The organism is Leptospira ilyithenensis, assembly GCF_004771005.1.
GTDB lineage: Bacteria > Spirochaetota > Leptospiria > Leptospirales > Leptospiraceae > Leptospira_A > Leptospira_A ilyithenensis.
Genome location: NZ_RQHV01000029.1, coordinates 57672 through 104325 on the forward strand (window position 1 = coordinate 57672; position 46654 = coordinate 104325).

General features: G+C 40.6%; 49 protein-coding genes and 1 tRNA gene (1 of these 50 running past the window's edge). 31 read left to right on the plus strand and 19 right to left on the minus strand.

All coding sequences use genetic code 11. The annotated features are described in order from the left end of the window. Positions 1-626, minus strand: partial view of a hypothetical protein gene (locus tag EHS11_RS03940; protein ID WP_135763116.1) — the 5' portion only. The gene continues 40 nt to the left of window position 1, outside the view; only the first 626 of its 666 coding nucleotides appear in the window; its start codon is at positions 624-626; its stop codon lies off the left edge, out of view. A 199-nt stretch (positions 627-825) separates the two neighbouring features. After that, complete coding sequence (locus tag EHS11_RS03945) at positions 826-1272, minus strand: DoxX family protein (protein ID WP_135763117.1); 447 nt, start codon at positions 1270-1272, stop codon at positions 826-828. A 36-nt stretch (positions 1273-1308) separates the two neighbouring features. Here EHS11_RS03945 and EHS11_RS03950 point away from each other — a divergent pair, with 36 nt between their 5' ends. From EHS11_RS03950 to EHS11_RS03965, 4 genes are read left to right on the plus strand one after another with little or no spacing between them, the layout of a single operon-like run. Then, positions 1309-2955 carry an APC family permease gene (locus tag EHS11_RS03950; protein ID WP_135763118.1) on the plus strand — a complete coding sequence of 549 codons (1647 nt, stop codon included), beginning with the start codon at positions 1309-1311 and terminating at the stop codon, positions 2953-2955. Continuing rightward, a complete protein-coding gene (locus EHS11_RS03955; RefSeq protein WP_135763119.1) occupies positions 2952-3494 on the plus strand; it encodes a carboxymuconolactone decarboxylase family protein in 543 nt (180 codons plus the stop codon). The genes EHS11_RS03950 and EHS11_RS03955 overlap by 4 nt, the downstream gene beginning before the upstream one ends. Next, the gene (locus EHS11_RS03960; RefSeq protein WP_135763120.1) at positions 3487-4293 is read left to right on the plus strand and encodes a mycofactocin-coupled SDR family oxidoreductase; all 807 of its coding nucleotides are present in this window, start codon (positions 3487-3489) and stop codon (positions 4291-4293) included. Before EHS11_RS03955 ends, EHS11_RS03960 begins: the two co-directional genes overlap by 8 nt. A 5-nt stretch (positions 4294-4298) precedes the next feature. Further along, entirely contained in the window at positions 4299-5804 is a 1506-nt protein-coding gene (locus EHS11_RS03965) for a M20/M25/M40 family metallo-hydrolase (protein ID WP_135763121.1), read from the plus strand. A 5-nt stretch (positions 5805-5809) separates the two neighbouring features. Here EHS11_RS03965 and EHS11_RS03970 read toward each other — a convergent pair whose 3' ends face one another. After that, a complete protein-coding gene (locus EHS11_RS03970) occupies positions 5810-6925 on the minus strand; it encodes an MBL fold metallo-hydrolase (RefSeq protein WP_167884344.1) in 1116 nt (371 codons plus the stop codon). A gap of 86 nt (positions 6926-7011) precedes the next feature. On the opposite strand from EHS11_RS03970, the gene argC reads away from it, so the two are divergent. Beyond that, positions 7012-8034 carry an N-acetyl-gamma-glutamyl-phosphate reductase gene (gene argC / locus EHS11_RS03975; protein WP_135763123.1) on the plus strand — a complete coding sequence of 341 codons (1023 nt, stop codon included), beginning with the start codon at positions 7012-7014 and terminating at the stop codon, positions 8032-8034. Beyond that, positions 8024-8680, plus strand: coding sequence for a nucleoside phosphorylase-I family protein (locus tag EHS11_RS03980; protein ID WP_210413622.1), 657 nt, complete (start codon positions 8024-8026; stop codon positions 8678-8680). Before argC ends, EHS11_RS03980 begins: the two co-directional genes overlap by 11 nt. Before the next feature lie 15 nt (positions 8681-8695). Here EHS11_RS03980 and EHS11_RS03985 read toward each other — a convergent pair whose 3' ends face one another. Beyond that, positions 8696-9859 (minus strand): deoxyguanosinetriphosphate triphosphohydrolase, encoded by a 1164-nt coding sequence (locus tag EHS11_RS03985; RefSeq protein WP_135763125.1) that lies wholly within the window; start codon positions 9857-9859, stop codon positions 8696-8698. A gap of 51 nt (positions 9860-9910) precedes the next feature. On the opposite strand from EHS11_RS03985, the gene EHS11_RS03990 reads away from it, so the two are divergent. The 8 genes from EHS11_RS03990 to EHS11_RS04025 all read left to right on the plus strand — a co-directional run bounded on the left by EHS11_RS03990 (position 9911) and on the right by EHS11_RS04025 (position 16406). Continuing rightward, entirely contained in the window at positions 9911-10543 is a 633-nt protein-coding gene (locus EHS11_RS03990; protein ID WP_135763126.1) for a DedA family protein, read from the plus strand. Next, entirely contained in the window at positions 10540-11016 is a 477-nt protein-coding gene (locus tag EHS11_RS03995) for an LIC11661 family lipoprotein (protein WP_135763127.1), read from the plus strand. The genes EHS11_RS03990 and EHS11_RS03995 overlap by 4 nt, the downstream gene beginning before the upstream one ends. A 174-nt stretch (positions 11017-11190) precedes the next feature. Continuing rightward, complete coding sequence (locus EHS11_RS04000; RefSeq protein WP_135763128.1) at positions 11191-12090, plus strand: TRAP transporter TatT component family protein; 900 nt, start codon at positions 11191-11193, stop codon at positions 12088-12090. 23 nt (positions 12091-12113) lie between these two features. Then, positions 12114-13127 carry a TRAP transporter substrate-binding protein DctP gene (gene dctP / locus EHS11_RS04005; protein ID WP_135763129.1) on the plus strand — a complete coding sequence of 338 codons (1014 nt, stop codon included), beginning with the start codon at positions 12114-12116 and terminating at the stop codon, positions 13125-13127. A gap of 34 nt (positions 13128-13161) precedes the next feature. Continuing rightward, positions 13162-13866 carry a TRAP transporter small permease gene (locus EHS11_RS04010; protein ID WP_135763130.1) on the plus strand — a complete coding sequence of 235 codons (705 nt, stop codon included), beginning with the start codon at positions 13162-13164 and terminating at the stop codon, positions 13864-13866. Continuing rightward, positions 13866-15170, plus strand: coding sequence for a TRAP transporter large permease (locus EHS11_RS04015; RefSeq protein ID WP_135763131.1), 1305 nt, complete (start codon positions 13866-13868; stop codon positions 15168-15170). The genes EHS11_RS04010 and EHS11_RS04015 overlap by 1 nt, the downstream gene beginning before the upstream one ends. A gap of 102 nt (positions 15171-15272) precedes the next feature. Continuing rightward, entirely contained in the window at positions 15273-15782 is a 510-nt protein-coding gene (locus EHS11_RS04020) for a hypothetical protein (protein ID WP_135763132.1), read from the plus strand. Between the two features lie 51 nt (positions 15783-15833). After that, positions 15834-16406: a DUF1564 family protein gene (locus EHS11_RS04025; RefSeq protein WP_135763133.1), complete on the plus strand. Its 573-nt coding sequence runs from the start codon at positions 15834-15836 to the stop codon at positions 16404-16406. Between the two features lie 19 nt (positions 16407-16425). Here the strand turns inward: EHS11_RS04025 and EHS11_RS04030 are convergent, their stop codons facing one another. The 8 genes from EHS11_RS04030 to fliS form a co-directional block, all read right to left on the minus strand. Then, a complete protein-coding gene (locus tag EHS11_RS04030; protein ID WP_135763134.1) occupies positions 16426-17121 on the minus strand; it encodes a response regulator in 696 nt (231 codons plus the stop codon). Then, on the minus strand, positions 17114-19687 hold the full coding sequence (locus EHS11_RS04035) for a sensor histidine kinase (RefSeq protein WP_135763135.1): 2574 nt from the start codon (positions 19685-19687) through the stop codon (positions 17114-17116). Before EHS11_RS04035 ends, EHS11_RS04030 begins: the two co-directional genes overlap by 8 nt. Positions 19688-19695: 8 nt before the next feature. After that, the gene (locus tag EHS11_RS04040; protein WP_135763136.1) at positions 19696-20268 is read right to left on the minus strand and encodes a potassium-transporting ATPase subunit C; all 573 of its coding nucleotides are present in this window, start codon (positions 20266-20268) and stop codon (positions 19696-19698) included. Further along, entirely contained in the window at positions 20268-22319 is a 2052-nt protein-coding gene (gene kdpB, locus EHS11_RS04045; RefSeq protein ID WP_135763137.1) for a potassium-transporting ATPase subunit KdpB, read from the minus strand. The genes EHS11_RS04040 and kdpB overlap by 1 nt, the downstream gene beginning before the upstream one ends. Before the next feature lie 8 nt (positions 22320-22327). Next, on the minus strand, positions 22328-23965 hold the full coding sequence (kdpA, locus tag EHS11_RS04050) for a potassium-transporting ATPase subunit KdpA (RefSeq protein ID WP_135763138.1): 1638 nt from the start codon (positions 23963-23965) through the stop codon (positions 22328-22330). Between the two features lie 79 nt (positions 23966-24044). Then, on the minus strand, positions 24045-24578 hold the full coding sequence (locus EHS11_RS04055; protein ID WP_135763139.1) for a J domain-containing protein: 534 nt from the start codon (positions 24576-24578) through the stop codon (positions 24045-24047). Then, complete coding sequence (locus EHS11_RS04060; RefSeq protein WP_135763140.1) at positions 24557-24967, minus strand: flagellar protein FlgN; 411 nt, start codon at positions 24965-24967, stop codon at positions 24557-24559. Before EHS11_RS04060 ends, EHS11_RS04055 begins: the two co-directional genes overlap by 22 nt. Positions 24968-24990: 23 nt before the next feature. Then, complete coding sequence (gene fliS, locus EHS11_RS04065; RefSeq protein WP_135763141.1) at positions 24991-25437, minus strand: flagellar export chaperone FliS; 447 nt, start codon at positions 25435-25437, stop codon at positions 24991-24993. Between the two features lie 88 nt (positions 25438-25525). On the opposite strand from fliS, the gene purN reads away from it, so the two are divergent. The 6 genes from purN to EHS11_RS04095 are packed head-to-tail and all read left to right on the plus strand — an operon-like array spanning position 25526 to position 31061. Continuing rightward, positions 25526-26155 (plus strand): phosphoribosylglycinamide formyltransferase, encoded by a 630-nt coding sequence (gene purN, locus EHS11_RS04070; protein ID WP_210413624.1) that lies wholly within the window; start codon positions 25526-25528, stop codon positions 26153-26155. Further along, positions 26152-27693 carry a bifunctional phosphoribosylaminoimidazolecarboxamide formyltransferase/IMP cyclohydrolase gene (gene purH / locus EHS11_RS04075; RefSeq protein ID WP_135763143.1) on the plus strand — a complete coding sequence of 514 codons (1542 nt, stop codon included), beginning with the start codon at positions 26152-26154 and terminating at the stop codon, positions 27691-27693. Before purN ends, purH begins: the two co-directional genes overlap by 4 nt. A 2-nt stretch (positions 27694-27695) precedes the next feature. Next, positions 27696-28460, plus strand: coding sequence for a hypothetical protein (locus EHS11_RS04080; protein ID WP_135763144.1), 765 nt, complete (start codon positions 27696-27698; stop codon positions 28458-28460). 40 nt (positions 28461-28500) lie between these two features. Then, the gene (locus EHS11_RS04085) at positions 28501-29181 is read left to right on the plus strand and encodes a hypothetical protein (RefSeq protein ID WP_135763145.1); all 681 of its coding nucleotides are present in this window, start codon (positions 28501-28503) and stop codon (positions 29179-29181) included. A 41-nt stretch (positions 29182-29222) separates the two neighbouring features. Continuing rightward, positions 29223-29867 carry a fructose-6-phosphate aldolase gene (gene fsa / locus EHS11_RS04090; protein ID WP_135763146.1) on the plus strand — a complete coding sequence of 215 codons (645 nt, stop codon included), beginning with the start codon at positions 29223-29225 and terminating at the stop codon, positions 29865-29867. 45 nt (positions 29868-29912) lie between these two features. Continuing rightward, positions 29913-31061 (plus strand): helix-turn-helix domain-containing protein, encoded by a 1149-nt coding sequence (locus EHS11_RS04095; protein ID WP_135763147.1) that lies wholly within the window; start codon positions 29913-29915, stop codon positions 31059-31061. Between the two features lie 13 nt (positions 31062-31074). Here the strand turns inward: EHS11_RS04095 and EHS11_RS04100 are convergent, their stop codons facing one another. Further along, positions 31075-32109, minus strand: coding sequence for a DUF1574 domain-containing protein (locus EHS11_RS04100; RefSeq protein ID WP_135763148.1), 1035 nt, complete (start codon positions 32107-32109; stop codon positions 31075-31077). Between the two features lie 53 nt (positions 32110-32162). After that, a complete protein-coding gene (locus EHS11_RS04105; RefSeq protein WP_135763149.1) occupies positions 32163-32894 on the minus strand; it encodes a pseudouridine synthase in 732 nt (243 codons plus the stop codon). Positions 32895-32944: 50 nt separating this feature from the next. Between EHS11_RS04105 and lipA the strand changes: the two genes are divergently transcribed. Both lipA and EHS11_RS04115 read left to right on the plus strand, forming a co-directional pair. After that, a complete protein-coding gene (gene lipA, locus EHS11_RS04110; protein ID WP_135763150.1) occupies positions 32945-33856 on the plus strand; it encodes a lipoyl synthase in 912 nt (303 codons plus the stop codon). A gap of 58 nt (positions 33857-33914) precedes the next feature. After that, a complete protein-coding gene (locus EHS11_RS04115) occupies positions 33915-34208 on the plus strand; it encodes a hypothetical protein (RefSeq protein ID WP_135763151.1) in 294 nt (97 codons plus the stop codon). Positions 34209-34309: 101 nt separating this feature from the next. Here EHS11_RS04115 and EHS11_RS04120 read toward each other — a convergent pair whose 3' ends face one another. Continuing rightward, a complete protein-coding gene (locus EHS11_RS04120) occupies positions 34310-35491 on the minus strand; it encodes a lipoprotein LipL45 (RefSeq protein ID WP_135763152.1) in 1182 nt (393 codons plus the stop codon). 261 nt (positions 35492-35752) lie between these two features. Between EHS11_RS04120 and EHS11_RS04125 the strand changes: the two genes are divergently transcribed. Together EHS11_RS04125 and EHS11_RS04130 are read left to right on the plus strand one after the other, a co-directional pair. Then, the gene (locus EHS11_RS04125) at positions 35753-37075 is read left to right on the plus strand and encodes a radical SAM protein (protein ID WP_135763153.1); all 1323 of its coding nucleotides are present in this window, start codon (positions 35753-35755) and stop codon (positions 37073-37075) included. Positions 37076-37110: 35 nt separating this feature from the next. Then, positions 37111-39189, plus strand: coding sequence for a PP2C family protein-serine/threonine phosphatase (locus EHS11_RS04130; protein WP_135763154.1), 2079 nt, complete (start codon positions 37111-37113; stop codon positions 39187-39189). On the opposite strand, the gene EHS11_RS04135 is transcribed toward EHS11_RS04130, so the two are convergent. From EHS11_RS04135 to EHS11_RS04145, 3 genes are all read right to left on the minus strand, one after another. Beyond that, positions 39190-39531 (minus strand): hypothetical protein, encoded by a 342-nt coding sequence (locus tag EHS11_RS04135; protein ID WP_135763155.1) that lies wholly within the window; start codon positions 39529-39531, stop codon positions 39190-39192. It lies immediately after the preceding gene. 67 nt (positions 39532-39598) lie between these two features. Next, positions 39599-40198: a 2-hydroxychromene-2-carboxylate isomerase gene (locus EHS11_RS04140; protein WP_135763156.1), complete on the minus strand. Its 600-nt coding sequence runs from the start codon at positions 40196-40198 to the stop codon at positions 39599-39601. Between the two features lie 48 nt (positions 40199-40246). Beyond that, positions 40247-41053: a PhzF family phenazine biosynthesis protein gene (locus EHS11_RS04145; RefSeq protein ID WP_135763157.1), complete on the minus strand. Its 807-nt coding sequence runs from the start codon at positions 41051-41053 to the stop codon at positions 40247-40249. Between the two features lie 74 nt (positions 41054-41127). Here EHS11_RS04145 and EHS11_RS04150 point away from each other — a divergent pair, with 74 nt between their 5' ends. The 3 genes from EHS11_RS04150 (at position 41128) to EHS11_RS04160 (ending at position 43123) form a co-directional block, all read left to right on the plus strand. Beyond that, positions 41128-42531, plus strand: a complete 1404-nt coding sequence (locus EHS11_RS04150) for an aminotransferase-like domain-containing protein (protein ID WP_135763158.1) — start codon at positions 41128-41130, stop codon at positions 42529-42531. A 105-nt stretch (positions 42532-42636) separates the two neighbouring features. After that, positions 42637-42813 carry a YegP family protein gene (locus EHS11_RS04155; protein WP_135763159.1) on the plus strand — a complete coding sequence of 59 codons (177 nt, stop codon included), beginning with the start codon at positions 42637-42639 and terminating at the stop codon, positions 42811-42813. Positions 42814-42883: 70 nt separating this feature from the next. Further along, positions 42884-43123, plus strand: a complete 240-nt coding sequence (locus EHS11_RS04160; RefSeq protein ID WP_135763160.1) for a hypothetical protein — start codon at positions 42884-42886, stop codon at positions 43121-43123. Positions 43124-43136: 13 nt separating this feature from the next. Here the strand turns inward: EHS11_RS04160 and EHS11_RS04165 are convergent. Continuing rightward, positions 43137-43209, minus strand: a tRNA-Phe gene (locus EHS11_RS04165). A 33-nt stretch (positions 43210-43242) separates the two neighbouring features. Between EHS11_RS04165 and EHS11_RS04170 the strand changes: the two genes are divergently transcribed. From EHS11_RS04170 to EHS11_RS04180, 4 genes are all read left to right on the plus strand, one after another. Beyond that, entirely contained in the window at positions 43243-44208 is a 966-nt protein-coding gene (locus EHS11_RS04170; protein ID WP_135763161.1) for an alpha/beta fold hydrolase, read from the plus strand. A gap of 6 nt (positions 44209-44214) precedes the next feature. Next, positions 44215-44358, plus strand: a complete 144-nt coding sequence (locus EHS11_RS19765) for a hypothetical protein (protein ID WP_167884345.1) — start codon at positions 44215-44217, stop codon at positions 44356-44358. A gap of 448 nt (positions 44359-44806) precedes the next feature. Then, the gene (coaE, locus tag EHS11_RS04175) at positions 44807-45433 is read left to right on the plus strand and encodes a dephospho-CoA kinase (RefSeq protein ID WP_246047580.1); all 627 of its coding nucleotides are present in this window, start codon (positions 44807-44809) and stop codon (positions 45431-45433) included. Next, positions 45430-46248: an SPOR domain-containing protein gene (locus EHS11_RS04180; RefSeq protein ID WP_135763162.1), complete on the plus strand. Its 819-nt coding sequence runs from the start codon at positions 45430-45432 to the stop codon at positions 46246-46248. The genes coaE and EHS11_RS04180 overlap by 4 nt, the downstream gene beginning before the upstream one ends. Positions 46249-46654: the final 406 nt, after the last annotated feature.

Sequence of the window (46654 nt, forward strand, 5' to 3'; positions counted from 1 at the left end):
GTAATTACATTTGCTATTGTTGGATCAAATGCATACTTTGACTGCCAACCTTTGGAATCATATGTGTATTCATTTCCCTGAAACGAAACTATGATTGGAATTTTTCCTCCGGAAGCATACGTATAGGTAATCGTAAATCCATTGCTTGCCGATTTAGGAAATCCGTTTGAATCATAGTTGGACACGGTTACAGTACCCGATCCCACATCATGAGCGGTCTGTTGGCTGGAAGTATTATACATAAATGTATTATTGGAAGTGCCGATCAATTTTGATGTGATACCTCTAGTTGCATATTGATTAGTTAGTCCAGGAAAATCAACAGGGCCCAAAGCACCCGCCGTACCGCTTGCATAAGTAACTACCACTGTGCTTCCGGTCGTGGGGATACAGGTATAAATCTTACCTGAAACAGTACAATTGTAAACTCCCGGAACAGTGCCTCCAGTCCCTGTCCACTTGGAGGGAAGGCTGACACAATTGGATGAAGTGCTGCTGGAACCGGTACCTGCAAGCAATAATGCAGCAATGTCTGTTGAATCGTCATTATCTTCTTTTTTACAACTTGTCGATACAAACAGCGCCAAAATCAGCGCGCTTGCGAAAAACATAAATTTCTTTTTCATAATATATTCCTTACTATAAGGATATATTAATATAATAAAAAGTTATATCTATACGTATAAACACAAAACTCGGACAAAGTTTTAAGTAGAACCACGTAAGTTGGAATTTTTTTTTCTAATGAGGGTGAATAAATCGAAGAATTGCTTGAAACAAAACCATCTAACACTAAATAATGTTAGATGATTTTGCGTAAATGATTTATAATGCTTGTAATATGATTTGGTCGAGGGAAAAAGCGCCTCCTCCGGTGATAGCAACTCCTATTGCCAAACCGGCTGCAAGTAGGTGAAACTCGTATCCTTCTCCTTTCTGGGCACCGAACCAGTTTAGAAAAAATCCGTTTTGTCTATGGGCCAGTAATCCTGCTCCGATCATAATGATTGCAATGGAAATAGCGGAAAACCGAGTGAGTAATCCGAGGATGAGCGCAACCGATCCGAAAGATTCACCGATGATAACAAGTGCTGCGATCACACCGGGAAGCCCTGCTTGGCTTGTCAAAAATCCGTACGTTCCTTTGAATCCGTATCCGCCAAACCATCCGAGTAGTTTTTGAGCGCCGTGAGGAAAAATTACGATCCCAAGAGTGATTCTTAGAACGAGTGGAGCGATGTCATTGGTTGTTGAGAGTAAAGTTTCTAACATAATCTGTATCCTTTAATTGTTTAGACGATCAATAGTTTGATATTAAACTATATTAAGTCAAACTATTTTCCAAAATTGGGCAGAAAAGCGAACTTTTTAAAGGAATTTATTCGGTTTGTTGATTTGGATTTGAAAGAATTAGGTCATATGATAAAAGGAACGCATTGGGTGGCGGGTGTAGTTCCCCACCCAGATCAGGGCGGGGATAGAATACTCCCCACCACTTCCACCATAACAAAAATACCGTTCAATATAACGGATATTCTTCTTGCGCCACTTCTGCTCTATTCTTCCTATGTTCTAATGAAGAACCCTCCGCTCAAAGGGAAACACAAACTCTCTCTTTTCGCATTAGTTTCCATGTCCGTCGGATTGACTATAGGAGGAGGACTCTTTGTATTAACAGGAGCTCTTGCCAAAGAAGTCGGTTTCTTTTTGCCAATCGCATACCTAGTCGCTGCTATCCCAATGTTTTTTATCATCTTACCCGTGGCTTCGTTAGGCGCCTTTCTTCCGGTAACCGGTGGAAATTATTTTTACGTAAGCAGGTTTGTCTCTCCCATGCTCGGATTTCTCATTGCCTGGGTTTTTATACTGACTGCTTGCCTGGGCCAAATCCCTCTCTTCACATTAACTGCTGCAGAGATCACTAAAAATTTCGTTCCTTTCGGATCCAAGGAAATCTGGGCATTCGGAATTTTGAGTTTTTTTTATATATTGAATCTAACAGGAATCAAACCGGTACTTATCATTCAAAACATAATGGTATCGGTTCTCGTGATTGCACTTATCTTCTGCATATTCCGTATAACAAATATTAGTAATTTAAAAGCGTACTCTTTTGATTTGTTTCCGCACTTGACAAAATTATTCAGTGTGGCTTCCTTACTCAGTTTTACTTTCTTCGGTTCCAACGCAATTGTCGAATTGGGAAAGGAAACAAAAAATCCCCGTTCTGTTTTGGTAAAGGCATTCTATTTATCCTATCCTTTGATAGTTATTTTATACATAGGTTTTAGTTTCTCAATCGTATCGAATTTGGAAAGAGACCACAATTTCGAATCGGGTGATCCTCTCGTTCAAGTGGTAAAAACAAAACTCGATTCGTTTGAGTTCATTCTATTTATGTTGGGAGGCCCGATGCTTGCAGTCGTCACTTCCTTAAACGGAATATTTTTGATACTTTCCCGATCTCTTCGTTCCATGACAGACGATAGGATTTTTCCCGAAATCATGGGGGAAAACCGATTCGGTTTATCTTACCCTGTAACTTTCACTACGATCTACGTTCTTGCCAACCTAGGTCTTTTTTTAAATTGGAATTTGGAAACACTAGCCACGTATTCCACGATCGGATGGTTTTTTGTTGTGATCGCGCAACTCTACAGTATCATTATCATTCGGAATATAATAAAAAAACAAAAACTCAACGGAGGACTTTTGAATCACCCTTTTGTTTTGGTATCAGTGGTCCTAGGAGCAATCAGTTCCGTTTTCTTTACCGGAATTTTAGCTTATAATCTTATAAAAGAAAATAAATTGTTCGATCTGCTTTTTATCACCTTCATCGGAATCGTTTATTTTTTCGTAAGAAACCGTATACTAAAAAGATACAAAATAAATCTGAATCATCTGAATGCGAATCCAATTCAAATACTGCAACAAAACGAGGTTTTACAATGAGCAGAATATCACTTACCGAATACAATTCCGCAAGTAAGGATGTAAAAAAGGAATACGATTACCAAATAGATAAGAACGGAAGAATCACCAATATGAAGCGCACCTTGTTGCATTCTCTTCCTTCTTACAAAGCCTATATGGAATGGTACGTTTTAAAAGATGAAATCGTTCCTTTTTTGGGAGAACGCGCTTTTACAATATTCTCTCATGCGATTTCCGCCGAAACGGATTGTTTGATTTGTTCCACTTTCTTCAGAAGAATTTTAATCGAATGGGGAGAAAACCCGGAGTCATTGAAGTTGAATCAAAGAGAACAATTATTAGTTGATTTTGGCAGAGAAATAGTAAATAGGTCGAACAAAGTTTCAGATTCCCTATTTGTCCAATTAAAGGAAGTTTTCAGCGAAAAAGAAATTGTTTTGCTCACCTCATTCGCAGGAATCATGATCGCAACCAACTTGCTGAATAATGTATTGAAAATTCCGTTGGATGAATATCTCGAACCGTTTACCAAAGCAAAAGGAAAATCCCATGAGTAAAGAATTTCAAAGCAAAGTCGTATTCATAACAGGTGCGGCACACGGACAAGGAAGAGCGACTGCTATCGCATTCGCAAAAGAAGGAGCAAAAGTGGCGGCTCTCGATATTGCAAAACAATTAGCTTATCCGGCCTACTCTCTGGGAACGAACGAAGAACTGGTTTCTTTAAAAAAAGAAATCGAATCGTTAGGTTCCGAAGCGCTGATCCTTACGGCAGATGTAAGAAGTAATCAGGAAATAGAAAAGGCGGTAAAAGAAACCATTGCAGCATTCGGAAAGATAGACGTTTTATTTAATAACGCGGGAATCTGTGCGTACGGATTGTCCCACGAGTTAACGGAAGAAGCATGGGACTCCATGATCGACATCAATCTGAAAGGTTCCTGGATCGTAGGAAAACATATCATCCCCATCATGATAAGACAAAAATCCGGAGTCATCATAAACAACTCATCCGTTGCGGGTCTCAGGGGAATGAACCGGTTGTCCCATTATGCCGCTTCCAAGTGGGGGTTGACCGGATTATCAAAATCCTGGGCAATCGAACTTGCCCCCTACGGAATCAGAGTCAATTCATTGCATCCTACCGGAGTCAATACACCGATGAACGACGGTTTAGCGGAGATGGAAGGAGCGACTCCGATAGAAATCGCGGAAAGGTCGGCTGGAAATTTACTTCCCGTTCCTTGGGTGGAAACGGAAGATGTTGCAAACTCCGTTTTATTTCTTGCATCCCAAAAAAGCAGATATATAACGGGAGCACAGTTTGTTTTGGATGCGGGGCTTTTAACAAGATAATCATTATGAAATCAGAAAATTCGAATTTACTTAACTACTTTATCACAAAAAAATCCATCTTTAAAATATTTCTATTTTTCGGTTTGTATTTACTCGTTTCCTATTGCAGCTCCTCCCCCATACAAATGATCCAATTAAAACAAAATACGATCCGAGTGGATTGGGAGAAAAGAAATGAAGAGGCGGTTAAAATTTTACAGGACTTGATTCGTATTCCTACTGATAGAAAAAATGAAATAGAAGTCATCAAATACCTGCAAGCTTATCTTGCAAAAGAAGGAATCCCTTCCGAAATTTATTTTCCAAAATCAAAACCGGATCATGCAAACCTGGTCGCAGTGCTCGAACCGGAAAAATCCCAGATACTCGAAAAAGGTCTGATTTTGGCAAATCATATAGATGTAGTAGAAGCCGATGAAAAGGAATGGAAGATTCCGCCTTACTCCGGTTTAATTAAGGATGGCAGGATCTGGGGAAGAGGAGCCATTGATATGAAAGGAATGGCGGTGATGCAGCTTATGGCATTTTTGGAATTGAAAAGATCCAAAGTTCCCCTCACTCAGAAAGTCATGTATCTCGCGTTATCCGACGAAGAATCAGGTTCCAAATTTGGTGCAAGGTTTATGATAGCAGAACACAAAAAACTATTTCAGGATTACGGCTATCTGATCAGCGAAGGAGGAGTAGCAGTCAAAAATGCGATCGTTCCCGATGTGACTATCTTCAATATTCAGTATGCGGAAAAAGGAAATCTCTGGCTCAAACTCAAAGCAAAAGGAAAAAGCGGACACGGCAGCACTCCTCCTCCCGAGTATGCTTCCTTGAACTTGATCAATTTTTATAAAGAGATATTGGCCTTTGACACAAGCATCAAAATCACGGAAGAGACAAAAGGATTTTTCTATCAACTGGGAGTCATCAGCAAATTTCCGAATTCATATTTTTTGAAGAATGCCGGCAATCCTTTATTCAAACCTTTTTTAGCCGGTCCCATCCGAAAGAACAAACACCTAACAGCTATGACAACGAATACAAAATCCATCACGGGTCTTTTTACCGGCGAAGAAGAAACTGGTTATAATGTTTTGAACGGAGAAGTATTCGGCAAGCTGGATGTAAGAGTATTGCCGGGAGTAAATACGAAAGATTATATTGAAAAGATCCGATCCATTGCCAAAAACTATTCGGTGGAAGTGGAAGTGTATGACGAGCTAAGCGCAGACTCTTCTCCTATTTCCTCTCCCCTTTTCCAAATCCTTGCCAATGTGGCCGTGTCCAAGGTGGAAAAAAGCATAGCAGCGCCCTTCATGTCTCCTGGCAAAACGGACAACGCCAGCTTTCGTCGGATAGGAATCGATTGTTACGGTCTGATTCCGGCCATTCTGGAGCCGGAAGACCTGGACACAATGCACGGAAAAGATGAAAATCTGAAAATTGAAAACCTGAAACTAGGAAGCAGCATTCTCTTTGAAACGATCACACAATGGGGAGATATCCGCACATCCAAGTAGTCTTCTTATTTCAAATTTTCCCACCAAGGTTCGGAATGAAACGGCAATCCTATTTCTACCACCTGACCGGGCTTTGGTGTAACTAAATTCGCCTTTGATTCGTTTGCTGCCTTTAAAGTGCGTATGATCGGTTCTTTCCATTCGTGGATAGCCAGATTGAATGTTCCCCAATGCACAGGCAACATCGTTTTGCCATTTACATCCGAGTTTGCCCTGACTGCGTCTTCCGGATTCATATGAATTCCGTCCCAAGACCAGTCGTATGCACCTATCTTAATTGCTGTTAGGTTAAATGGTCCCAATCGTTTTCCAATTTCCGAAAAATGGGGGGAGTATCCGGTGTCTCCGCTTACAAATACTTTGTTCTTTGGACCGATTAAACTCCAAGAAGACCAAAGCGTTGATTTCCGATTGAAAAGTCCCCTTCCCGAATAATGAACCGCTGGAGTACAAACAAATTCCACTTCACCGACTTTTCCTTTTTCCCACCAATCCAATTCTACAATTTGGGATTCATCCACTCCCCATTTTTCCAAATGGGCTCCTATCCCGAGTGGTACAAAAAACTTTGTACCTTTTTCTTTTAAAAATTGAACTGTGGACATATCCAAATGGTCGTAATGGTCATGGGAAATCACAACTGCATCTATTTTCGGAAGAAGAGCAAGCGGGATCGGAGGAGAAAAAAACCGATCGGGACCGAGGCTCGTAAAAGGAGAAACCTTGTCGGCAAAAACAGGGTCCGTAAAAATACGAACGCCATCTAACTCAATCAATACGGAGGCATGACCGAACCAAATAGCACGTAAGCCCGGCCTTACGGGAGTTTGAAATAAGCTCGGATCGGGAGTCAAAACGGGAATTTGGGAATCAGGCACTCTCTGTTCGCTACCGAATAACTGTCGTTTGAAAACTTGAAAATACCCACTTCCATTGAGCATTTCTACAAACGGCTCATTTTCAAAATGATCCTCTTTGAATTCCGGAGAAGATTTGATTCGCTCCAGTCTCTTTCCTTCCGGATTCCCTCCGAAGGAGTTGAGGCAGGAAGTCTGCATCAGGCAAAATATAAGAACGAGTGCAATGGCAAATATAGTAAAACCGAGTTTTTTGAATTTCATAATTAATTCCTTCATTTAGACCAAACGATTTCAGAATTGACAGCCCGGTCAGAAATAAAAGACATTCAAGGCAAGGATCTTTATTTATGTCAAAGTCAAAATTAGCGATCATAGGTGCGGGCGGACTCACAGGAAGAGAATTACTCCGTTTGCTTTCAGGTCACGACGGCTTTGAAGTTGTGCACGTTACCTCAAACCAGGTGAACGGAAAATCTCTCCGAGAAGTTTTTCCGAGCGAGCCGGGGATGCCGGACCTTTCCTTTGTAAAACATGATTCGGAAATTCCTTCGGGAGCAACCGTAGTTTTGGCCACTCCGAATGAAGCTTCTATGGAAATGGCTCCGAAATTACTGGTGAAAGGTCATAAGGTAATTGATCTTTCGGGAGCTTACCGACTCCACGACGAAGCTATATTCGAAAAAGCTTATAAATTCAAACATTTACATTTTGATAAAATGAAAGATGTTGTTTTCGGTATCCCGGAACTGTTTCGGGAAAAAATCAAAAACGCAAACTTCGTATCCAATCCAGGTTGTTTTTCCACATCCGCCATTTTGCCGATCGCACTTCTTGGAGATCTGAGGAAACAAATTTCTTCCTCCATCATCATAGACTCCAAATCCGGAGTAAGTGGAGCGGGAGGAAGGACGGAAGAGATTACTTTCGCATATACCCATGTATATGAAAATTTCAGATCATATAAAGTTTTATCCCACCAACACGAACCCGAGATCGCAGAATACGCATTTGTCGGGACAGAGGCCAAGGACATAGTGTTCACCCCTCACCTGTTACCTGTTTATCGGGGGATACTTTCCACGATTTATATCCAACTTCCGGAAGGAATCGAAGAAGATACCGTTCGAGAAAAATTATCAAACAACATAAAAAACGAACCTTTTATCCGGTTGCTTCCTGCTCCTGAGGATGTGGAAATCCGAAAAGTTCAAAATTCCAATTTTCTGGATATCGGCTTCAGGAAGAGAAAAAACCATTTGGTGATCGTTTCCGCTTTGGACAATTTGGTAAAAGGTGCCGCAGGACAAGCGTTACAGAATCTAAATCTGATGCATGGATTTGCAGAAACAAAAGGATTGTTTGCTGATTAACCGGATTTTATTTTGCAGCGCTTTTTTTGGGGAGACGGATCTACTCAAAAAATCGAGGTTATTTCCCCATCTCCTGGAAGCCGGGATAGGAAATCTGAATGCAGGCATAAATACATTCGAGTATTTGTTAAAACACCCTGAGATCGAGACCATTGTGTTCATAGGATCCTGCGGGGCTTATCCTTGGGCAAAAATCCACACAGGTTCGATTGTAGTTTCTTCCGAATTCGATCACTTGGAAATTGCAGCGCAACTTGGTATCACAAAACAGATATTAAATGACAAAAGTTTGATTGGATTTGCAAAGGACAACCCGACATTACTTGGTCTGTCGGATTTTGCAAAAAAACAAAATCAATTTACGGACAGGATTTTCTTTTCCAAGAAAACAAATGCTCCTACTTGCCTTAGTTTGAAAAACCTGGATTCCCCTCCGGGCAAGGAATGGGATGGTTTGGATGTGGAAAATTTGGAATTGTACGGACTGGCCATAGTTGCAAAGAAACTGAATAAGAATCTTTTCGCAATTCTATCCGTTACAAACCAAGTGGGAAGCGAAGGTTCGGCGGACTGGCAAAAAAACTGGCGCGATTTTTCAAATTCTTTACAGAACCTACTCCTGAAATGGACAGATGAGCGGAGATAAGAGTAAGCTTTAACCCTAGTAAGGTTGCCAAAAGATTCCTTCCGACTTTAAAGTTTCGACCGCATAACGATCAGTCATTCCTGCAATATAATCACAGATAATTCTATCTCTTCCTTCTTCTTTCTCCCTTTCCAGATAGGAGTCGGGAATCTTGGATGGATTTTTTTCAAAGTATTGGAATAACAGATGGATTGTTTCCTTTCCATTTTCGCTCATCCGCATCACATCGGGATGCCTGTACAATTGATTCCAAAGAAAATGTTTCAGTTCTTTCAACTCTTCCGTAAGGGTATCTGCAAATCCTACGATTCTTTTTTTATTCCGAAATGATTTGTAAACATCTTCTATCGAAGAAATGCCCAAGCCGGATAAATTGGCACTTGTAGTGGTAATCAGATTGGAAACAAATTCATTCAGTATGTTCCTGTAAGTCGCCCGCAAAACCAATTCATCTTTGGCTGTAGGATATTTGATTTTGGATTCCAAATAATTTCTTCTCCAAATTTCAACTTCCATCAAATCTTCCAATTTTAAAAATTGTTTTTCCACTCCGTCTTCAATATCATGAGTGGAATAAGCGATTTCGTCCGCATAATCTACGATTTGCGCCTCAAGACTTGGTCCGTCCTCCCTTCTTTGTATATTCAAATCGGAAAGATCATAATCTCCTCCGTGTTTCATAATTCCGGCGAGGGTTGCATAACATAGATTCAATCCGGGGAAATTTGGATATTTGCGTTCCAATTTTTGAACAACGCGAAGAGATTGTTTGTTATGTTCAAATCCCCCTCTCCCCCTCATGATATCCGCAAGTGCTTCTTGTCCGGCATGGCCAAAAGGAGAGTGCCCCAAATCATGTGCCAAGGAAATCGCTTCGCTCAAGTCTTCATTTAAACCCAAAACCTTGGCAATCGTTCTGGAAACCCCTGCGACTTCCAAAGTATGAGTCAATCGGTTGCGATAATGGTCTCCCACGGAATAAACAAACACTTGCGTTTTGTATTCTAATCTTTTGAAGGATTGGGAATGTAAAATCCGATCTTTATCTCTTTGAAAAGGAAGGCGGTACGGGTGATCTTCTTCCTCGTAAACCCTTTCTGCGGATGCATTGCTTTTCACCGCATAAGGAGCGAGATTTTTTTCTTCCTCTTCCAGGAACGCCTGTCTTCCTTTTAGCATAAATTCTCTTTCCTTTTTCCGTTAAATCCTAATAACAGTATAAAACACCGCATGGACTTTTTACAAACTCTAGTAACCTTTTTTATGCAATACGGATATTTTGCCGTATTCGGAGTGCTGATCCTTTGTGGTTTTGGTCTCCCCGTCCCTGAAGACATTTCCCTGACCGCAGGGGGGGTAATTTCAGGTTTAGGTTATACCAATGTGCATGTCATGTTCTTTGTAGGCATGGCCGGTGTTTTGATCGGGGACAGCTTTGTATTCTGGCTGGGAAGCCATTACGGAGAAAGAGCTTTGAAGCTACCGATTCTCAAATCACTCATCCATCCGGAACGATTTGAGAAAGTCCAGTCCCAGTTCAAAAAATACGGAAAATGGGTCGTTTTTGTGGGCCGGTTTATGCCAGGGCTTAGAATGCCGATTTTCTTTACAGCTGGAACTTCGGGGCAGATTTCCTTTATTCGTTTTTTACTTACAGATGGATTTGCTGCCTCCATTTCCGTTCCGATTTGGGTTTATCTGGGATTTTATGGAGCTCATAATTTTGATGAGTTGATGAAATGGGTTCGCCAAGGTCAAACAGCGATCCTTGTGATCGTTACTGTTGTAGTGGTCGGTTTTTTAATCTTTTTATGGAAAAAAAAACGAAATGAATCCAAACCCGAGGCGACTATCAGTCAATGATTCGAATTTTTCTCTCTCTCTCTTTTATTATTTTTATCGTCGATTGTACAAATTACACAACTTCTGCTTCCAATCAAGCTCCTCCTTTGCTTGTTAGCGCATTGAACAATGGAAACTCCAATTTCATACTGAGAGTCAGAGCAAGTAACCCCGAGATCATTTTTCAGGGTTACAGACTTTTTCATGGAAATTCTGAATCGGAAGCGAGAAACCCCGGCGATTTGAATTCGGGCAGTGATTGCAGTCTTCAAAACGGGCAGATTACTGTTCTGACAAACCAACCTACGGAATATATTTTTGAAATTGATCCAGTTGCCGCTGCCGCCACCTCAGGAGCGGTTTGTCGTTTTAGAAGAACAGTTTCCTCCGGCCAATACATTAGCGTGAGAGCGATTAGCCTTTCTCTTTCCACACAAAATAGTTCAAGTTCCTTGCGTGTTTCCGGTCCATCGAACGCGATCATCCTGCCTTAAAAATAAAACTTTCTTGCATTTGGGTCAAATACATGTATTTTTCTTCGGAAAGATGAGGTTTGTTTCAGATTTTTAGACATTTTCTAAAAATTACACGGAACATGAGTTGAAACCCTTCCCCCATCTGGGAGAATTGGGACTTCATTTAAATAGAAATCGGAGGATGATGAGACAATGATTCAAACCAACAGATGGTCAAATTTACTAATAGCATCTTTACTAGTGCTAAGTGTGGTAGCTTGCGGAAAATCTAGACAAGTTAAAATTTCCGGCGAAGCGGTAGAACGCTCTAAAACTGCAGCAAAACTTCCAGCCGACATTGAAAAGTTATGGAAGAACAGACAAAATGAGGCAGACCTTCGCCAAGCTCTTGTTTTACTGGAAAAATTCGCAAACGAAAATCCTCAATATACAGATGTTAAGGTAATGCTTTGCACTGGAAACTACCTTATGGGCGACGGACACTTATGGCTTAAACTGACTGGGGAAGATTCAGATGCTGCCGTTAAGGAAGAATCCGTTAAATTTTATGATGCAGCAGTAAACTGGTGTGAGGCGGGACTTGCAATGAACCCTGCATTCAGAAAGAAACTCACGGAAGGGGTTGAACCGGAGAAAGCTCTGGATACTTTAACGGTTGATGATATTGATTCCCTATATTGGAGATATGCATCTCTCGGAAAATGGTCGAGACTTGTAGGATTCACTACCCTTCTCGCAAACCGAAGCAAGTTCTCCGCGATGGTTAACAGAGTGAAGGAATTGGAAAAACAACTTCCTTCGAAAGAATATTTTTATTCCGCTACTCTTCGTTACGAAGCAACTAGTAATGCTCTTTCTCCTACAGGAGACAAAAAACTCGGGGCAAAACTTTTTGAAGAAGCGATTAAAAAACACCCTAATTATTTTGCAGTGAGAGTTCTTTATTCGGAAAGTTTGCTGAAAGGGGATGAAACAAAATTTCAAAACCAACTCAATTTTGTTCTAAAAGGAAATCCTAAATCTCTTCCTGAGATTGAACCGGAACAAATCGTAGAACAAAGAAAAGCTAAAAAACTTCTCGACGAACTCTAATCAAATATTATTAGGAAAACCAAATGATCAAAAAGCACGTAATTACATCCGTTTTATGTGCTGTCATTACCTTAGCAACTGCTGGGGCAATTTCAGCTCAAACCACCACTGTTAAACTAGCAACTGTTGCTCCGGAAGGTTCTCCTTGGACAAACGAGCTTGCTAAAATTAAGAAAAAAATCGATTCCGAATCCGGCGGACAAATCAAAATTAAAGTTTATCCGGGCGGACAGATGGGCGGGGAAAATGAAATTCTCCAACAAGTGATTCGTGGAAAACTGCAAGGTGCCGGTCTTACAGCCGGAGCACTCGCCAATACGATCAAAGAATTGAACGTACTTGAAATTCCTTATTTATTCAATAGTTACTCGCAAGCTGACTGCGTTTTGGATGACCATTTACAGGAAGATTTTAGAAAATTATTCGAATCAAAAGGTTTAATCTTCGTTACATGGGCCGAAAACGGATATAGAAGTATCGGAACAAAATCAAAACTGGTAAAAACTCCCGACGATTTGAAAGGGGTCAAAATCCGAATCCAAGAATCACCTGTTCATATTGCATACTGGAAAGCGTTAGGTGTAAGCGGGATCCCGATTGCTATCCCGGAAGTTCTTCCTTCTCTCCAAACAGGCGTTGTGGAAGGTTTTGACAACACTCCTCTTTTTACTCTTGCTGCAGAATGGCAAACAGCGATCAAATTTTTTAGTTTGACCCGCCATATCTATCAACCGGCTGCAATCGTTTATTCTAAAAAATTCTGGGATACTTTGAATGACGACCAAAGGAAAATTTTAATGGGTGAAGGAAACGGTTTGGCTCCAAGTGCGAGAGTTGCAGTGCGTGCCATTGAAAAAAACATGATTGCTACTTTGAAGAAAGCTGATGTTCAAGTGTATGAACCAAGTTCCTCCGAATTAGCTAGCTTCAAAGCGACTGCCAATACGGTTGCAAACCAAATAGTTGGTAAAATCGGCGGGCAGTCAAAACAAATCTACGACAAAATCCAAAAAGCAAAAGCAGCTTGCGGTAACTAAAAAAATATAAACCTTCAAGGCGCGGAGAATCTCGATGAAAGTCGTAGAAAAAATACTTAATTATCTTAGCTTCGGCGAGAAATGGGCGGGGGGAATTTGTTTTCTCCTACTCACTCTCCTAATGATTGCCGATGTCGCAAAACGTGAGGCAGTTGATAAAATATTCAACTGGCTTATGGCAATTTTGGATGCTTATCCGAATACAAGTGTGGCCGGAATTTTAGGGGATTGGTCCGTGTACATCAGCGGTTCCATTCATTCGGGACTCCAAGGAACATTGGAATGGCTGGGTCGCGGCGGAATCGTTTGGGCACAAAAACTTTCCCTTTATTTTATGCTTTGGGGTGGCTTGTTCGGTTCTGCTTTAGCAAGTGCTAAAGGGTCCCACCTTCGACCTGAAATTGCAGATAAAGCATTACCTAAAAAATTGATTCCATATGTTAAAATTGCGGAACAATTTACCATTTCCTTATTTTTTCTGTTCCTATCTTTTCTTTCTATCATCTATGTTTTAGAAAGTATTGAATTGGATGAAGTCAATCCGGTAACAGAAATTTCTTTATGGAAAGTTCAATTGATTTTCCCTTATGTTTTTACTTCTATGGGACTTCGTCATCTTGCTTATGCAATCTTTCCAAAACTTACCCCGAGTGATGTAAATGAAGCGACAGAAGCATTGGAAGCTGCAGAAAAAGAGCAGTGGAAACTTTCAGACACGGAAATCAGGGGGGATAAATAATGGGTTCTTGGGGAATTCTTGCACTACTCGTTGGACTGATATTTCTCAGACAACCTCTCATCGTACTTATGGGTGCCATTACCTTATATTGTTATTACTTCCTTCCGGAACCTCCGCTTGAATCTTTCAAAGAATTAAATAGCGTAATCGGTGACTTGTTTTTTGCCGGAGACAAAGAGATCTTACTTGCGATTCCTCTTTTTATCATCGCTGGAAATCTAATGACTCATGGAAGTATTGCACGTCGTTTGATTCGAATTGCGGAAACGATGACCGCTCCGATTCCGGGTGGACTTGCCATTGCGGCAGTTTTCTCTTGTGGGATTTTTGCGGCGATCTCCGGTTCCTCACCTGTGACATTGATCGCAATTGGTGGCCTGATGTATCCTTCGTTAACTAAGGCAGGTTATCCGACTAATTTTTCCATGGGACTTCTTGCTTCAGGAGGAACATTGGGGATCATCATTCCACCGAGTATTCCTATGATCGTTTATGCGATTATGGTGGGAGTTTCCGTAACTGATTTGTTTATCGCGGGGATTGGTCCGGGGATTTTACTTATGTCTTTACTTATGCTCTACTCGATCATTCGTGCAGGCAAAACAGTGAAACGAGGCAAGTGGATTTGGTCAGATATCAAGCTTGCATGGAAAGAAGGAACTCTGGCTCTTATGATGCCTGCTGTTATTTTGGGAGGAATTTATTCCGGTTTCTTTACTGCGACAGAATCTGCCGCCATAGCAGTGTTTTACGCTATTTTGGTAGAGGTTTTTGTTCACAAGGAATTGGAAATTCCAAAAATTCCGAAGATTATGGCGGAAAGCGCCGAAATGCTTGGGATTTTATTTCTAATCTTAATTTTGGCAGTAAGCTTGAACAAGTTTATGATCGAAAATGAAATTCCTCAAAACTTAGTTGCGACCATGTCAGGCTTGATTTCAAGCCCTGTAACATTCCTGATCGGAGTGAATATTTTGCTTTTGATCGTTGGAATGTTTATGGATATCATGAGTGCGATTTTGGTATTGGCGCCGCTCCTTGCACCGATGGCAGTCAATTATGGAATCAATCCTGTTCACTTTGGAATTATTATGATTGTAAACTTAGAGATTGGTTATCTGACACCACCTGTAGGAGTGAATCTTTTTGTTGCGTCCGGTATTTTCAAACAACCATTAGGTAAGGTAATTCAATCTGTTGCGCCGATCGTTGCTTTGTTTTTAGTGGGGCTTATGCTTGTAAGTTGGATTCCAGAAATTTCACTTGGTTTGATCGGAGGAACTGAAGGCACACCTAGCCCTTAGTTTTGATTGTTCGAAATGTTGGTCCAGTTTTTGCCGTGAAACGCAAAAACTGTGGCCTACTTAAACCTTGTATTTTTTAAACGATTGGCAAATCTTAAATAAATGCAAGTTCTCCGCAGTAATAAAATCCCTTCCTCAGCGATCCTTTCTCTTTTGATTCTTTTTCTAATAACTCAACTCTATGCGGAAGATGAAGCCTGGCTTCGGAAAGGAGATCCGTTTCCAAAAATCAAATTTACAAACCAATTTGAAAAAGAAGCTACTATCGCTTTAAAAACCAAGAGAGTCATTTTTGTATCCGACATGGATGCGAGTAAAATTGTACATAGTGTTTTGGAAAAGGATGGCGATTCCCTTCTGAATCAGTCTGAATCTATACTGGTTTCCGATATCCATAGAATGCCCGGTTTGATTACGAAATTCGTAGCACTCCCAAAAATGAGATCTTATTCCTATACCATACATCTCATCCGTGAAGAAAATACAGGATCAGCCATTCCGCGGAAAAAAGGCTTTGTGACTCTTATTTTTCTCGACCAAGGGAAAATAGCATCCATTGAATTTGCCGACGAGACCTCAAAATTGAGTGAATTTTTAAATTCAAAGCACTGAAAATCGAACAAAAAAATAAACCAAAGTCATTAAAAGCAGACCTCATCGTTTATGAGAGATGAGAATTCAATTATTGGTTTTCGTGAATTTACTTACCAAGGATTTAGGTGGAAAAAATTTTCTGAAGAAAATACCGAAACTGTCACTTACCAATTTCGTTATATCAAAAATATAAATACTTCTTTCCTGGTCCCTGAAGAATTGATCACAAATCGAAAACAATCAAAACTGAGGGGGAGTTCTTTCTCAGGGTTAGTCCGAAGCCTCTTAGAAGGGTCTGCATTTCCTATTTACCAAGGTTTGATTCCTAAGACTCGAAATAAGGTAACTCGATCTTATCAAGCTCCCGGCCAAGCCTTGAAAAAAATAAGCTGTAGAATCCATGACAGAGATTTGGTGGAAATGGACATTATGGCACAAGCCCTCGGGGTTTCGAGGAGCAGGTTACTTGTACTGATGCTAGAATGGGAAGAGCTTGGTTGGTTGGGGGTGATGCGTGCGTTTGGTATTGTAAGAGGTACCACATCCTTCCAGTCACTCGAATCCCATCAATGCCTAAGAAAAAACGACCGCCCCCCTATCCCAACCTACACAATCCAGATCAAACACTGTGCAGATTCCTGATAAAATCCAAGTTACCCGACTATATCCATCGATACCCAATACCTGGCTCTGTAAATAGCCATTCAGGCTCGCTCGGATTATTTTCTATCTTTTTCCTCAATTGTGCAACATGCACTCGCAAAGAATTCATTTCGTTTTGAGCATTATCTCCCCATATAACTTTAATTAGTATTTCATATGTTAAAATTTTACCGGAATTTTTGATAAAAAAGGCCAATAATTGAAACTCGGTTGGCGTCAGACGAATAACATTATCATTTTTCATTATTTGGTGATTCGCAATATCGACTTTAAGGTTTCCATCTTGCCAAGGTAATTGCGATTCTTCATCTGGGATACGACGTAAGGCCGTTCTCATACGGGCTAACAGTTCCCCCATGGAAAAAGGTTTAGTAACATAATCATCCGCTCCGCTATCCAATAGCCGGATCTTGTCTTCATCTTGATTGATTACGGAAAGGACAATCACTGGAATTTCCGTCCATTGCCGGACTTCCTTTATCAAATCTTCCCCCGATCCGTCCGGTAATTGTAAATCCAAAAGAACTAATTTAGGAGATTGTAAAGCGATTAACTCGATTGCTTCTTTTTTAGAAGCAGCTTCCAAAGTAAGATAACCTTTTGCTTCCAAAGCAATACGGAGAATTTTTCGAATACGAGTATCATCATCCACAATCAAAATAGAATCAGATTTTGAAGGATAAGAATTATACATCTAATAGAAAAGGAACTTCAATCTGAAAACAAGCTCCACCCTTTTTTCTATTTTCCGCGATGATCTTACCACCGTGCAATTCTATAATGGATTTTGTAATAGCCAAACCGAGCCCAGTCCCAATCTTTCCCGTCGATTCTCCGCGAAAAAATTTCTGAAATACCACGGAAGAATCCTCAGGAAGTCCCATTCCTTCATCTTCCACTTTCCAAACCGACATCCCTTCTTTCATTTCAACAGATATCATAATCTTGGAATCTCTGGGAGTATACAAACACGCATTATAAACCAAATTGAAAATCGCATGACCGAAGAAAGTTCGATCTAAAATCAAAGAAATCTCCGGACTTACAACATTCGTAATGATTTGGTGCTCTTCTTTCGACGAACCCAAATAAGATATTATGTCTGAAATAATTTCATTTGGATATACCTTTTCTTTCTTCAAAGCAAGATGACCTGACTCAATCCTGCTAATGTCCAAAAGATTTCCAAGCAATAAGTTTAAAATCAATGCACTGGATTGAATTTCCTCAACCAAAGCCTTTCTAGCTTCCTGATTGCCGTCAATTTCAGGATCCATTAAAGCAGTCGCAGAACCATTAATTGCGGTTAAAGGGGTCTTCAATTCATGAGACAAAGAATTAAAAAGCAGATTATAAAGTTTTTCAGATTCGATTAACAGATAATTTTTCCTTGCATCTTCCGAAAGAGTGTCTCTCTCCAAGGCAATGGAAACCTGATTTGCAATCGTGTTTAATAATATTTCCTGTTCCAAACTAGGTTCTTCATCGGTTCGAATCGTAATAACACCGGTTGTCCCGCCGGGAGACAGTAATGGATAAAAACTGCTATCCGTCAACGGTAATGTATCGGTAAATCGACCGGCAGGTTTTCCGTTTTTTATCACCCACAAAGCAACCGCTAACTCTTTAGGATCTGGAATATCCGGACTTAGCTTTCCATTATGAAATAAGTGCATATGAACCGGGTATGGAAAAAGTCTTTTGAAAAACAAATCCCCTACTTTTAAAATTTCATTGCCGAAAGAAGTTTGAGAAAGCGAAGCGGTCAACTCATACAATATCGATAATTTTTCTTCTCTGGACCTTAATTTGATTTCATTTTTTTTCAACTTTGCCGTCAAACTGCCGTTTACCAAAGCAATAATGATAAAAACGAAAAACATCAATAGATCTTCCAGTTTAGTAATGAAAAAAGTAAACCTCGGGGGAATAAACAAATAGTTCCATAAAAATGCAGACAATAATGCGGCAACTAAAACCGGCCCTCTGGTATAAAATACTCCGGACAAGGCTACAAAAAATAAATAAAGGATGGAAATCGGCCAATATCCTATATAAGGAAATACTAATGAATTTACAAAAGTCAAAACACCAACCAATAAGGAAACGCTTAGATAACTTCTAATATTTGAAGAAGGAATCAATAATTTCCAAAGACTGATCTTTCTTTTGTCTTTTTTTTCTATAGGAACAACTATAATTTCCACATCTTGTAATAATCCGATCAATCTGTTTGGTATTGATTTTTTAAAAAAAGAAGACCAATAAAAATCACTATTCCTTCCGATCATAATTCGATTTACTCTTTTTTCTCTGGCAGTATTTATGATTCCCGAAACAGGATCAGATTCATAAGAATGAACTACTTCAGCACCTAATTCTTTTGCCAGATTGATATGGGAGCGTATTTGTTGTTTGTCTCCAGAAGCAAGACCATCTTCAGACTCCGTAAAAATGGCAATTAACTCGCTGTTTCTTTCGATCGCTAGTCTTTTCGCTTGCCGAAGCAGCGATTTGGAACTTGGACTTGCAGAGATTGCGACAAGCAAACTTTCTTTCCCTTGAGGCAATCTCTTCTCCACAAAGCGGGCCGTATAATTTAAAGACAATTCGCGAAGGTATGTTAAATTTTCCTCTTTAAAGAAATTTTCCTTCGCCCATTCTATTTTGTCCGGAAGATAAACTTTTCCGTCCTTTAGTCTCTTCAACAATTCCTCAGGGATAATATCGATTAGGACTAGCTCGTCTGCCCTTTGCAAAATAGAATCGGGAATTGTTTCCTGTACGGGAGATAGCAGAGTCTTTTCGACTAAATTCACCTGACTTTCCAAATGCTGAACATTTACAGTTGTTAAAACATGGATGCCGGCTTCCAAGATTTCAAAAACATCTTGATATCTTTTTTTATGCAGGGAACCGGGAATATTCGTATGCGCTAGCTCATCTACCAAGACAAATTCGGGCTTTCGTTTCAATATCGTCTCGGTATCCAGCTCACTCCATTCCTTTCCTCGATAATTGATTTTTTTTAAAGGCAGAATTTCTAACCCGTTTAATAATTGTTCCGTTTCTACCCGGCCATGCGTTTCAACGATTCCGACAAGGGCCTGCTGACCCTCGTCTTTCATTCTTTGTGCTTCCTTTAACATAGCGTAGGTTTTACCTACACCTGGAGACATTCCAAAAAAAACCTTTAATTTGCCTGATGTATTCTTTTCATCTTGCTTGGCCAAAACTAAGTAATCTTCAGGGCTTTTCATTTTAGTTTTCACAAACTCCCCAAGAAAAGATTAAGTGATGTAACATTGACTCTCTCCCTTCCCATGATTCCGAAAATAGATTTTTCCTTCATTCGATCAATTGCAAGTTCCAAATCTACGGCGAGTAAACTTCTGTTTTTTGCTATATAGACAATCTGAGCTCTGGCACAGTCGGTCGTGATATGAGGATCAACTCCACTTCCCGACTCGTATAAAAGTTCCTGGCACCGATTCCAATCTATTCCTTTTGACTCAAGGAATAATTTTCTCTCTTCTACTTTCCGGCGTAAATCCAAACTGGAAGGCGCAAGTTGGGACGCTAAGGACGGTAGAGCCGAATAATCTCCGGCACTCGGACGAGGAATGAAATAAATTCCTGTCTCCCACTTCTGCGCGAGGAGATAAGATCCCTTGACTTCCCCTTTTTCATCTTTGATCAGGCTTCCTTTCGATAGCTCTGGAAAAATTTCCAAACCGATCACAGTAATCGATAACGGATAAACAAATCCTAAAACCAAAGTAGAAATAATAAAAAAACGAATTGCAATTCCCAAATCATTTTGTGCATTGTTACGGCTCATTAAAATACTCCTGTTAAAATGAAATCAATCAGTTTGATTCCTAAAAATGGCAGAAGAATACCTCCGCCCCCATATAGAAAAACATTTCTAGCCAATGCGGAATCAGCTGATTTCGGCTCATACTTCACACCTCGTAAAGCTAACGGAATCAAGGCGGGAATGATCAAAGCATTGAATATTACTGCAGACAAGACCGCACTTTCAGGTGAAGATAGTCTCATAACATTCAAAGGAGACAAAGGGGAAAACAAAGCAGGCAGAATGGCAAAATATTTTGCTACGTCATTGGCAATACTAAACGTAGTCAAAGCGCCTCTGGTCATAAGTAATTGTTTTCCGATTTCAACAATTTCAATCAACTTACTCGGGTTACTGTCCAGATCAATCATATTGCCGGCTTCCCTCGCGGTTTGAGTTCCTGTATTCATGGCAACGCCTACATCGGACTGAGCCAATGCCGGAGCATCGTTTGTTCCGTCTCCGATCATTGCCACAAGGTATCCTTTCGATTGTTCCTCGCGGATCCTTTCAAGCTTCCTCTCAGGAGTCGCTTCTGCAATAAAATCATCCACACCGGCCTCGGCGGCTATCGCCGCCGCAGTCAACGGATTATCCCCTGTAATCATAACTGTCCGAATTCCCATCCTTCTCATGTAGGTAAATCTTTCTTTCAGTCCACCTTTGACAATATCCTTTAATTCAACTAACCCTAGTATGGTTTTTCCGTCTGCAACAAGAATGGGAGTGGAACCCTTTCGCGCCACCTCCTCGGACTTCGCAGTTACTTCCTTAGGGATAGTTCCATCCTTGGATTCCACAAATTTCCGAATGGAGTCGATAGAACCTTTTCGTATATTTTTTGTTAGTTTTCCATCATTATAAATTTCCACACCGCTCATTCTGGTAGTTGCACTAAATGGAATCCAACGAACATCCAGATCTTGCAAATTTCTCTCTCTGATCGCAAACTTCTGTTTTGCGAGGATGACAATCGATCTGCCTTCCGGTGTTTCATCCGACAGGGAGGACAACTGGGAAGCGTCTGCAAGCTCCTCCTCCCTAACTCCCGGTGCTGCGTAAAACGCTCTTGCTTCCCGATTGCCTAGAGTGATTGTTCCTGTTTTGTCTAATAACAATACATTGATATCACCCGCTGCCTCCACTGCTTTACCGCTCTTCGCAACAACATTGTATCGAATGAGTCTTTCCATTCCTGAAATTCCGATGGCGCTGAGTAAAGCCGCTATCGTAGTAGGAATCAAACAGACAAACAAAGAAAGCCAGATGGAAAAACTTAAATTCCAATGGTAACCTGTTTCTTTGGAAACAAAATCAGCAATTGGAACCAAACTGAGAACGGCCAATCCGAATAAAAATGTCAAAGAAGCGAGTAAAATTCCTAAAGCGATTTCGTTAGGTGTTTTATTTCTGGATGCTCCTTCAATAAGAGAAATCATTTTATCCAAAAAACTCTCTCCCGCGCTTGCTGTAATTTTGATATAGAGAAAGTCTGACAAAACTTTCGTGCCGCCTGTTACTGCAGACCGATCCCCGCCGCTTTCCCGAATCACCGGAGCCGACTCTCCCGTAATCGCAGATTCATCCACACTCGCGATACCTACGATTACGTCTCCGTCTCCGGGGATCATTTCCCCCGCTTCCACATAAACCAAATCACCTATCTTCAATTCAGAGGAGCTAACAATAGTAAACTCTTTATCGTTTTCAGATTTTACTTTCTTCGCTGAACCGGAAGATCTGGTTTTTTTCAAACTATCGGCTCTAGCTTTCCCTCTTCCTTCCGCAAGTGCTTCCGCAAAATTGGCAAAGACCAAAGTTAGAATCAACCAGAGTAATATGGTGACATCAAATTGGATGTACCGCCCCAAAAAGGAATGATATATAATCTGTAACAACAATAATACGGTTCCGACCCAAACCGAGGCCATTACCGGATTAGAAAAGGCTTTTCCGGGGGAAAGTTTTGTAAAAGAGCCTATTAAAGATTGAAAGAATAATTCTTTTGAAATAAATAATCCTGATTTTTCCATAAATTCCTTTAAAATAATTTTCCATTGGAGATTAAGATTTGTTCAAGTATGGGTCCGAGTGATAGGACCGGAAAAAAAGACAAACCGGCAACGATCAAAATCACTCCCATAAGAAGTCCACCGAATAATAATGAATCAGTCCTGAAACTTCCAAGCCCCTTTTCCGTTGTCTTTTTTCTTCCCATATTTCCGGTAAGCAGAATTACAGAGGCGATCACTGAAAATCTACCGACTAACATACAAACCCCCAAAGCAAGATTGCCCCAAATCGTATCCGCACCGAAACCGGCAAAGGCAGAACCGTTGTTTCCGGAAGCGGAAGAAAAAGCGTATAATACCTGAGAGAGTGCATGAGGTCCTGTGGCCGTATAACCGGAACCAATCATCACGGTGACTGCCGATCCGATCAAAATACAGACGGTAGGAGAAAGAATCCCAACTAACACCCACTTGATATCGTAACTTTCTATTTTTTTTCCCAAATACTCGGGTGTCCTGCCGGTCATAAGACCTGATAGAAATACGGTTAATACCAAAAACAAAATCATCCCGTACATTCCGGCCCCTACCCCACCAAATATTACCTCGCCAATCATAATCTGAAAAAGCCCCACCCCGCCAGCTAACGGAGAATAACTATCGTGCATGGAATTGACGGACCCGTTTGATGCGGCGCTTGTAGCCGACAACCATAAACTCGATTCCGTCAAACTGAATCTGGTTTCCTTTCCTTCCCAAAATCCGACAGATCCCGTTTCTGAAAGAAATACTACAGCCCATCCCAAAAGTATCAGAGCCAGCATTACAAAGAACACTACCCAGGCATGACGAAAAGATCCCACTGCCTTTCCATATAAAAATACCGAAGCCGCAGGAAGGAATAAGATGGAGAACAATTCCAGGAAATTGGAAATAGGCGTCGGGTTCTCAAAAGGATGCGCACTATTGACTCCGAAAAATCCTCCACCGTTCGTTCCCAATTGTTTGATGGAAACTTGCGAGGCAGCAGGACCTAACGGAATGGATACGGGATTGCCGTCAAATCCGATAGTCTGAATGGTATCGGCAAAAGATTGAACCACTCCCTGACTGACAAGCAGAATCGCCAAAACGAAACTAAGCGGAAGCAATATAAAAAAAACAGACCGATATAAATCCTGCCAAAAGTTACCAAACTCTTGTTTTGTGGTGCTGGATATGGCTCTTCCTGCAAATGCCAATACGGAGATACCTACTCCCGCACTTAGGAAATTCTGGGGAGTAAGGCCGACTGCTTGCGAAAAATAACTCAATTGGGATTCACCTGAATATGCCTGCCAATTCGTATTTGTAATAAATGAAATGGTAGTATTCAATGCAAGATCCCAATCCATACCTGCAAGTTTAAGCGAGTTAAATGGTAATTTGTCCTGAAAACTCAAAATTAAAAACAACAGTATTCCACCTATCAGATGAAATACGATCAAACTTTTCAAATACTCTTTCGGCTTCTGATTTTCTAAATGTTCCAAACCCAGATAACGAAACACCAGCCTTTCGGACGGAAGCGACTTTGATTCCAAGATCCAGGCCATATAATACCCCGTAAAGGGAGCCGCCAAAAGTAACAGAGTGAAAAATACAAACACGTATGAAATATCATTCATACTGAAAATTCTCCTACAAAAAGGGACTCAAGTCAACGGGAGATAAATTAAGAATCGAGGAGAGTGTATTAAGATTCTATTAAGAAGGATTCTGTTTCCACCAAACGCTGAGCCTATCCAATGAAGATTTGGAATCTTTTACCCAAAGACTATTCGGATGATTTTTCACAATGTCAAGATAGATTTTACAAACAGGATCAAGTTTAGCCCGCAATTCAACGAGAGAATTATTTTTCGCTTCATCCAAATTCAAGGGAGAAAGTTTTGTTTTTTCGAAGTAGTTCAGGATTGCTTTGGTTTCTTCTTCTTTTGCTTTTTTATAAACTACAAAAATAGGATCGGATGGAATCGGATTTGATTTTTCGGATCGAACCAGATCCTTTTTTTTTTCAGCATAGATCTGCCCGAAACTTTTGTTCGATTCGAAATACTTTTTCAGATATTCATAGTTTTTTTGAAGTTCTTGAAATAAAACTTCTGAAGTAAATTCGCCTGTATCAGGATGATACTTTTTGGCAAGTTTATGGTAGTTTACTTTTAGATCGTCTTCAGTGGAAAACCGATTGAGCCCTAAAAAAGAAAGAGCCTCATCTAACAGTAATTCTTTGTCCATGAAAGCCCGGAGTTTTGTAAAAAATGGTTCTTCAACTTTCTTTTTACCCGAAACTCCCAGAGTTCTTTTTTGGCAGAATTCATTTCCTTTTCCAAAAGATTTTGCACTCTCAATTGAGTATTTCTAGCCTCATCCAATAGATGAAAAACTTTCTCTGCAAATTCGATTTCTTCTTCCGAAGCAGGATAGGAATCATTGGCTTCAAAAGCTTCCCTATCCAAAGTTTCCAGTTTTCTGATAATGGATTCGTTTTTAAACTCCAACTTTACGGCAGAATCTGCATCCCCATAAGAAAGAAGTTTTTCTTCTTCCCTGAGATTACTGAAAAGCAAACTGAGAAGTTTGTATTTTTTTTCGTAGAACGAAATGCCGGGTGCCTTCCTATTCATAATAACAAAGTCCTTGTTATAAATTAGCCGGTAATGGAAATCCCGGTGGGTCGAACGGTGGAATTTTGAGGAGAAGTAACTTCTTTTTTTTCCAATTCTTCCCAGGATGTTTTCAATTCCGTCAGAATTTTAATACATTCTTCGACGATTTGTTTGTCTTTTTTCATATTTGCCTCTAACAGACGTTTTTTGAGGTAAATATACAAAGACAAAAGGCCGTTCGCAACTTCCTTGCCTTCTTCCATATTTAAAGATAATAATAATTCAGTGATAATGTCTTGGGCTTTGATGATATGATTGTTTACCACATCATATTTGCGGGGATTCATATTGTCCATTGCAATGCCCAAAAATCGAATGGCTCCGTCAAAGAGCATCACAATCAGTTTGATCTGACTGACAGTCGATATCTCGTTCGCTTTGTACTCATTGTATCCAGAATAGGCACCGGTCTTTCTCGCAAGCGACATTTTTTTCTCCTGAATATTCCATCGGCCAAAAAGGATACTTGCTTAATGCTCCAAAGGAATATTCTTAGATTATCTCATGATAAAACTGCTGGCAACCGGATTTAGGAAAAAAGAGAAAAAGGTCTTGTTTCTAGCTTCCGGCCGGGGTTCCAACTTTGAAAACGCAGTCAAAGTCATTCGCAAAAAAAAGGCCCCCATTGCCATCCTGGGCCTCGTTACGGACAATCCTCAAGCAAAGGTCTTGGATCTTGCCCGGAGCTTTCAAATTCCTTCCTATACACTCCCCTTTGCCGATTACAAAGACAAAAAAGATTACCACAAAGATCTTCTCAAAAAAGCGCAGGATCTCGCTCCCGATCTAATCGTCGCCTGCGGATATATGCGCATTTTAAAGCCGGAATTCGTAAATTCCTTCTCGGGAAAAATCATCAATATTCACCCTTCTCTACTCCCTTCCTTTCCGGGACTTGATTCCCAAAAACAAGCAATCGATTACGGAGCGAAAATTTCAGGTTGCACTGTACATTTTGTAGAGGAAGGAGTGGACACGGGTCCCGTCATTTTACAAAGATCAGTAGAGATAGGATCGTCCTGGGGAGAAAAAGAACTTTCCCTAGCTATATTGAAAGAGGAACACAAAATCCTCCCTCTCGCCATACAGTTATTTTGCGAAAACAAACTTAGAATCAACGGAAGAAAGGTAGAAATACTAAAATGATCGAAATCAAAAGAGCTTTAGTTTCTGTGTCCGACAAATCGGGAATCACGGAAATTTGTTCCTTCTTAAGCGAGAACGGTGTGGAAATTCTCTCCACAGGCGGAACATACGATGCACTCTCCAAAGCGGGTATTCCTGTCAGAAAGGTAGACGACTTCACTGGATTTCCCGAGATCCTTCACGGGCGTGTGAAAACCCTCCATCCGAAAATCCACGGAGGATTATTGGGTGATACAACCAACCCCGACCATGTGAAACAAATGAAGGAAAACGGGATTTCCCCCATTGAACTGGTCATAGTCAATCTCTATCCGTTTGTAAAGACAGTTCAAAAACCGGACTGTAGCTTGGAAGATGCAATCGAAAACATAGACATAGGTGGACCATCTATGCTCCGTTCTGCGGCAAAAAATCACAAGAACGTCGTGGTACTTACCGACCCCAATGACTACCAACCTTTTACGGAAGAATGGAAAAAGAATCAAGGCAAGATTTCAAAAGAAACCGCATTTCAATATGCCGCCAAAGTTTTTGCAGAAACTGCTAGTTACGATACCGCTATCTCCACTTACTTCAACAAAAAACTGGATATCAAATATCCTGACAAAATTTCCTTTGCGTTTACCAAAAAACAAAAGTTACGTTACGGTGAAAATCCTCACCAAGACGCAGCCTTTTACGAACCGATTTTCACCAAATCGCAGTTTGAGGCTCTTCAGGGAAAGGAACTTTCCTTCAATAATATGTTGGATTTCGATGCGGCATTTCATGTTGCATCACTTCTTCCCAAAAATGCGGTATCGATTGTAAAACATTTGAATCCTTGCGGAATTGCCTTCGGAGATACTGTTCTCGAATCCTTTGAACTTGCCCGCAAAACAGATCCTATTTCCGCCTTCGGCGGAATCATAGGCATCCATGGAAAAGTGGAAAAGGACGCTGCGGAAGAGATCACCAAAAACTTTGTGGAAGGAGTGATCGCAGAAGGGTTTTCCCCGGAAGCATTGGAAATCTTCAGTAAAAAACCGAACATCCGTCTCATTCCGATTGCAAAATTCGACGACGCATTGGATGAACTTGACCTTCGTTCCCTGCACCACGGACTTCTCATACAAAACAGAGATTACGATTTGATCACCAAAGATAAGTTAAAGGTTGTTTCAAAAAAGAAACCTACTGACGACGATTTGGAAGGATTGATGTTTGCATGGAACTGCGTAAAATTCATCAAATCAAATGCGATCGTTTACACCGACCAAAATTCAACTTTAGGGATAGGTGCGGGACAAATGTCCAGAGTCGATTCGGTCGAGTTAGGTGCTGTGAAAGCGCAGAAAGTAGGATTGTCAGTAGTCGGATCTTATGTAGGAAGCGATGCGTTTTTTCCATTCAGAGACGGGATCGATGCCATCGCAAAAGTCGGTGCCAAAGCGATCATCCAACCGGGTGGTTCCATCAAGGATGAAGAAGTGATTCAGGCCGCAGACGAACACGGTCTGATCATGGTCTTCACCGGAATGAGGCACTTCAGACATTAAGTATGGAATTTTTTCTCTTTTTCATTTTCCTGGCTATATCAATTGCACTAACAGGTGTTTTGAGTTATTACTCGGATCTTTTGTTTTTTAGTGCAAAGGAAAATTATCATAGAGATGAAATTACAAAACCATGGGAATCCGCTTTGCAATCAGTGGTTTCATTATTTGAATCGGGAGGAAACCTGGCGATAGGAGCCTCCCTGTTTTTATTTTTTTCCCTATTCGCCTGGTTTTGGTCCCTACTCGGAGGAATCATTGGTTCCCCGCATTACACGAGCTCCTTCGGAAATTATTTTTTCCACGCACCTCTTTTGTTTTTTGGATTTTTGTTCGGGTTTCCTTTTTTCAAGGAAGGGTTCGGGCAAGTGGGATTCGGAAAAATCATCGCGGACAATGGGCGTCCCGTGCTCTCAGGGCTCGGGCTAGGAACTCTGGCTGCGAACCTCTCCATTTGGGGACTTTACCACGAATTCTTTTTTCTATTTGTACTGATCACAGGGATTCTCATCCTCTGGCCCTTGCTTTCCTACTGGAACGACCGCAAATTCTTTTCCATTTCCGTAGGACCTGAACCAAGGCATACGGAAGATTGGGGAAATAGCGATTATGACGAATTTGAAGACTACGGGAACGATTTCGCTGATACGGAAGAGTCCCCCCCTGCAAAATCCTCCCCGAAAACAAACCAAAATACCGACTGGGACGACTTCGACGGAGGATTAGGAGACGATGCCCCGAGCCTCGACGACTTTGAAGATCCGAAATAATGGGCTTTCTAAATTTATTTTTTTAGCCGATAATTTGGATATGAAGAAGTCGCATAATTTTCTCTTTTTGATTGTATTGCTTCCTGGTTTGTTATGGGCACAAGGTACCGATCAAACTGTTGCGAGCATTGACGGTTTTGCAGAAGCCTCTTGGGGAATGACATTCGAATCCATCCGGGAAAAATTTCTATCCATGGCGACTAACCCGGAATCCAAAGAACAAATCGAAATCATAAACGAAAAGAAAGATGAAAAACTTCTGATCAAAAGAAATGGAATTTTTTATCTCTACCGGTTTTACAAAACCCCGGAACTACTCAGAGAAGTCCGTCCCAAAGACAACAGAAGGGAATCCGATCCAAGCATTGACGGCCAAACAGAATACAGAGAAGCAGGAATCTTATTTTCCGTAGGGGCAATTTTCAACCTGGTCCCTTCCGAAAAAATCAAAGCAAAATTGGAAACCAAGTATGGAAAACCCAGAAAGGAAAGCTTAGGAGATGATAAAGTTTCCGGCGCGGCGATTTGGGAGTTAGTAGACCGCAGGTCTAGTCCACCAATCGGTGGTTTTGCGGTTCAGTGGCGGGAAGGCTATAAAAAGAACCCATATACCAGGCGCATTGATTATTTCTCGGCAAATATCCGTGACATCATAGCGAAGGATTATAAAGATTTCTTTAGTGTACAGGAAACAAAAACCTTGCGGGATTTAATCCCGTAAGTAGCTTGCCTTAGTGAGAGCAAAATCTCCACCGAGGCAATATGAATTTATTTTTAGACACAGCAAATATTGACGAAATCAAAAAGGTTCACGAGCTGGGCCTTTTGGATGGAATCACAACCAACCCCTCCATCATTGCAAAATCCGGTCGTAAATTCACTGAAGTTATCAAAGAGATCACAAGTATCGTAGAAGGACCAGTGAGTGCGGAAGTTCTTGCTACCGATGCCCCTACTATGATCAAAGAAGGTTTGGAACTTGCGGCGATCGCAAAAAACATCGTGGTAAAAGTTCCTTTAATTCCGGAAGGAATCAAAGCAGTCGTGGAATTTACAAAAAGAGGGATCGCAACAAACGTAACTCTTTGTTTCACTGCGAATCAGGCTCTTCTTGCTGCGAAAGCAGGCGCTACTTTTATTTCTCCCTTCGTTGGAAGATTGGATGATATAGGATACGACGGATTGGAACTCATCACAGAAATCAGAGACATTTACGACAATTACGGAATCGACACGCAAATACTTGCGGCATCTGTCAGACATCCGATTCATTTCAAAGAAGTAGCTTTGCGGGGAGCAGACTGCGTTACCCTTCCATACAACGTATTCGAGATGCTATTCAAACACCCGTTAACCGACAGTGGTCTTGCTAAATTCGTAGAAGATGCAAAAAAACTAACTTGGTAGTTTTTAGAACCAGACTGTTTTAACAGGAAGAACGTAGAGGAAAATATGATGATTCCTTCTCAGTTTCCCCCTCTTCTTCCTATCAGCATTTTCCATACTCTATTTTTCTTAGTGATGTTATTCACTAAGAAAAAGCCGAAGCTTTACGATTATATAGCAGCTGTTTGGGTTATATTTATCTGTCTTGCCTGTATTCGCCGAAGCCTTCATATCGCTTATGGTCCGGATTCGGATATATTCTTTCTAAAATTCCTGCATTACCCCCTGGCTTACGGGCCTTGCCTTTATTTGTATGTCAGAATATTAGTAAGAGGAGAATCCAAATTCAAATATAAGGACTTACTGCATTTTATTCCCTTACTGATTGTTATTTTCACTTCTGCGATTCCGAATCTATCTTTCGAATCTTTCCGCATTGATGACTTTTCTTTCACCAACGGAAACACAATATTTTTAGCTCTGTATTTCGCAATCCCATCCCTTGCCTCTCTCTCCATCTATACTTTCTTAGCACTCAAACTATTAAAAAAACATAGGGAAACAGTATACGATCATTATTCTTACGAGTCCATTGAAGTTACCGTCAGTTGGCTTACGAAACTAACAATCCTGTTTTTCGTTTTCCTCAACTTGCAGTCAGGGTTACTAGTTTATTCCAGTATCTTTCCTCCGAAATTTATCTCATATAAGATCAATGGTTCCATCATTGCAGGATACCTTTATCTATTGAGCTATTTTCTATTAAGACAAAATACAAGTTTTCCATCGCAAGAAACCTCTCCTCCCCCGACGGAAAAAAAGGAAAAATATGCAAAATCGGGACTTTCCATAGAGAAAAGAGAGGAGATCATCTCTTCCCTTTTGGAATATATGAAAAAAGAAAAACCGTTTTTGCAAAACGAATTGGATGTGGAAAGAATCGCAAAAGCGATGAACATCAGCGTAAACCACTTAAGTCAATGTTTGAACGTAGGACTTTCCAAGAATTTTTTTATGTTTATCAATGACTATCGGGTGGATGAAGTGATCGCGAGATTCCAAGATCCGAACTTTAACGATTACAATATTTTACGAATTGCTCTTGATTCCGGTTTCAACTCAAAATCATCCTTTAACTCCATATTCCGAAAAGCAACAGGATTCACTCCTATGGAATACAGGGAAAAATTAAACAAAGAAGTAGCTCTAAAGTAACGTCCCTAGTCAGTTACCGACCAGAGGGATCTGCATATCTTTCCCAAATATCTTTCATCTGGTCTACAAAACAAAATACCGATTGGTGGGAAGCATCGTTGAATAGATCACATTTGCTTTCCTCATTCATATCATAAGGGATGGCTCCGTAAGACTTGGAAAGATCCGAAACTTGTGACCACCAAACATTCTTTATATTATATTTTTCGTATTCTTTGAAGTATTTTCCGTATACTTTCGGCCAAACCACAAGCGTTTTGATACCTTTTCCTTGAGTTAGCTCCAAAAAGGCTTTCACATAGGGAAGCTGAGACTTGCCCATTTGAAAGGATCTCATATAAATAGCGCTGATCCGAACCGCGTCCTTTTCCAACTTTTCCGTAGGGTTGGCTGTCGTGGCATACATCAGATAATCGCCTTTGGTATAGTTGATCAGTTGGTATTCCTTGTTATAAAATGCCTTGTATTCTTTCAGTCGGCCGGACTTGAGCCGGGAGATAAAAAGCCCCATATTCAGCTCGATTGCACGAATGGAAAATACCTGATCCAACCAATGTTCGTATCTGTCTTTCCAGGGAACATCTTTCCATACAAAGTCTCTACATTCTTTATCGCATGCTAGGCGGAGAAAGGGAGAATTGACAAGACCCTTGGAATCGTCAAATGCTTCCGGACTCAAAGACAGAATGACAAAATCCGGCTTCACAGCTTTTTTCAAAAGATCGTCCAACCAAAAATAGGAATACATAGGGATTGCTTGCGGTCCGCTGAAATTATACAATGACCATTCTTTTTGTTTTTCTTTGGGGATGCCCATTTCCGAATAAGGATAAGAACGGGAATCTCCGAACACAACAGCGAGTTTGGTTTCTTTGATTTTAGGGTCTTGGACTAGTCTCTCTGCCAAAACACGTCTTTGGTGGTAAAATACGGAATTCCCGGCTTGTAAAAACTCCCCATGGAAAACCGGTAGGAGAAAAATTTTATCAATGACTAGTACGACAAAAAACAGAGCAACCGGATAAATTAAAAAAGGACGTGATAACAAAAAAATCTCCCTAACTATTAAATTTTAATTTTCAATCCACAGATTCAAGGATTTTACTTTCCTAAAATCTCCTTCTCCGTGACGGAAATATACTTTCCCTCTTCTAGTTTCTTTTTTTCCAAAGAAAGTCCGCCCACTCTCACCCTGAATAAATCAATGACACTCAAATCTTTGGCATGAAACATACGACGGATTTGTCTTTTTTTTCCTTCTTTCAGAATCACACGCAGATGATTCGTATTGTCCGGGTCTTTGTCCATATCAAGACCTGCGGCAGTTACCTGAAATGCACGTAATGTCTCACCGCCTTCACGAACGCCTAACCTTAGTTCTTCGGCAATACGCTTCCAATCCACTTTTTTTTGAAGTGTTACTATATATTCCTTCTCAATCTTATTGCTCGGATGAGTGACTCTTTGGATAAAATCTCCGTCGGAAGATAAAATCAAAAGTCCTCTGGAATCCAAGTCCAAACGTCCCGCATAATTGTATTTATGAAATTCTTTCGGCAATAAATCAAAGATTGTTTTCTCATGAAACTTGTCTTCATGGGAGGACAGAAAACCCACAGGTTTGTTGAATGCGATGATCTTCGGCAAGCCGTCTTCTTCGTCGATGCAAACCGTCTTTCCATCCACCAAAACCTGGTCTTTCTCCAAATCCACCCGGTAGGAGAGATCGGTAAGTGTTTTCCCATTCACTTTGACTCGTCCCGCCAAAACGATTTCTTCTACTTTGCGCCTTGCGCCTACACCGGAACGAGCTAGAAATTGATTGATTCTCATCTTTTTCCATTTTACAAACGCATGTCCCACAGAAAAAGTCTAATCGAGAGATGAACCCGCTTAAAAAAAAGCCCCGGACCAAAGAATTGAATCCGATTCCGGTCCACCCGGAATGGATGAAGGTGAAAATTTCATTCCCTACCGAGGATGACCCTGTTTCCAAGGTGCGCGGAGAGGTATCTTCCAAAAAACTAAATACAGTCTGTGAGTCCGCTTCCTGTCCCAATCTTAACCATTGTTGGAGCCGCAAAACTGCTACCTATATGCTTTCCGGCGATATCTGTACCAGACGCTGTCAATACTGCGATGTTGCTTTTGGAAAACCAATGCCTTTGGACTCGGAAGAACCGATCCGGGTGGCAGAGTCGGTTGCCGAATTGGAATTGAATCATGTGGTACTGACAGCCGTGAATCGGGATGATTTGAAAGACGGTGGATCTGAACACTTTGCCCGAACCATCCGGGAAATCAAAAGCCATAGACCAAATTGTTCCATAGAAGTATTGATTCCCGATTTTAAAGCCAAAAGAGAATCTTTGGACATTCTCTACTCTGCAAAACCGAATATCATCAACCACAATATTGAAACGGTAAAAGAGCTATTTTCAAAAATCGCTCCTCAGAAAAACTACCTTCGTTCTCTGGAAGTTCTAAAAGATATATCCGAACACGGATTTCTTACCAAAAGCGGACTCATTTTGGGTCTGGGAGAAACCAAGGAAAACGTGGAATCCTGCCTGGAAGATCTGTATGCAAACGGTGTAAGAATGCTCACCATAGGACAGTATTTACAACCAAGTCCTACCCATTTCCCTGTCCAGGAATACGTTCAACCGGATGTATTTGCTTTCTGGAAATCCTTTGCCTATAAGCTTGGGTTCAAAACAGTAGCTTCCAGTCCCTTGGTACGTTCTTCCTACCATGCGGATGAATTTGCATCAGTCTCGGAGATGGTCGGTTAGATATCTAACTCGGAACCTAATTTAAGGAAATCCAAAACCTGGCCGAAACTTGGGGTATATGAATCAAGGGCAAGGTTTGGCAGAATGGCAGGAGGAAATAGCAAAAACATTTTTTCTATCCACGTTGTACGACCTGAGCAAAATCCAAGACAAACTATCCGACTTTGAAGTGAAACAGATCATTCTTTCCGGGATGCAAAAGATACCCGATATGGAAGTGGAATGGGGAGAAACGGATCGGTTCGGTAAAAGTACTCTACTTCTCAAATACAAATCCAACCTACTTGTGATCGAAGCTACCCCTCTGATCAATACCATCCGAATTCTTTGGAATGAATTCCAAGCCCGTTAAACAAATTTTGAACTGATTGTAGATTGATTGATGAAATGATCCGGGCATAAAAAAAGCCTGGGAAAACCCCAGGCTTCTCTTCTACGTAAGGGGGAAAAGAATTAGAATTTAGATTTTTGTTGGAGGTCGTAGACTACTTCTTCTACATTGTCCATGTCAATTCTCTTGATTCCATTCTCTGTATGAACAATCAATTGACCGTTTTCTTGGTTGATGATCGCTCCGATTACAGTTTTTCCATCCACGAGTACGATCTTTTCGATTCTTTCGTAGTAGTTAACAATGTCTTTTTTGGATTTGAATTCTTTTGGCTCTGAAGCAAGAGTTTGCTCGAATTTTTTCTTCTCAGCTTCTTGTTTCTTAGCTACTTCGTTTTCAAGTGCTTGTCTTTGTTTGTCGTTTTCTTGTTTTTTGATCTCATCTAGTTTGTCAGTTTGAGCGCTATCGTTCAACTTAACGATTTGATCAGCAGTTTCTTTATCGATAGTAACAATTGTTTTGATTTCTTGTTCTTCGTTTTTAGTTAGGTTTGCAGAAGCAACAACCGGTTTCTCTTTCTCAACAGTTTTCAAAGCTTTGTTTAGATCAAGTGATTCCACTTTTTCGATCTTAGACAATTCTTCTGATTTTTTGGAAAGAGTAGATCCTTGGTTCTTTTCAAGTACAACTTCTACGTTTGCAATGGATTCTTGCAGTTTTTTAAGGTCAGCGTTTCCATTGATCTCTTCTGCAGAAAGTTTTTCAAGAGCAGGAACTCTCGGTGCGAATGCTACAGCTCCATCCACAACTTTTACTTGAGAAGGTTTGCCGTTGCCGGACTCAACGATGAATGATGTTCCACGAACACCCGCAATCGCAGTCGGTGTAATAACGGTAAAGTTGTCTTCTTTCTTAGCTTTGTTAACTTTTGCGAAAACTTTTCCGGATACCAGAGAAATTTGAGTGTCTGTAGTTCCTGCACTGTTTTGTGAAAGTTTGCTGAAATCAATTACGGATTTAGGAGAGATACGAATGCTCGATCCATCAGGGAACTGAACGTCCACCTTTCCATTATCCCCTGTGACAACATTGTCGCCAGCTTTGAGAGAAGTTCCCAATTGAGCTTTTTCCTCAGTTTGGTCAGCGTGTTGGATTTTAGAATCCCCAACTGCGAACACCACGACTGCGGCAAGTTCATTTGATTTCTTAGATGATTCGCTCACGTCAGTCTCTGGTTTCTTGCAAACTGCAAGCCCAAGAACTGCGATCAGAGCGCTGGTAATGGCTAATTTCGATGCTTTCATGTCTTCCTATCCCTTAGTGAAATTCAACTTTGCTACTTAGTAAAACAAACTGGCCGGTATCTTTTTCTCTCCGGATTTGGTTTTTTTTTGCATTTAGGAAAAAAATTTCCAAGTAACAGGCAAAATTCTATGTTTATTTGCACTTTGGCAAATCAAATTTCGATTTTCTAAGGATAAGACTGAAAAATTTACCTTTGAATGGATCATTTTCCCAGCAAAATAATCTTTGTATTAATTCGCCCGGGAAAGGATACAGAAATTATGGTTGATGTTGCCACACTCGAAAAACGCCCCCCCTCTACGATTGCTCTCTTGGAAGAAATGGAAAGAGCTTACAAGGACTTACCGATGGAAGCCATCGTCAAACAAGACATCCTACGCCAGGGGATTCATTTTTTACCGGAAGCCTTTCAAGTCATAGGCGAATACAAATCCAAAGACTATTTTATATTCTCATTTGATCATATACCTTTGGCGGACTTGAAAGACGGCGCGGATACAAAGGCCCCGGAGGAAATTAAAATCCAGGGCGGGTATTTCGACCTACTCAAAACGGTGATCTCCACTAGAAACAACCCCCACTCTCCTTATAAAATGAAATCCGTAGAAGGAATTCCTACTCTCTTCTTAGGTGATATTTCCATCGGCCAGGCGGAATACCCTCCTATCCCCAGTTGGTACAAACACAAAACAAAGAATGGAAAATTCCCCGGGGAAATAGCGCCCGTTATAGAATGGGGTTATCTGCTTTATCTTACAGTGTTCCGCAACTGCCAATACTTCGGAAAGGACGAGGAATGTGCTTATTGCGATATCAATCACAACTACCGCCAGCAAAAAGGAGCGGGACGTCCTTATACCGGAGTAAAAGACGTGGAAGATATCTTGGAAGTACTTTCCTGGGTGGATCAGGAAGACCAGGTGGCAAAAGTTTACACTATCACGGGGGGATCGGTTCTTACTTCTCTTAAGAAAAAGAATGAAGTGGATTTTTACCTGCAATACCCCGAAGCAATCGAAAAAGCTTTTCCCAAACGTTGGATGGGTAAACTGGTAGCCCAAGCTTTTGAAAAAGAAGACTGCAGGAAATTCAAAGACGCAGGCATTGAAATCTATCATCCCAATTACGAAGTTTGGGACAAACAGTTGTTTGAAAAAATTTGTCCCGGCAAAGCAAGCTGGATCGGTTGGGATACATGGATTCGCAGAGTCGTGGATTCCGCAGAAGTCTTCGGCCCGGACAAGGTAATTCCCAATTTCGTAGGCGGAGTGGAACTTTCCGAACCTTGGGGATTCAAAACGGTAAAAGAAGCGATCGATTCCACAAAACAAGGATTAGATTTTTTTATGAATAAAGGCATTGTGCCTCGTTTTACGGCATGGTGCCCGGAACCTTATACCACCTTGGGGCAACAGGCAGGCCCTCCTCTTGTTTATTTCTGCGAACTGCTCAGAGCTTGGAAAGAAACCTTCGAAAAATACAATTTGCCCACACCTCCGGGTTACGGGGAACCCGGTCCGGGAAAAGCGGTTTTTTCCGTCTCGGCATTTATGGATGTGATAGGATATTCTGGACGAAATTAGTTCGTTTTGCTACAAATGAATTCCTACGTCCGAATATGGTTAGACAAATTCAATCTTTAATCTTTGTTATCGCGTTCAGTCTGTTCGCTTTGGTAGGATGTGATGGAATTTTTATCATACCGGAAGATAATTTAGTTTTTAAAGAAGGACTGCTTGACCTTCGGACTTTTACATTTAATGAAGAATCCGTCGTCGATATCAAAGGAGATTGGGAATTCTATTATGGAGAGTTTCACTACCCGCCTTTTCACGGAGAAAAAAAACTAACCGGATATTTGAATATCCCCGATTCCTGGCAGGGGTTTGCCATAGAAGGGAAAAAATTGCCCCGCTCGGGACACGCTACACTACGCGGAACCATTCTATTAAATAAAGACACGATCGGTCAGGAGCTAAGGGTATTTATCCCGGATGTGGCATCATCCTATAGAATGTTCGCCAATGGGGTGTTACTTGGCGGACAGGGAAAGCCGGGAATCAATCAGTTTGACGACACTCCTATGATCAAATCGAAATATTATACCTTGATCCCTGACTCGGAAAGAGTCGAAATCGTATTTCATGTCGCCAATTACGAAAACAATTTCGGGGGATTCTGGGCGACACCTAGCATCGGCAACAAATACGCATTAGATCGGGAAAGAATGGTAACAATCGCAAGAGAGTTATTTCTTCTGGGAGCATTGCTGATTATAGGTTTGTATCATTGGGGTCTTTATTTTTACAGAAGAAAGGAAAAATCCATTTTCTATTTTGCATTGTTTTGTTTCTTTTTAGGGATAAGGACCGCTTTTACGGGAAACCGTTATGTTTTGGAACTTTTTCCAGAAATGCATTGGCCCACGGTATTTCGAATCGAATTTGCTTCCTATTATTTTGCCGTTCCGGTATTTTTACTTTTTATCTACCATCTGTTTCCGTTAGATGCAAATCGTAAATTCGTCAAGCTGATACTTTCCGTTTCTTTCGTATTCGGGTTGACTCTGCTTCTTCCGATTTCCTTATTTACAATCCTTCTCTATGGATTTCAATTCGTATCTTTCATTACGATCGCCTATGTGATTCGGGTGAACGCGATCGCCATTGCAAACCGACGACCCAATTCAAAATTATTTTTAGCGGGACTTCTTGCCTTTGCCTCTTCCGTCGCAGTCGACATTGTCCGTCATAGTATGAATGACAGAGGCATGGGACTCACCCCCTACGGTCTTTTGAGTTTTATCTTTTTCCAATCGTTGATTCTTTCCAGTAGGATTGCCAGTGCATTCACGCGTGCGGAAGAATTGGCGGAGAGTTTGACAATATCCAATGATTCTCTTGTGGCAATGACGGAAAACCTGGAGCTGATCGTGGAAGATCGTACATTTCGCCTGAACTCCACCTTACAAAGACTAAAGAAAGATCTGCTTTTGGCGAAAAAAATCCAACAAAAGATTTTACCGACCCAAGAGCTGTCCATTCCTCATATCAAATTTCATTTGTATTTCGAACCCCAGGAAGAAGTGGGAGGAGATTTTTACGATATCTTCGAATTGAACGAAGGCACCGTTCGTTTCTTTCTTGCGGATGCCACAGGACACGGAATCCAAGCGGCACTTTATACCATGGCAATCAAGTCGGAGTATGAATCCATCAAACGTTTTATCACAAAAACGGATGATCTGATGAATCATCTGAATCAAAAAATCCAAAACAAATTTGCAGGACTTAAAATCGTTTTTTCCTGTTTTCTTTTGGACATAGATACGAAAGAAAATAAAATCTATTATACTTCCGCAGGACATCCCGATCAGATTCTGATGGGCGCCGAGGGAGTGAAATTTCTCCCTAGGACGGGAAACATAATAGGACTTAGAAAAGAACAAGAGTATACCCAGGATACTGCCAAGTTCGGGCCGGGTGACAGATTCTTTTTATTTACAGACGGTATTTTGGAACAAAAGAACAGCAGGCGCGAAGAATTCGGCCAGGAAAGAATCTTACAAGTGTTAAAGGATCTGAAAGAAAAACCCGGAGACAGATTGATCGCCGATATGGTAATCAATCTGTTCACATTCCAAGGAAAGGTAAATCAGGAAGACGATCAAACCTTGCTTGTGATCGACTGGGTCTGATCAGTCGTAAACTTCACCAACTAACTCTGTTACTACGGGAGTAAAGAGAAATGAAATCGGAGGGAAAATAAAAGCCCACTTTGTGGTTTCCTTTTGGATCAATCGAAATTTGTTTCCTTTGTTCTTTTTCACAAACTCGGAAAACGCTTCTAAACTTTCGGGAAATTCAGCATTTCTTCTGACAGGAATGAAAATCAACAGATTCAATCCGAAGGAAGTTGTTTTTAAATAATGGTCGGGTTTTGCTTCACTGGTAGGCATTCCGTTGAACCTGGTTGCTTTTTCGCTGATAGCACAGTTGAAAACTAAAAATAAGATGGGAACGATGAGATAACGAATCATGAGGATATGCTTCGGATACAAGCTCCTAGAACAAGTTTTTTTCTTGCACATGCTCTTAGTTAAATACCTAGTTTTTCCCTGTCCCCCATTCAAAAGCATCTTCCAATCTGTCATCTCCCCAAAACATTTCCTCTTGGATAAAAAAACTGGGAGCACCGAAGATTCCTCTTTTTTGTGCCAATTCGGTTTCCTGTCTTAGCTTATCCTTGTTAGATGGCTCGACGGACGATTGCAAAATCGATCTAGGATCCGAATTTTGAACTTGTCTCAAGATCGAAATCAAAACTTCCTCTTTGGAAATATCCAAATTCAATTCGAAATTGGCACGGAAAACTTCTTGGATAAACCGAACACACCAGGATTCTTTTGCATTGGCCACGGCAACCCTTGCCGCCTGAAGCCCGTTTGCCGGGAAAATATCGGGCTTTCGGAATTTGATCTTCCATTTTTCAGCTCTTCTTTCCAAATCCCTCCACATATATCTTCCTTTAATAGGATACATATTAAAAGGAGATGTTTCCCATCCGAGGCTTTTGAAAATGGGTCCGAGTAAGATAGGCCGATAAACCACTTGCCTATCATACTGCTTTGCCAAATCGGAAATCCTCATGACAGAAAGAAAAGAATAGGTACTTCCGAAATCAAAATAGAAATCAATGGTTTTCAAATAACAAACCTCATTGAAAATAAAATCGGTTCAGTCAAAATAGTAAACCTATATTTGAACTTCCAGCTCTCCTTTCATGTATAAAACTACTTTGCCTCCGATAAGAACTCTGTTATCTTTCAGCTCCGTTGTGAAATATCCTTTTCTACTGGATAATTGTTTTGATTTCAATTTTGATTTTCCCAAACGATCGGACCAAAACGGTGTTAGTGCGCATTGTGCGGAACCGGTAGCCGGATCTTCATTGATTCCTAGTGCCGGGCCGAAGAAGCGATAAACATAATCATAATCTTTCGAAGAACTAAGAGAGGTGACAATCCAACCTCTTCCTCCTGTTTCCTTTTTCAGTGCTTCAAAATCGGGTTTGAGATTTAAAACTTCTTCCTCGGAAGAAAAAACCAAAATATGATCTTCCGAGTTCAGGTAAGCGGTGGGAACATTTCCAAATAAAAATTTCCATCTGTCTTCGTTTTCTGGCGAATTTTCCTTTAAACCATATACCGGAAAATCAAGTAACAACTGTTTGTTATTATTAAAAACTTTCAAATTCCCCGAATTCGATTCAAAGGATACGAATTCTTTCTCATAGTTCAAGATATCAAACAGAACGAATGCGGCTGCAAGAGTTGCATGACCGCAAAGATCTACCTCTGTCAGAGGAGTAAACCATCGAATCCGATATCCTTCTCCTTCCTTTACAAAGTATACTGTTTCCGATAGCTGATTTTCCAAAGCAATGGACTGCATCAAGGAAACAGGCAGCCACTCTTCCAAGGGAATCACTGCCGCAGGATTTCCGGAGAATATCCGATCCGCAAACGCATCCAGTTGATATATTTTTAAATTCTTTTTCATACTGATAAATTTAAATTGAATTGATCCATTTGTAAATATACAGTTTATCAAATCTATTCATATACAGTTATACTATGACAAAATACGAAAATCTTGCAAAATCTTTAAAAAACGACATCCAATCGGGACTTTACAAAGAATCGGAAAGGATACCTTCGCTTCGTGAAATCCAGGATTTGAAGGATTGCAGTCTGACAACAGCGAGAGAAGCGTATCGCATTCTCGAAGAGGAAGGTCTTATCGAAGCCAAACCACAGTCAGGTTATTTTGTCAGAAGGAACATCGAAGAAAAAATATCCGGACTTCAAAACAGGATTTTCGAAACCGTTTCCGCAGATGACCGCATTCAGATGATTATGCGGGACGTAATGAACCCCAAATTACTTCCCTTTGGTGCTGCCATCCCGGAAGATAAATTCCTACCTTTGTCTCAATTGATCGGTGGTTTCAAAACGGCACTTCTTTACAAGGATATGCATAAGTACGGAGACTTGGAAGGTTTTGCGGCATTGCGTGAAAAAATCGCGAGAATGTCCGGCCGTAACGGATTTCAACTTTCCATGGAAAACATTCTGATTACCAACGGATGCACAGAAAGTCTTTCCATTTCCTTACAATCTTGTACAAATCCGGGAGATACCATTCTTCTGCCTTCACCAACCTATGTGGGAATCTTTCAAATCGTAGAAACATTGAAATTAAAACTGATTGAAATTCCCTACCGGAAGGAAGTAGGACTCGATATTTCGGAAACCAAACGGCTCTGTACCAGATACAGACCCAAAGCGATCATAATCACAGCCAACTTCAATAATCCGAACGGAGTATTGCTGAGTGATAACACAAAACAAGAGTTAGCAAATATACTTCAATCGGAAAAGATAGCATTGATTGAGGACGATATGTACGGAGATTTGTATTGGGGAAAAACGAGACCAAGGCCACTCATATCTTATATGAGTTTTTCCAAAGCCGGTCCTCCTGCCTTTTTATGCAGTTCCTTTTCCAAAACGATAGCACCTGGAATCAGAATCGGATGGATCGGCTCCAGGAATTCTCTAAAAACGGTATCGAAGATTGCAAGGGCCTTTAAGATTTCACATAATTTGCCAACCCAAATTGCTGTGTTCGAGTATTTGAAAAAACATTCCTACGACAGACATTTGAATTCACTACGAAAAACGTTTGCATCCAATTTCCAAATTTGGAAAAAAATCCTACAGGAAGCAAGTAACGGTAGTTTGGAGATAGATAATCCGGAAGGAGGATTCGTTCTTTGGGGAAAAGCGAAGTCGGACACTCAAAAACTATTAATCGAAACACAAAAGAAAGGAATTATTTTTGCTCCGGGAATTTTGTTCGGAGTCTCGGACCAATGGAAGATTTTTTTTCGACTGAATCTAGCCTTGGTATGGCGAAAAGAAGTGGAACGTGCTTTGGAAGATCTGGGAAAAATTTCCATGAGAAAAAAGAATTAGATCAAAAGATATAAGACACTGACAATCGACAAAAAGGTTTTCCAAGTTTTTTATTGACTCGTGTTTTCAACTGACCGAGAGTATGTGAAACTAAAGAGGTAAAAGATGTCAGCAAAATTTGAAATTTACAAAGACAAGACCGGAGAGTACAGATTTAGATTGAAAGCCGGCAACGGAGAAGTCATCGCAACCGGAGAAGGTTATTCTTCCAAACAAGCTTGTGAAAACGGTATTGAATCCGTTAAAAAAAACGCTCCCTCCGCAGAAATCATAGAAGTATAGGAGACACTCTGCATAAGATAAAATTTAATGAAAGAAAGTTATGCAACGAAAAGCGAACAAGGAGTGATGGTTGAAATATCTAGAAACCTCTCAAATCATCCCGAGTAAGGGAATGTCCTATACTATGTACGAAATCGAAGGCGAAGATATCATATTACGGATGTTAACCTTTATTCCGGACAATGACGAGATCCATATTTATCCGAAACCGCCGGTGAAAAAATTATACAAACCGGAGCTTTGCAAAAAAGTTGAGGAAAATGAATTCCTTGGTCTTTGGTCGATGGGTGAAGAAAGAAAAAAGGGATAGAAAGAAGTGACCTTGGCCCCGGACAGAATCGAACTGCCGACACGAGGATTTTCAGTCCTCTGCTCTACCGACTGAGCTACAGGGCCTTGGCTACGACCAAAATACTAAGGAGGTCGCTAATGTCAACGATCCTTTCAATTTTTATAGTAAATCGTTCGGGATTCCGAATATTTCGGATCGGTTTCTATTACTTTTTTTTATTTTTTCTTGCCGATTGCGCCTCTCTCGTTCACAAAACCGGCCTTATGTGGGAAAGATCCAGATCAGGTCTTTCCATAAAAGAAATCACTATAGGAGAATTCAAATGGAAGTATTCCGAAGCCGGTGACAAAAATTCAGACCAAGTCCTTATCGCCATACATGGATTTGGTGGAGATAAAGACCATTGGACCAGATTTGCCAGATACATTCCGGACAAATACAGAATCATTTCTCCCGACCTACCTGGCTTCGGAGAAAACAGCAGAATCGAAGGACTTTCTTATTCGATCGAAGAACAAACAGGAAGACTCCATGAATTTGCAAAGTCGTTAGGATTGAAAAAATATCACATCATTGGCAACTCAATGGGTGGAGCCATTGCAGGAGTTTATACTGTGAAGTACCCAGAAGAAATCCTCACATTGACATTGCTTGACAATGCAGGAATCAAAAGTCCGGAACCGAGTGAAGTGATGAAAATGGTAATTTCGGGAAAACCAAATCCTCTTCTGATCAATTCAGTGGAAGATTTTGACAGATTAGTAGCATTTAGTTTTGTAAAACCTCCTTATTTGCCCGGAACATTAAAATCCTATTTCGTAGAAAGAGCGGTCTCCAACCGAAATTGGAATGAACAAATCCTTCAACAAATCAGAAAGGAAGGCTATGTTTTGGAGCCGCTTATTTCCAAAATCAAACCACCTACTTTTGTTATCTGGGGAAAGGAAGACAACATCATCCATCATAGTTGTACAATTGTTTTGGAAAAAAAATTAAAATCAAAAAAAAGGATTTTGATCCTTCCCGATGTAGGACATGCTCCTATGATCGAACAGCCGGAAGAAACCGCAAAACTTTGGATGGATTGGATAAAAGAAAACTAATTTGAGATGATTCGGATTCGACTTCCGGAGCTTTTCAATTATAAAGAATACTTTTGGTTTTTGAACCGAAATTATGATGATTGTCTTTTAAAAATCAAAGACGATACGATTTACAATTCAGTCGTGTTCGAAGGAAAACCTCTTTACTAAAAGTTTTTCACCCAAAAAAGATCTTTCAGTAAAAATACTCTCCGGCAAAACATCGGAGCTACAACTGGATCAAATTCGAATTTAGAGGATTTGAGAAACTTGCAATTTTCCTACAGAAAGGGAAAATACATTATAGACATCGCAAAATTTGCAAGCTGAGAAATCGATAAAGAAAAACTTCTGTCCTTGCCGGCTCAAGAAGAAAAACAAAAAGCCCTCACCAGTTTCAAAGGATGGGAAAGTATGAAGCTTTAGACACTTTAGTAATTTACAATTTCCTAATATATATTCACAAAACATGATTATTCTACTTCGAAGATCCCACCGCAAAGACTAGAAAGTTTCAGTTTTCGTACAAATCTCCCATTTCCATTAGCAAAATTATAAAATTTTTCATTTTATAGAAAAAAAGACTTGTACTTTCCTTCCCAAAAAATGATATAAACCCGTGAGCAAAACAGAAGGCAGAAGCTATTTGTTGGGAATTACCGGATCCATTGGTTCGGGAAAATCCACCGTATCCAAGCTGTTTTCCGAATTGGGAGCAGTTCGAATCAGTTCCGATGAAATCGCAAAACAATTCACAGATCCGAATACTCCTATCAAAAAAGAACTGGTACAAATCTTCGGGGAATCAATCTTCGATTCCAGCGGCGCTCCCATTAAATCCAAAATTGCAGACATTGCATTTTCAGAGCCTGAAAAATTACAAGCGATGAACTCGCTAATTCACCCTCTAGTCAGAAAAGAATTCCGACTTCAACTGAAAAAGATCCTTCCGGGGAACATCATCGCCTGGGAAGTTCCCCTTCTTTTCGAAACGGACGCACATACCCTTTGCGACGGAAAACTATGTGTAACAGTGTCTCCGGATGCTGCGTGGGAAAGAGTCAAGGAAAGAGGCGGAATGACCAGAGAGGATTTTGAAAAAAGAAACCTCGCGCAGATGGATTTGGAGAAAAAAAAGGCACTCTCCGATTTTGTGATTCCGAACGATAATTCTATAGAAGAGCTAAAAAAAAAAGTAAAGTCCGTGTATGAAACGATTCGAAACACGGCCAAGGATATGAGATGAAAGAGCGAGTTTTTTATGTAATCAACCTAGACAAACAAAGGATAGGCGTCTTATCCCTATTCCTATTTGCCTTATTTTTTTCTTTCTTCTTTTTAGGCGTTTCCGTCGGAAAAGGGAGATTGGAAAGCGCTCCTTCCCAAAACCTGCAGCCTAAAACCATCGTTTCCGAAAATACGGAATCAAAAACCCCCGAAGGATTACAAACGGAAGAATCCATTCCTGCGCCCAGCACACAAGAGTTGGCATTGAAAGGTTCAAAGACCAAAGAAATTGCAACAAACAGCGGTAATCTGGAAGTCCCTATGGCTGATGTGGGAAATACAACAAATCCTTATTATGCGGAATCTTCTACCGCCAAAGACGAGGAAGACGAAAGAAAAGCCCAAGTTGTGGATCTGACAAAATCTTCCCGTGTATCAAAGCAAGAAACCAAGAAAAACGAAATCCTATTGAAAAACCAAGCACCACACCGCCCTTCTCTTTCCAAAAAAGAAAAAGGGATTTCGGAAAAAGCTAAGAAAGTTTCCAAAAGAACCGAATTCGCCTCTCCTCAAGGAAAACTTTATACTGTGCAACTGGGTGCGTTCGGAACCAGAGATTCGGCTGAATCCTTCCTTTCCAAACTGATAAGCGATAACAAAGGAAAACTTTCCTCAAATCCTTTTATTATTTATAAAAACGGATACTTTGTCGTCCAAATGGGCAAAACAAACAATAAAGAAGGACTTCGCAGACAGCTATCCAAACTGATTCTCGCAGCCGATGTAAAATCCAAAGCAATGATCGTATCTTTTGTCCCTCTTTCCCGCTCTTAATCTTTAGCAAAACTCACTCCCTTGGCTTAAAGGCTTTCTAAATCAAATTTAGAAAGCCTTCTCTTTTTTTTAAAATAAAAAACCTTACCTCTATTTGGTTGGGAACCTCGAAATTTAACGATAGATATTCACATGATCGAAAACCGACTGCGCTCTTCAATCGAGTAGGAGGCGCACCGTCAGTCACACCACCGTATGTACCGATCCGGAGAACTCAGGGTCTGGGTTGGCAAAAAGGCGAACTTTTTCCAAGAATTTTCAGGAATATGCAAGTAAGGGTTGCCAAATCGATTGGAATGTGTTAGTTGGAACTCATTGGGTGGCGGGTGGTTCACCATCCCGTTACCCATAAAGTTCTTGTACGTGGTATAGCATTTAGTGATCTGTTGTTATGGAAAACGAGCAA

Coding starts and splice junctions, on each gene's coding strand:
- EHS11_RS04055 (WP_135763139.1), bottom strand. CDS start 24,578: ATGGACAAAGAATTACTGTTAGATGAGGCTCTTTCTTTTTTAGGGCTC.
- EHS11_RS04135 (WP_135763155.1), bottom strand. CDS start 39,531: ATGATTCGTTATCTCATCGTTCCCATCTTATTTTTAGTTTTCAACTGT.
- EHS11_RS03955 (WP_135763119.1), top strand. CDS start 2,952: ATGAGCAGAATATCACTTACCGAATACAATTCCGCAAGTAAGGATGTA.
- EHS11_RS03965 (WP_135763121.1), top strand. CDS start 4,299: ATGAAATCAGAAAATTCGAATTTACTTAACTACTTTATCACAAAAAAA.
- dctP (WP_135763129.1), top strand. CDS start 12,114: ATGATCAAAAAGCACGTAATTACATCCGTTTTATGTGCTGTCATTACC.
- EHS11_RS04035 (WP_135763135.1), bottom strand. CDS start 19,687: ATGAAAAGCCCTGAAGATTACTTAGTTTTGGCCAAGCAAGATGAAAAG.
- fliS (WP_135763141.1), bottom strand. CDS start 25,437: ATGTCGCTTGCGAGAAAGACCGGTGCCTATTCTGGATACAATGAGTAC.
- EHS11_RS04015 (WP_135763131.1), top strand. CDS start 13,866: ATGGGTTCTTGGGGAATTCTTGCACTACTCGTTGGACTGATATTTCTC.
- purH (WP_135763143.1), top strand. CDS start 26,152: ATGATCGAAATCAAAAGAGCTTTAGTTTCTGTGTCCGACAAATCGGGA.
- EHS11_RS03990 (WP_135763126.1), top strand. CDS start 9,911: ATGGACTTTTTACAAACTCTAGTAACCTTTTTTATGCAATACGGATAT.
- EHS11_RS03985 (WP_135763125.1), bottom strand. CDS start 9,859: ATGCTAAAAGGAAGACAGGCGTTCCTGGAAGAGGAAGAAAAAAATCTC.
- fsa (WP_135763146.1), top strand. CDS start 29,223: ATGAATTTATTTTTAGACACAGCAAATATTGACGAAATCAAAAAGGTT.
- EHS11_RS04000 (WP_135763128.1), top strand. CDS start 11,191: ATGATTCAAACCAACAGATGGTCAAATTTACTAATAGCATCTTTACTA.
- EHS11_RS04025 (WP_135763133.1), top strand. CDS start 15,834: ATGAGAGATGAGAATTCAATTATTGGTTTTCGTGAATTTACTTACCAA.
- EHS11_RS04080 (WP_135763144.1), top strand. CDS start 27,696: ATGGAATTTTTTCTCTTTTTCATTTTCCTGGCTATATCAATTGCACTA.
- EHS11_RS03945 (WP_135763117.1), bottom strand. CDS start 1,272: ATGTTAGAAACTTTACTCTCAACAACCAATGACATCGCTCCACTCGTT.
- lipA (WP_135763150.1), top strand. CDS start 32,945: ATGAACCCGCTTAAAAAAAAGCCCCGGACCAAAGAATTGAATCCGATT.
- EHS11_RS04060 (WP_135763140.1), bottom strand. CDS start 24,967: ATGAATAGGAAGGCACCCGGCATTTCGTTCTACGAAAAAAAATACAAA.
- EHS11_RS04040 (WP_135763136.1), bottom strand. CDS start 20,268: ATGAGCCGTAACAATGCACAAAATGATTTGGGAATTGCAATTCGTTTT.
- EHS11_RS03995 (WP_135763127.1), top strand. CDS start 10,540: ATGATTCGAATTTTTCTCTCTCTCTCTTTTATTATTTTTATCGTCGAT.
- EHS11_RS04085 (WP_135763145.1), top strand. CDS start 28,501: ATGAAGAAGTCGCATAATTTTCTCTTTTTGATTGTATTGCTTCCTGGT.
- EHS11_RS04125 (WP_135763153.1), top strand. CDS start 35,753: ATGGTTGATGTTGCCACACTCGAAAAACGCCCCCCCTCTACGATTGCT.
- EHS11_RS04020 (WP_135763132.1), top strand. CDS start 15,273: ATGCAAGTTCTCCGCAGTAATAAAATCCCTTCCTCAGCGATCCTTTCT.
- EHS11_RS03970 (WP_167884344.1), bottom strand. CDS start 6,925: ATGAAATTCAAAAAACTCGGTTTTACTATATTTGCCATTGCACTCGTT.
- EHS11_RS04145 (WP_135763157.1), bottom strand. CDS start 41,053: ATGAAAAAGAATTTAAAAATATATCAACTGGATGCGTTTGCGGATCGG.
- EHS11_RS04150 (WP_135763158.1), top strand. CDS start 41,128: ATGACAAAATACGAAAATCTTGCAAAATCTTTAAAAAACGACATCCAA.
- EHS11_RS04105 (WP_135763149.1), bottom strand. CDS start 32,894: ATGAGAATCAATCAATTTCTAGCTCGTTCCGGTGTAGGCGCAAGGCGC.
- EHS11_RS03960 (WP_135763120.1), top strand. CDS start 3,487: ATGAGTAAAGAATTTCAAAGCAAAGTCGTATTCATAACAGGTGCGGCA.
- EHS11_RS04115 (WP_135763151.1), top strand. CDS start 33,915: ATGAATCAAGGGCAAGGTTTGGCAGAATGGCAGGAGGAAATAGCAAAA.
- EHS11_RS04095 (WP_135763147.1), top strand. CDS start 29,913: ATGATGATTCCTTCTCAGTTTCCCCCTCTTCTTCCTATCAGCATTTTC.
- kdpB (WP_135763137.1), bottom strand. CDS start 22,319: ATGGAAAAATCAGGATTATTTATTTCAAAAGAATTATTCTTTCAATCT.
- EHS11_RS04155 (WP_135763159.1), top strand. CDS start 42,637: ATGTCAGCAAAATTTGAAATTTACAAAGACAAGACCGGAGAGTACAGA.
- EHS11_RS04120 (WP_135763152.1), bottom strand. CDS start 35,491: ATGAAAGCATCGAAATTAGCCATTACCAGCGCTCTGATCGCAGTTCTT.
- EHS11_RS04010 (WP_135763130.1), top strand. CDS start 13,162: ATGAAAGTCGTAGAAAAAATACTTAATTATCTTAGCTTCGGCGAGAAA.
- EHS11_RS04170 (WP_135763161.1), top strand. CDS start 43,243: ATGTCAACGATCCTTTCAATTTTTATAGTAAATCGTTCGGGATTCCGA.
- kdpA (WP_135763138.1), bottom strand. CDS start 23,965: ATGAATGATATTTCATACGTGTTTGTATTTTTCACTCTGTTACTTTTG.
- EHS11_RS19765 (WP_167884345.1), top strand. CDS start 44,215: ATGATTCGGATTCGACTTCCGGAGCTTTTCAATTATAAAGAATACTTT.
- EHS11_RS04180 (WP_135763162.1), top strand. CDS start 45,430: ATGAAAGAGCGAGTTTTTTATGTAATCAACCTAGACAAACAAAGGATA.
- argC (WP_135763123.1), top strand. CDS start 7,012: ATGTCAAAGTCAAAATTAGCGATCATAGGTGCGGGCGGACTCACAGGA.
- EHS11_RS04130 (WP_135763154.1), top strand. CDS start 37,111: ATGGTTAGACAAATTCAATCTTTAATCTTTGTTATCGCGTTCAGTCTG.
- EHS11_RS04030 (WP_135763134.1), bottom strand. CDS start 17,121: ATGTATAATTCTTATCCTTCAAAATCTGATTCTATTTTGATTGTGGAT.